Below are 53,567 nucleotides of genomic sequence, written 5' to 3' on the forward strand. Positions count from 1 at the left end.
CGGCGCGCGCTGGCCGCGCCCCTGCGTCTGTTTCTCTTCTTTTTCAAACACCTGCATCGGCCACTCGTGTTCCACGGACGGGATGCGGATGTGCGTCAGCTTTTCAATATCCGCCAGATATTCCTTTTCCTCAAAGTCGCAGAAGCTTACGGCCACGCCCGCGTGCCCCGCGCGCCCCGTGCGCCCGATCCTGTGCACATATGTCTCGGGGATATTGGGCAGATCATAGTTGAACACATGGGAAAGGCCGCTGACGTCAATGCCGCGGGCGGCAATGTCCGTGGCCACCAGCACGCGGATACGGCCGTCCTTGAAGCGGCCCAGCGCGTCCTGCCGGGCGTTCTGGCTTTTGTTGCCGTGGATGGCCATAGCCCCGATGCCCGCGCGGGCAAGCTCCCGCACAACGCGGTCCGCCCCATGCTTGGTGCGGGTGAACACCAGCGCGCTGGTCACCTCCGGTTTTTGCAGCAGCTGCGCCAGCAGGTGGCGCTTGTTGCCCTTGTCCACAAAATAAACGCTTTGCTCAATGCGCTCCACCGTCGTGGCGGGCGGCGCGACCATCACCTTTTCCGGGCCGTGGAGCAGGCCGTCGGCCAGCTCCTCGATCTCCCGCGGCATGGTGGCCGAGAACAGCAGCGTCTGCTTTTGCCCCGGAAGGCAGGCGAGCACCCGCTTCACATCATGTACAAAGCCCATGTCCAGCATACGGTCGGCTTCGTCCAATACGAATATCTCAACATTTTTCAGGTCGATATAGCCCTGTCCGATGAGATCGTTCAGGCGGCCGGGCGTGGCTGTCAGGATATCTACGCCCTTTTTCAGCCGAGCCACCTGGGGATTCTGGTTCACGCCGCCGAAAATAACGCAGTGTGCAAGGCGCATATGGCGGCCGTAGGCCGCAAAGCTTTCGTCGATCTGCAGCGCAAGCTCGCGGGTCGGCGTGAGAATGAGCGCTCGGATGGGGCGCCCGCCCGAAGGTGCTGGCGCAGCCGCCAGACGCTGCAGAATGGGCATGGCGAACGCGGCGGTCTTGCCGGTTCCGGTCTGAGCGCAGCCCAGCAGGTCCCGCCCGGCCAGTACGGGCGGAATGGCTTTTTGCTGAATGGGAGACGGTTCTTCGTAGCCCGCCTCGGCGGCGGCTTTCAAAATTGGGGGAATCAGGTTCAAATCGCTGAATTTCATGCAGTGGGTTCCAATCTTTCCTTATCGCGGGACGCGCACACCTTCTGTCCCGGGCAATAAAAACATATTTTTTCGCGGGCGCGGCCCGCACCGGGCAAAAAATTTTTCCGGCAGGCTCCGCGCGGCTTGTACCGACGCGGACAGTGTGCTAAAATGGGGGCGGTCAGAGACAAAACATTGCGGAAACGGCTAAAAAACCCCATATTATTATATATTATATCATGTCTCCGCCAGCCGTGGCTAGAACAAAACCGCACCTGCTGCGGTTTTGCATGGTTCAATGTTCTCAAAGCTCTGTGCGTCAGCACAGGGGCGTGTGCCACGCACACGCCCGGCCGCACATGCGGCGGCTTTGAGGTTATTATACCATATTTCTAAGCTCGCACTTCGCGTACCGCTCGTGTTCACTAAAAAACATGGTATCTATGCCGCCAGGCTCATGCTTCGCCTGCGGCTCGCATTCACCAACCGGACATATTATACCACAGAACGGGAGAAACCCCAAGATGGAAGCTGCTAAAAAAATCTTTACCCGCGCGCATATCATCTGGTTCCTGCTGCTCAACTTCGGCCTTGTGCTGCTGGCGGCAGGCATCCATTTTTTCAAATCACCCAATAATTTTGCAATGGGCGGTACGTCCGGCATCTCCATCATCGCGGCCACGCTTCTGCCGCATATGGATGTGGGCACGTTCATGTTTATCATCAACGGCGTGCTCATCGTGCTGGGGCTGGTGTTTCTGGGGCGCGCGGTCATCGGGGCCACGCTTTACTCTTCGGTGGCGCTCTCGTTCTATGTCTGGGTGCTGGAGCGCGCCGTGCCCATGGCCCGCCCGTTTACGGACGACACGTTCCTGGAGCTGTGCTACGCCGTTATCCTGCCTGCGGCGGGCAGCGCTATTATTTTTAACATCGGCGCCTCCAGCGGCGGCACCGACATCATTGCCATGATCCTTTCCAAATACACGAGTCTGGAGATCGGCAAGGCGCTGCTCGTTTCGGATTTCTGCATCGCGCTGTTTGCCGGCGGGCTGTACGGCGTGCGCACAGGCCTGTACTGCGTGCTGGGCCTGCTGGCCAAGGCCTTTGTGGTGGACGGCGTCATCGAAGGCATCAACGTGCGCAAAAAGGTCACCATCGTGTCCCGCCAGCCGGACAAGATCAATGAGTTCATCATGGGCACGCTGCACCGCGGCGCTACCGTATATACGGCCCACGGCGCCTTTTCGGGCCGGGACGAGCAGGTCATCACCACGGTGCTGAACCGGCGCGAAGCTGTCTCCCTGCGCAATTACATCCGCCGGACGGATCCCGGCGCTTTCATCACCATCGTCAATTCCAGCGAGACCATCGGCAAGGGCTTCCGCGCCATCTGAACGGCGCGCCTGCCTGCTTTTCCTTTTACACAAAAAACCGCTCCGGCGCTTTGTTGCATACCGGGGCGGTTTTTTGTAATTTTCCCATCTGATTATACAGAAAGTTCAGCTTTCTCTCCCAGCAGCGCGCGGTTTTCCTCCAGAAGCGGGCGGATGCAATCCGCCAGGAATTCCTCCACCTGTGCGGCGCTGCGGCCCGTGAAGTCCTCCGGCTTGAGGATGGCCTCGATCTCCTCGTAATCCAGCCCGAAAGAGGAGTCGGCGCAGATGCGCTCGATGAGGTCGTTTTTGCCGCCCTCCTCTTTCACGACCTTTGCCGCCTGCTGCGCATAGACACGGATCTTCTCGTGCAGCTCCTGGCGGTCGCCGCCTTTCTTGACGGCGCTCATCATGATGTTTTCGCTGGCCATGAAGGGCAGCTCCGCCATAATGCGGCTTCGGATGACCTTTGGGTATACCACCAGGCCGTCGCACACGTTGAGCATGATGTTCAGAATGGCGTCCACGGCCAAAAAGCCCTCGGCCACGGCCACGCGCTTGTTGGCGGAATCGTCCAGCGTGCGTTCAAACCACTGTGTGCCCGCGGTGAACGCGGGGTTCAGCACGTCGATCATCACGTAGCGGGCCAGCGCGCAGATGCGCTCGCACCGCATGGGATTGCGTTTGTAGGGCATGGCGGACGAACCGATCTGGTTTTTCTCAAACGGTTCCTCCATCTCCTTGAAATTGGCCAGCAGGCGCATGTCGTTGCCGAACTTCATGGCGCTCTGCGCAACGCCGGACAGCGCGGACAGCACATTGTAGTCCACTTTGCGGGAATACGTCTGGCCCGAAACGGGAACCACTTTTTCAAAACCCAGCGCGGCGGCGATGTCGGCCTCCACCGCCTTGATTTTTGCGTCGTCGCCCTCAAACAGCTCTACAAAGCTGGCCTGTGTGCCCGTGGTGCCCTTGCTGCCCAGCAGCGCAAGCCCCTTGATGCGCGTCTCGATTTCGGCGTAATCCATATACAGCTCGCCCAGCCACAGCGCGGCGCGCTTGCCCACGGTGGTGAGCTGCGCGGGCTGCAGATGTGTGTAGGCCAGCGCGGGCATGGCCTTGTATTCGTCCGCGAATTCTGCCAACAGGGCCATCACGTTCAGCAGCTTGCGGCGCACTACCTCCAGCCCCTCGCGCATGACAAGGATATCGGTATTGTCGCCCACATAGCAGCTGGTGGCCCCCAGATGGATGATGCCCTTTGCCTCCGGGCACTGCACGCCGTAGGCATAGACGTGGCTCATCACGTCGTGGCGGCACTCCTTTTCCCGGGCGGCGGCCACATCGTAATTGATGTCGTCCTTGTGCGCCTCCAGCTCGGCGATCTGCGCGTCGGTGATGGGCAGGCCCTGCTTCTGCTCGGCCTTCGCCAGCGCGATCCACAGCCTGCGCCACGTCTTGAATTTATTGTCCTCCGAGAAGATGTACTGCATCTCTTTCGACGCGTAACGCGTCTGGAACGGGGAAGTATAGGTATCGTGTGCCATTGTGCTCTCCTCTTACAGTTTGAAGTAATCCACGCCGCCCTCAAACAGCTTCTGGTATTTGTTGCCGTCCACGTTCTTATACAGGTTGTCGCCGCTGCGCTCGGAATGGCCCATCTTGCCCAGTACACGGCCGTCCGGGCTGGTGATGCCCTCCACGGCATAGTAGCTGCCGTTGGGGTTGTGGCGCACGTCCATGGTGGGCTTGCCGGACAGGTCTACATACTGGGTGGCGATCTGCCCGTTTTTCACTAGGCGGTCCAGCGTTTCGGTTCCGGCCACGAAGCGGCCTTCGCCATGGCTGACGGCCACCGTGTGCACATCGCCCGGCTTTGTATACTGCAGCCAGGGCGAAAGGTTCGACGCCACACGGGTGCGCACCAGCATACTCTGGTGGCGGCCGATGGTGTTGAATGTCAGCGTGGGGCAGGTATCATCCGTCTCCACGATATCGCCGAAGGGCACAAGGCCCAGCTTGATGAGCGCCTGGAAGCCGTTGCAGATGCCCAGCATCAGGCCGTCGCGCTTTTGCAGCAGCCCGCGCACGGCCTCGGTGATGGCCGGGTTGCGGAAAAACGCCGTGATGAACTTGGCGCTGCCCTCCGGCTCGTCGCCGCCGGAGAAACCGCCCGGCAGGAAGATCATCTGGCTGCGCCCGATGAGCTCCTTCACAGCAGCCACGCTCTCGGCCACATGGGCCGGGGTGAGGTTGTTGATGACGAATACCTCGGGCTCGGCCCCGGCGCGCTCCATGGCGCGGGCGGAATCGTACTCGCAGTTTGTGCCCGGGAACACCGGGATCAGCACGCGGGGCTTTGCTGTGCCCACCTTGGGCGCCACGCGGTTCAGCGCCTCGTACTTCAGCGCGGGCGCCTCCTGCGCCGGCCCGGCTGCCTCTGCCGTACGGTAGGGCAGCACCGGCTCCAGCTTTGCTTCATAGGCTTCCTGCACTTTGGCCAGGTCGGCTGTCTCGCCGTTCAGTTCCCACACATAGCGCGCTGTTGTCTCGCCGATGGGCGTGCCCACGTCGATGTCCTCCGCCAGCTCCAGCACAAAGCTGCCATAGGCGTAGCCGAACAGCTTTGCGGCGTCAAAGCCCGGGGCGAAACGCACGCCCAGGCGGTTGCCCAGGCCCATTTTGAACAGTGCCTCGGCCAGACCGCCCATGGACGGCGTGTAGGCAGAAAGCACCTTTTTCTCTTTGATGAGCGTCTCCACCTGCGCCCACAGCAGCTTCAGGCTCCCGGCATTGGGCAGCAGGCCGTCGCGCATGGCCGGGCTCAGCAGCACCAGCTTCGAGCCGGGCAGCTTGAACTCCGGGCTGACGACATTGTCCGTATTGCCCGCGGCAACAGCAAAGCTGACCAGCGTGGGCGGCACGTCGATGTTTTCAAACGAGCCGGACATGGAGTCCTTGCCGCCGATGGCAGCGACGCCCAGTTCCACCTGCGCGTCCAGCGCGCCCAGCAGGCTGGCCATGGGCCGGCCCCAGCGGGTGGGGTCCGCGCCCAGGCGCTCGAAGTATTCCTGGAACGTGAGATAGGCGTTTTTGGCGGAAAAACCGGTGGCCACCAGCTTGGAAACGCTCTCGGCCACGGCCAGGTAGGCGCTGTGGTACTCGCTCTGTTCGGCGATGAAAGGGTTGTAACCCCAGGCCATGCCGGAGCAGGTCTTTGTCTCGCCGTGGGGCACGGGCAGCTTTGCCGCCATTGCCTGCACGGGCGTGAGCTGTGTCCGGCCGCCGAAAGGCATCAGCACCGTGCCCGCGCCGATGGTGGAATCGAACCGTTCGGACAGTCCTTTTTTGCTGCAGGTGTTCAGATCGCTCATCAGCGCGGTCAGTTTTTCCTCAAGCGTGCCCTCCGGCACTTTGCAGGGCGCCACGCTGCGTGCCGGCACGCGCACGTCCATATGCTTCTCCGCGCCGTTGGAGTTCAGGAATTTGCGCTTGATGTCGCAGATGATGTTGCCGTTCCAGCGCATGACAAGGCGCGGCTCCGCCGTCACCTCGGCCACGACAGTGGCCTCCAGGTTTTCCCTGTTGGCTGCGGCAATGAATTTCTCCGCGTCCTCCTTCGCCACCACAACGGCCATGCGCTCCTGGCTCTCGGAGATGGCAAGCTCGGTGCCGTCCAGCCCGTTATATTTTTTCGGTACGGCGTTCAAGTCAATGGAAAGGCCGTCGGCCAGCTCACCGATGGCGACGGAAACACCGCCCGCGCCGAAGTCGTTGCAGCGCTTAATCATCCGCGTTGCTTCCTTTGTGCGGAACAGGCGCTGCAGCTTGCGCTCCACGGGCGCATTGCCCTTCTGCACCTCTGCGCCGCAGGTCTCCAGGCTCTCCAGCTTGTGGGCTTTGGAGGACCCTGTCGCGCCGCCGCAGCCGTCGCGGCCCGTGCGGCCGCCCAGCAGGATCACCACGTCTCCGGGGACGGGCTGCTCACGGCGCACATTTGCCTCGGGCACCGCGCCCACCACCGCGCCGATCTCCATACGCTTGGCGATGTAGCCCGGGTGGTACAGCTCGTCCACCATACCGGTGGCAAGGCCGATCTGGTTGCCGTAGCTGGAATAGCCTGCCGCGGCTGTCGTCACCAGCTTGCGCTGCGGCAGCTTGCCGGGCATGGTATCCCTGACAGGCACCAGAGGGTCGCCCGCGCCAGTGACACGCATGGCCTGGTACACATAGCCGCGGTTGGCCAGCGGGTCCCGGATGGCACCGCCGATGCAGGTGGCCGCGCCGCCGAACGGCTCGATCTCGGTGGGATGGTTGTGCGTCTCGTTTTTGAACAGCAGCAGCCAGGGCTCGTCCGTACCGTTGTTGTCCACGGTGATGCGCACGCTGCAGGCGTTGATCTCGTCGGATTCGTCCATGTTCTTCAGCACGCCGGTCTTTTTCAGGTACTTTCCGCCGATGGTGCCCAGGTCCATCAGGCATACGGGCTTGTTTTTGCCCGCATGCACCTCCCTGCGCAGCGCAAGATAACGCTCCCATGCGGCCTTCACCGTCTCGTCCTCGATCTGCACGTCGTCCAGGATGGTGCCGAAGGTGGTGTGGCGGCAATGGTCGCTCCAATAGGTGTCGATCATACGGATCTCGGTGATCGTGGGGTCCCGATGCTCGCTTTTGAAATAGCTCTGGCAGAAGGCGATGTCGCCCTCGTCCATGGCCAGGCCGTAGCGCTTCACAAAATCCGCAAGGCCGGCCGCGTCCAGCGCGGTGAAGCCCTCCAGTGTTTCCACGGTGGTTGGGATGGCGTAATCGGTCTTCAGCGTGGCCTTCTCCGCAAGGGACGCCTCCCGAGCCTCTACGGGGTTGATGACGTATTTTTTAATTTCAGCCAGCTCCTCCGCGCTGGGCGCGCCGTACAGCAGGAACACGCGGGCGGACTGCACGTCGGGCCGCTCGCCCTGGCTGATGAGCTGGATGCACTCGGCGGCGCTGGCCGCGCGCTGATCGAACTGGCCGGGCAGGAACTCGGTGGCGAACACCGCGTCCGCGCCTTCGGGCACGGCCGTATAGGTGAAGTCCAGCTGCGGCTCACTGAACACGGTGCCGCAGCACTGGGAAAACAGCTCTTCGGAGATGCCCTCCACGTCGTAGCGGTTCAGCAGGCGCAGGCCCGTTACGCTTTTGATGCGCAGCAGATGACGGATCTCGGACAAAATGCCCCTGGCCTCCACCGCGTATTCGGGACGCTTTTCCACATAAATGCGATATACCATAACGTTTCCTCCCTGTGGCTCACAGCGCGGCAAGCGCCTTCTGGCCGATGTCCGAGCGGCGGTGCAGCCCCTCAAAGCCGATCTGGTCTGCCGCGCCGTAGGCCGCGGCCACGGCGTCAAACAGCGAATCCGCCACGGCGGTGACGCCCAGCACGCGCCCGCCGCTGGTGACGAGCACATTGTCCGCAAGGGCCGTGCCCGCGTGGTACACGGTGGCCCCGCCGCCCGGCAGCTGGCCGTCCGCGAGGCCCGTGATGGGCTTTCCTTTTTCATAGTGCTGCGGGTATCCGCCTGAAGCCAGCACCACGCACGCGGCGCTTTGGCCGCTGAATTTTACTTCCGTCTGCGCCAGCGTACCGTTGGTGGCGGCCTGCATCACAGCCAGCAGGTCGCTCTCCAGAAGCGGCAGCACCACCTGGGTCTCCGGGTCTCCGAAACGGCAGTTGTACTCAATGACCTTCGGGCCGTCGGGCGTAAGCATCAGCCCGAAATACAAACAGCCTTTGAAGGGCCGGCCCTCCGCGTTCATGGCCGCAACGGTGGGTTTGAAAATCGTCTCCATGCACACCTGTGCGATCTGCTGCGTATAATAGGGGTTGGGCGCGATGGTGCCCATGCCGCCGGTGTTCAGGCCCCTGTCGCCGTCCAGCGCGCGCTTGTGGTCCATGCTGGACACCATGGGCACGACGGTTTTTCCGTCGGTAAAGCTGAGTACAGAAACCTCCGGCCCCGTGAGAAACTCCTCGATGACGATACGGCTGCCCGACGCGCCGAACTGCCTGTCCTCCATGATGCTTTTCACAGCGGCCAGCGCCGCGGCCTCGTCCTCGCAGATCAGCACGCCCTTGCCCAGCGCAAGGCCGTCCGCCTTGACGACAAGCGGGTACTTCCGGTTGGCGCGCACATAAGCCGCGGCCTCGCCCGCGTCCGCAAACGTCTCGTAGGCGGCCGTGGGGATGCCGTACTTCTTCATCAGGTTTTTGCTGAACACCTTGCTGCCTTCCAGAATGGCGGCGGCCTTGTTGGGGCCAAAGGCGGGAATGCCCTTTTCCGCCAGCGCGTCCACCATGCCCAGCACCAGCGGGTCGTCCGGCGCGACGACCACATAATCGATGCCCTCCTGCACAGCAAAGGACACCACGCCCGCCACGTCGGTGGCGGCGATGGGCACGCACACGGCGTCGCTGGCGATACCGCCGTTGCCCGGCGCGGCATACAGCGCGGGGCGCCGCGGGCTTTCCTTCAGCTTGCGGATGATAGCGTGCTCCCGCCCGCCCCCGCCGACAACCAGAACCTTCATAGGTCAACCTCCCTGCTTTCGCCGCCGCGCCGCCAAACGCGGGCAGATCCGTGCTCCGCCCCGGCGCGGCCGCGCGGCGTTCTTTTTAATGGTGGAACAGGCGGATGCCGTTGAACGCCATCACAATGCCGTATTTATCGCAGGTTTCAATGACCTGCCCGTCCCGGATGGAGCCGCCCGGCTCCACGATGGCCGTCACGCCGGAACGGCGCGCGCGCTCGATGTTGTCCCCAAAGGGGAAAAATGCGTCGCTGCCGAGACAGACGCCCGTGACCTTGGACAGCCATTCTTTTTTTTCGGCGGGCGTCAACGGTTCGGGACGTGTGGTGAAGGTCTCCGCCCACACGCCGTCGCCCAGCACGTCCTCCCATTCGTCGGAGATATACACGTCGATGGCGTTGTCGCGGTTGGGGCGGGAGACGTCGGGACGGAACGGCAGGCCCAGCACCTTGGGGTGGTGGCGCAGCTGCCAGATGTCCGCTTTGTTGCCCGCAAGGCGCGTACAGTGGATGCGGCTCTGCTGGCCCGCGCCCACGCCGATGAGCTGTCCGCCCTGGGCGTAGCACACCGAGTTGGACTGGGTGTATTTCAGCGCGATCAGGCACAGCGTCAGGTCCCGCTTCTGCTCGTCTGTCAGCGCCCTGTTCCGTGTGACGATATTAGAGAACGTATCGTCGCCGAACTTCAGCTCGTTGCGCCCCTGCTCAAACGTGATGCCGAACACATCCTTGTGCTCCACGGGCGCGGGCTGGTAGGATGGGTCGATGGCGACAATGTTGTAACCGCCCTTGCGCTTTGTTTTCAGGATGGCCAGCGCGGCGGCGGAATAGCCCGGCGCGATAACGCCGTCCGACACCTCGTGCTGGATGACCTTCGCCGTGGCTTCGTCGCATTCGTCGGAAAGGGCGATCCAGTCCCCGAAGCTGGACATGCGGTCCGCGCCGCGGGCGCGGGCATAGGCGCAGGCCAGCGGGGAAAGCTCGATGTCCTCCACAAAATACATCTTTTTCAGCGTATCGTCCAGCGGCAGGCCCAGCGCCGCGCCGGCGGGGCTGACGTGCTTGAACGACGCGGCCGCGGGCAGGCCCGTGGCCTGGCGCAGCTCTTTTACAAGCTGCCACGCGTTCAGCGCGTCCAGGAAATTGATATAGCCCGGTTTGCCGTTCAAAACGGTGATGGGCAGCTCGCCCTCCCGCATGAAGATGCGCGCGGGCCGCTGGTTCGGGTTGCAGCCGTATTTCAGTTCCAGTTCTTTCATATCCTTAAAAACCCCCATTCGATGTCCCCGGCGGCCCTGCCGCACACGGGGCGGCGCGTTACACTTTTTCGTATTTGTTCACGATGCGGTCCTGCGTTTTGCCCGTGGCAAGGTCGATATACCGCACAAACAGCGAAACCTTGTTGTCCTCGTTCAGGCTGTTCCAGACCATTCTTGTAAACGTGTCGATATCGCCCATCAGGCGCACGCGCTCCGGTTCGCCCGCGAAGCTGGGGATGGGGCTGCCGTCGCAGCGGTAGGTATGGATAAAGCGGCCCTCGCCTGCAACGGGCTGGTCGTATTCAAAGAAGAACCGTTCCACGGAATCCGCGTTGCCGCCGTCGGATTTCAGAATGGACAGCTTGTACTTCATTGCGCCGTCCTTCACCTTCACAATGCCCGAGATGCGCGGCGTGAAGTTGGGGGAATCCGGCTCAAAGGTGCGCGTGCGCAGCGCCTTGGCAAAGCCCTTGCCCGCGGCCAGGTGGTCGTATATCGTATCCGTCTGGTCGCCGTTGGTCACGATGGTTGTTTTGCCCAGCACGCGCACGGGCGCGTAGATGATGAGGGACGGGTCCTCCAGCTTGGAGGGGTCCGCCGCTTCGGTAATGATGCCGCCGTCCTTCGCGGTGAACACGCGGTTGCGGCTGTTTGCGCTGCGGCCCATGATAAAATAGGCGATGACGGCGCTTTTGCCGTCCTCCGACCTTCCCAGCACGATGCCGCGGCCGGGGTATGTATTTACGGCAAGCTCCGCCGCAAGGCTCAGATGGTCCATATCCTTCTCCTCTTTCCGCGGCGCGGCGGGTCCGTCCGCCGCGTCCAATTCTTCCGTCAGCTGCGCCAGCGCACGGGGCAGCAGCTTCCATTCCGCCTGCTCCATCACGCGCTTCTGCAGCGTTTCCGGCGTATCGCCGGGCAGCACGTCCACGGCCTGCTGCAGCAGGATGCGTCCGCCGTCCGGCACTTCGTTCACAAAATGCACCGTCGCGCCCGTCACCTTCACGCCCTTTGCCAGCGCTGCCTCATGCACCCGCAGGCCGTAATAGCCCGCCCCGCAGAAGCTGGGGATCAGGCTGGGGTGCACGTTCAGAATGCGCTCGGAATACGCGGTGATGACGCTGGGGCCCAGGATGGACAAAAAGCCCGCCAGCACCACCACGTCGATGCGGTGCTCCCGCAGCGCGGCCAGCAGCGCCGCGTCGTATTCCTCCGGTGCGGCATAGCTTTTGCGCGCCACCACAATGCCGGGCACGCCTGCTTTGGACGCGCGCTCCAGCGCGTACGCGCCGGGCTTTGAGGCCAGCACCAGAGCGATTTTCGCATGGGGCAGCGCGCCCGCGGCCTTTGCGTCCAGAATGGCCTGCAGGTTCGTGCCGCCGCCGGAAACCAGCACCGCTACGTTCAGCATAGCTCTACGCCCTTTTCCGCACCCTTCGCGATCTCGCCCAGGATGTACGCATCCTCGCCCGCTTCCTTCAGGATGCGCACGGATTCGTCCGCCCTGTCGCCGGGCACGACGACAGCCATGCCCACGCCCATATTGAACGTATTGAACATGTCCCGCTCGGGAATTTTGCCAACCTTTTGCAGCAGCGGGAAGATGGGCGGCATGCGCAGGCTCTTTTTCTCGAGCTTCGCCACGCAGCCCGCGGCCAGCGCGCGGGGGATGTTCTCATAAAAGCCGCCGCCCGTGATGTGGCTCACGGCGCGCACATCCACCTGCTCCATCAGCGCCAGCACGGGCTTGACGTAAATTTTTGTGGGCGTGAGCAGCGTTTCGCCCAGCGTGCCGGAAAGTTCGTCGTAATGCTGCCAGATATCCGCGTACTCCACATTGAATATCTTGCGCACAAGAGAAAAGCCGTTGGAGTGCACGCCGCTGGAGGGCAGCGCGATGACGGCGTCGCCCGCCTGCATCTTCGTATTGTCAATGATTTTGCTTTTTTCCACGACGCCCACGGTAAAGCCGGCCAGGTCGTATTCCTGCTCCGGGTAAAAGCCCGGCATCTCGGCGGTCTCGCCGCCCACAAGCGCTGCGCCCGCCTGGACGCAGCCCTCGGCCACGCCCGCCACGATGGAGGCGATCTTCTCCGGGTAATTCTTTCCGCAGGCGATATAGTCCAGAAATACCAGTGGCTTCGCGCCGCAGGTGATCACATCATTGACGCACATGGCCACACAGTCGATGCCCACGGTGTCGTGCTTGTCCATCAGAAAAGCGATCTTCAGCTTCGTGCCCACGCCGTCCGTGCCGGAGACCAGCACCGGGTGGGTGAGGCCCGTCATATCCAGCTCGAACAGGCCGCCGAAGCCGCCCAGCCCGCCGATGGCGCCCGGCGTCATCGTACGCGCCACATGCTGTTTCATCAGCTCCACCGCGGCATAGCCCGCCGTGATGTCAACGCCCGCTGCCTTGTAGCTCTCGGAAAAGCTCTTCATATCGTTTCTCCTGTTCCCGACGGTCAGTCGTTGATATTTTCGGAAATTTTCTTTTCAAATTTGCTTTTTTCAGTGCTTTTGGGCGGCTCCACCGGGTATTTGCCCGTAAAGCAGCCCGTGCACAGGCCGCATTTACAGCCCTCGGCGATCTTCTTCACTCCGTCCACGCTCAAAAAGCCCAGGCTGTCCACACCCAAAATCTCCCGCATCTCCTCCAGCGAATGGTTGGCGGCGATGAGATTTTCCCGGCTGTCCACGTCCACGCCGAAATAGCACGGATACAGAAATTCCGGCGCGGAGGACAAAAAGTGCACTTCCGTGGCCCCGGCTTCCCGCAGCATCTGTACGATCTGCCGCGAGGTGGTGCCGCGCACGATGGAATCATCCACCAGCACCACGCGCCGGCCCTTCACGGTGTCCGCAATGGGGTTCAGCTTGATGCGCACGGTGTTCTCCCGCAGCTTCTGGTTGGGCTGGATGAACGTTCGGCCGATGTATTTGTTCTTCAAAAAGCCGATGCCGTAAGGGATGCCGCTCTGCTGGGAATAGCCCAGCGCCGCGTCCAGGCCCGAATCCGGCACGCCGATGACGACGTCCGCCTGCACAGGGTGCTCCAGCGCCAGAAACGCGCCGGCTCGCCGGCGCGCCCGGTGTACGGAAGCGCCGTCCACAACAGAATCCGGCCGGGCGATGTACACGTATTCAAACACGCACAGGCCTGTGGGGCAGCCGCAGTGGGTGCGGATGGAGCGGCAGCCGTTTTCGTCAAACACCACGATCTCGCCCGGCTCCACATCGCGCACGAACTCGCCGCCCGCGGCGGTGATGGCGCAGCTCTCGCTGGCAATGATGTCGTTTTCGCCCAGCTTGCCGATGCACAGCGGGCGGAAGCCCTGCGGGTCCCGCGCGGCGATGAGCTTGCGCGGGCTCATCACCACCAGCGAATACGCCCCCTTCAGCCTGTCCATCGTTTGCTCCACGGCCTGTTCGATGCTGTCGGAGGAAAGGCGCTCGCGGGTGATGGCGTAAGCGATGACCTCCGTATCCGACGTGGAGTGGAAGATCGCGCCCGAAAGCTCGAATTCCGAACGCAGCTCGGCGGAATTTGTCAGGTTGCCGTTGTGAGCCAGCGCCATCGGTCCCTTGATGTGGCGGATCACAAAGGGCTGCGCATTGGAGCGGACGGGCACCCCCGTGGTGGCATAGCGGCAGTGGCCGATGCACATATTGCCCCGGGGCATCGTCTCCAGCACGTCCTTGGTGAACACGTCGTTCACAAGGCCCAGCTCGCGCCGTTTGTAGAACACGCCGTCGTCGTTCACCGCCATGCCGCAGCTCTCCTGGCCGCGGTGCTGCAGCGCGTACAGGCCGTAATAGGTGGTACCCACCACGTCCAGGTCCGCGTCGCGGCGGTAAACGCCGAACACGCCGCACTCTTCATGCAGCTTTTCGTCAAGATAGTCTTTGATCATCCGTTCACTCCCCCAGCAGGCGCTTCATAACTTCCCGGTAGGCTTCCTCTTCGCCGCCCAGGTCGCGCCGGAACAGGTCTTTATCCAGGTGCGCGCCCGTGGTGGCGTCCCAGAAGCGGCAGGTGTCGGGGCTGATCTCGTCGGCCAGCACGATGGAGCCGTCGGGCAGGCGGCCGAATTCCAGCTTGAAGTCGATGAGGCGGATGTTGAAGCCCAGCAGATATTGGGAAAGGATGTCGTTCACCTGGAAGGCATATTTCGTGATGGTGTCGATCTCCTCCTGCGTGGCCAGGCCCAGGGCCAGCGCGTGGTAATGGTTGATGAGGGGGTCGTGATACTCGTCGTTTTTGTAGCTGAACTCGATGGTGGGGATCTTCAGCACCGTTCCCTCAGGCACGCCCAGACGCTTGGTGAAGCTGCCAGCGGCCACGTTGCGGATGATGACCTCCAGCGGCACGATCTCCACCTTTTTCACCAGCGTCTCGCGGTCGGACAATTCCTCCACAAAGTGGGTGGGCACGCCCTTTTCAGCCAGCATCTTCATCAGGTTGTTGGAAAGCCTGTTGTTCACCACGCCCTTGCCGCGGATGGTGCCTTTCTTTGCTCCGTCGCCGGCGGTGGCGTCGTCCTTGTAATCCACGATGACAAGGTCCGCGTCGTCTGTGGCGAATACCTTTTTGGCTTTCCCCTCATACAGCTGTTCCCGTTTTTCCATGTTGTTCTTCTCCCTCTTTTGTGTTTTATAAAAATAAAAAGATATTTGGAAAGCATTCCTTACAGCGCGGCCGCCTCGGCCCGGATGGCGGCGTCCTTTTCAGCGATGGAGCGGGCCATTTTCTCCCGGTCCTCCGCCAGCAGCGCGGCGATGCGCGCGTCGTGGATGGCCAGCATCTGAGCGGCCAGCACGGCGGCGTTTTTGGCGCCGTTCAGCGCAACGGTGGCCACAGGAATGCCGCTGGGCATCTGCACGGTGGCCAGCAGGGCGTCCAGGCCGTCCACCGCGCCGCCCTTAACGGGGATGCCGACGACGGGCAGCACGGTGTTCGCGGCGATGCTGCCCGCCAGATGGGCGGCCATACCCGCGGCCGCGATGATCACGCCGAAGCCGTTTTCCGCCGCGCGCTTTGCAAACTCCGCCGCAGCGGCCGGGGTGCGGTGGGCGCTCATTACGCGCACCTCAAACGGGATATCCCAGCTTTTGAGCTGTGCGGCCGCGGCTTTTACCGTTGGCCAGTCGCTGTCCGAGCCCATGATGATGGCTACTTTTTTGGTGTTTTCCATAAATCCATCTCCTTTGTGCGTCCCTGAAAAGAAAAAAGGCCGTGGTGCAGTTACACCATGGCCTTATGCTTGCAGTTTCAGCGCGGTATCCTCTTTCCGCAGCCCGCAGGCGCGCCGAAAAAACGCGCGGTATCCCGCAGACGCACTGCCCCGGCGGGAAGGCCGGCGGCTTACACTCCGCCCCGGGTACGCAGCGGTTCCCAAAGCGATTGATTGCATCCCGGTACCTCCTCTGAACAGCTTGTTCGGTGCGAAGAAAAAGGATATTATCATCGTACTATGAAACCGGAATAAAAGCAATCGCTTTCCGGCGGCGGCGCGAATTTTCAGAGAAAACAACAAGAACCTTATGCCGCCGGGCGGCTTTTTTGGTTGATTGTCTTACACAGATTTTACAATGCGGAACCGGCGCCGTCAGCCGCAGATGATATCCGCCGTATCCGCCCGCGCCAGGCGGATCAGTTCCTCGGGCGCAAGCTCGATCTGATAGCCAATCCTGCCGCCGCTTACGATGATGCTTGCGCCCGCAAGCGCGCTGCGGTCGAACACGGTGCGGTAGGCTTTCTTCATCCCCAGCGGGCTGCACCCGCCGCGGACATAGCCGGTGACCTTATTGATATCGGCCACATGGAGCATGGCTACGCTTTTTTCGCCCACGCTTTTTGCGGCCTTCTTCAGGTCCAGCTCGGCCAGCACGGGCACGACGAATACAAAGTAGCTTTTTCCCGCGCCCTGTGTGACCAGTGTTTTAAACACGCGGGCGGGGTCCTGCCCCATTTTTGCCGCAACTGACGCTCCGTCGATGGCGCCGTCGCCGTGGTCGTAGGTATGGGGCGTATAGGGCACCTTTTCCTTGTCAAGCATCCGCATGACGTTTGTTTTGAATTCTGCCATTTTGTTCACTCTTCTTTGCCGGTGCCTAACAGATCATCTGCAGACACGCCGAAATAACTGCACAGCATTGCAAAAGTTTCCACATACATCCGACGCTGCCGTGTTTCATACATGTTATACATTGAGGTTGCCACACCGAGTACATCCGCCATGTCTTTCTGCGTCAGCCCCTGCGCTTTGCGAAGCGCGCGGATACGGTCAATATAATCCATGCAGGCACCCCCTTCGTTTTATGATAATATATTCCATTTTGCTTTTTCACCAATAGTGAATTATACTTGAAATAGTTTTTTACTATTTGTGAAACAAAGGAGAATGGATTGTGAAAAGCATCATAAAAGATTGGTACACAGGCGAAAATATCCCGGTGGAGACGCGCCTGCCCGCTTACAGACGAACAGCGCGCGCTGGCGCGGGAAACGGAAGAACTGAAAGGTCGGTTCACCGCCACCTTTTCCCGGAGCCAGAACGAGCTGTATGAAGCCCTGTGCGACCGCGAAGAGCTTGCCGGGCTGCACCGGGAGACCGCCATCTTCGCACAAGGCGTGGGGCTCGGCCTGCGTCTGGCTTTCGAGGCTCTGGGATGAGAAGCGCAAGGCCTCGTTTACCCCGGCGAAAGGCTGCCCTTGACAAATGCGCCGAATGCGCGTATACTGCTAACAAATCTTTTCCGCTGGGGGAAAACCATGCCGGACCGTTCGTTTACAACTGCAAACTATTATTATTTTGGCTATTACTTTACAGGTAATGGCTCTGTTTGCTGTGGAACGGTTCAGGATGCAAAATAATTTTTTGTAAACTGATAAGCCGGCAGCGCAGAGCGCTGCCGGCTTTTTTGTTTTAAAATTTTAAATCGCAAGAGGGGTATGCAGTATGATCGTTATTTTTAAAAACAACGCGAACCCGGAGCAGGTGAAGCAGCTCTGCGCCGGTTTTGAAGCCCAGGGCCTCAAAATTCACAATTCCGAGGGCGAGCACACGCACCTTATCGGCCTCATCGGCGACACATCCAGCGTGGACATCGACCTTGTGCGCGCCAATGATTTTGTCGAGGATGTGAAGCGGGTCAGCGAGCCCTATAAAAAGGCCAACCGGAAATTCCATCCGGCGGACACCGCTGTGGACGTGGCGGGACATACGATCGGCGGCGGACATTTCTCCGTGATGGCCGGGCCGTGCAGCGTGGAGAGCGAGAGCCAGATCGTGGAAGTCGCCCGCGACGTACAGCGCAGCGGCGCGGGCATCCTGCGCGGCGGCGCGTTCAAGCCCCGCACCTCCCCTTACGCGTTCCAGGGCATGCGCGCCGAGGGCCTGGAGCTTCTGCGCGAGGCCCGCGCCGCCACCGGGCTGCCCATCGTCACCGAGATCATGAACACCGAGCACGTTCCCCTCTTTGCCGACGTTGATATGATCCAAGTGGGCGCGCGCAACATGCAGAATTTTGAATTGCTGAAGGAACTGGGCAAGCTGCAAACGCCCGTTCTGCTCAAACGCGGCCTTGCCAACACCATCGAAGAATTTCTGATGAGCGCCGAATATATCATGGCCGGCGGCAATGAAAACGTCGTACTGTGCGAACGCGGCATCCGCACGTTTGAAACGAGCATGCGCAACACACTGGACATTTCCGCGGTGCCCATGCTCAAAAGCAAGACCCATCTGCCCGTGGTCATTGACCCCAGCCACGCCGCGGGCATTGCCTGGATGGTGGAGCCGCTTGCCATGGCCGCCATTGCCGCGGGCGCGGACGGATTGATGATCGAAGTCCACAACGACCCGCCCCACGCCAAAAGCGACGGCGCCCAAAGCCTGACGCCCGCACAGTTCGACGCGCTGATGGGCAAGGTCAAGGCCGCCAGCGCCTTCTTCGGCAAGGCCATCAACTAGGGGACGCTTAAAAAATCGAAAAAGCTGTTTTCTCCAACAGGAATCGGTGTTTGCTTCGTTAAAAGTTCTCAGAACACAGCATTTTCTCTATTTTTTAAACATCGCTAAGCGCGCCGTTCCGGCGCATCCCGCAATAAGGCCCGGAGCCGCGCTGCTTTCCGCACGGCTCCGGGCCTTATTGCCGCACGAAGCGCATCAAAGCTCGGCGCGCCAATCCACGTCGAATTTCCGGTCTTTAAAATAATAATCCGCGTCCGCTTCGGTGATGGCGCGCAGCACGCGGCAGGGGTTGCCCGCCGCAACAACATTTGCCGGGATGTCCCGGGTGACGACGCTGCCCGCACCCACCACCACGTTGTCCCCGATGGTCACGCCGGGCGTGACCACTGTATTGCCGCCCAACCAGACGTTATTCCCGATGGTGACGGGCTGGCCGTACTCGTAGCCCGAATTGCGCGCGGCCGGGTGTACCGGATGGCCCGCCGCATAAATGGCGACGTTGGGCGCAAACATCACATTGTCGCCAATGGTCACCCTGCAAACGTCCAGGATCACACAGTTGTAATTGGCATAGAACCACTCGCCTACCTCAATGTTGTAGCCGAGGTCGCAGTGGAACGGCTCCTCGATGTGCAGATGCTCGCCCGTTCTGCCGAACAGGCCGCGCAGCAGCGCCGTGCGCTCTGCACGCGCATCCGGCGGCAGACGGTTGAATTCCCAGCAGGCACGCTGCGCCCGGGCGCGTTCCTCCGGCAGGCCGTCCATCCACGCCTTATAGGGCAGGCCCGCCAGCATGCGTTCCTTTTGTGTCATACTCCGCTTTCCTCCTCTGCTTTGCGCGGCCGGAGCCTTACAGCACGAACTGAAACAGGCACATGGCGTCCATATAATCCACACAGGTGAAGCGCAGCGTTTTTTCGTCCACCTGTTCCACGCCCGGGTAGAAGCTGCAGCGGTAGGCCGCCCGGTGTTCCTTATAGCGGATGATGATCTCAAACTTCGGAGGCATGGGCACGATGCAGGTACGGTACGCGCCGCTCTCCAACTGGGCGCGCAGCGTTTCCTCGATACGCTTGACGGCCAGCGCCGGATGCAGGCTGGTGGCAGAGTTTCCGTCCCCCTTATTGACGGGCACCGTGGCGATATCGGGTATCATGCGCCGTGCACTGTCGCACAGCGCCGCGTCGCCGGAAACAAAGCACACCGGCACGCCGTGATAGCCCGCCATATAGGCGTTGAGCGTGAATTCGCTGGCACGCACGCCGTTGATCTCCACATAATCCACACTGGTGTTCATGGTGTGGGAAAGCGGGTTGCCGTCGCAGCAGGCGGCCGCATGATAACCGGTAAAGACTGCCGCGTCCCAATCGCCGTGCTGGATGCCGCTCATCATGCTGTAAACATCGCCCGCCCAGCCCCGGTTGATCTGCACCTCTTCGGGCAGAACAGAGGGGTCGATGTTGCGGGCGGAATCATGAGCGTCCTTTACCAGAATGCGCTCGCCGCCTGCCGCCAGAGCGCCGCGGCAGGCCGCGGCCACCTCCCGGCTCATCTGCTGCTTAAAATAGGCGTAATCCCCGTCCGGCCTGCCCGGCTCGGTCTCGCTCCATGCGGCGATGCCGCAGGTGCCTTCGATATCGCTGGAAATGAACAGATTCATGGCGTTTCTCCTTTTCTTCCTCCTTGGCGTCCGGCGCGCCGCCGGGGGCGTTTTTTTCATCATAGCACAAAACCGCGGCCGTGCAAATACACGGCCGCTTTGCCTGTTGAAAAATCGTTTGTCCGCCCGGATATGTGGCGGGCGGGCAACCCTCTCTCCGTATTTTCCGCGCGCGGCCTTTACCGCGTGACGTTGCGGATCCAGTTGCCGCCCGCGATGCGGCGCAGACAGAAAAATGCCTTCAGCGGCATGTCGCATTTCAGCACGGCCAGCACCAGCACCGGCGGCGCGCCCAGCCAGAATGCCGCTGCCGCGCCCAGGGGGACCATCGCCCAGATACAGCCCACATCCGTGACAGCCGCGAAACGGGTATCCCCCGCGCCGCGCAGCACACCGCTGATCAGCGGGCAGGTGAACGCCATAAAGAAAATGGCCGCCGCATATACATACATCAATTGGTCGGTCAGTACGCGGGTGCTTTCCTTGATGTCATAAATGCCGATGACCGGCCCCTTCACCGCCAGCAGCAGCGCCGCGCACACCACGCCGATGACGGCGTAGATCTGGATGAGCTTGTTGACACAGGCCCGGGCGTACGGATAATCCCCCCGGCCCACCAGCATGCCCACCAGAACGGCCGAGGCATTGGACACCCCCAGGATGATGCTCGTTGCCATCTGGAACATCACATTGCAAATGCTGTTGGCCGCCACGATATCGCTGCTCATATGCCCCAGGATGACAGAGTGCATGGAAATGGCGACGCTCCACAGCAGCTCGTTGAGCATCACGGGCAAACCGTAGCGCACCAGGTCCCGGGCGAGGCCGCCCGACGGCCACAGCAGCATATGCAGGCGGAAGCGGATCTTCTTTTCCCACACGAGCATATAGGCGATGATCATCACGAACTCCGCCACGCGCGCCAGCACAGTGCCGACGGCGGCACCCGCCACGCCCATGCGCGGCGCGCCGAACTTGCCGAAGATGAACACGTAGTTGAAAAACACGTTCACCGCAAACGACACGCCGTAGATCGCCACCGAGACGTTGACGGTCTCCACGCTGCGCAGCACCACCAGGAATGTGGACGTGACGCCGTAGAAGAAATACGACAGCGACACGATGCGCAGATAGGATGCGCCGGCCTCGATAACGGCGGGCTCGGCGGTGAATATCTGCATCACCGGGCGCGGGAACAAAAACAGCACCAGTGTGAACAGCAGCCCCGCCGCGGCCGAAATGCGCAGCGCCAGGCTGGCGACGCGGCAGATGGAATCCACGTCCTTTTTGCCCCAGTACTGGCTGCACAGCACGATGGCGCCGCCCGCCACGCCGAATATGGCTACGGTATAAATAAAGAACACCTGGTTGGCCAGACTGGTGGCAGAGAGCGTCACCTCGCCCAGCCCGCCCAGCATCAGGGTATCCATCAGGTTGACACTGTACGAAATGACATTCTGCAGCGCCACAGGCAGTGTGAGCGCCAGCAGGCTGCGGTAAAACGAGCGCTCTACATGAATTTTCGGATTTTGGGCTTGCACGGGTCTCCTCCTGCCTCTCCCGTGCAAAAGGGCCGCCCGGCAGGGCGGCCCTTTTGCTTTTGGGAGGTAATGAGTGTTTGAGTGCTTGAAGACTCTTTGAACACCGGAAATACCGGCGTATCTATTGTATAACGGTAAGCGCTAATTACCGTTGTACACGTCCGGAACCGTCGCCGCCCGCCAGCTTTTCCACTTCGGGCACGGTGACGAAGTTGTAGTCGCCCTCGATGGAGTGCTTCAGGGCGGAAGCCGCCACCGCGAACTCCACCGCAGCCTGGGTGTCCTTGCCGGACAGCAGGGCGTAGATCAGGCCGCCGCCGAAGCTGTCGCCGCCGCCGATACGGTCGATGATGTGCAGATGATACAGCTTGGAGAAGCAGTACTCATCCTTGGCCACGTTGTAAAGCATGGCGCTCCAGTCGTTGTCAAAGGCAGATTTGCTCTCGCGCAGCGTGATGGCGACCATCTCGAAGTTGAATTTGTCCGCCAGCTGTTTGGCCACGCTCTTATAGCCTTCCTTGTTCAGCTCGCCGCCGGTGATGTCGGTGTTCTCGGCCTCGATGCCGAATACGTCTTTGGCATCCTCCTCGTTGGAGATGCACACGTCTACATACTGGCACAGCTCCGTCATGGCGGCGCGGGCTTCGTCGCGCGTCCACAGCTTGCCGCGGTAGTTCAGGTCGCAGCTGATCTTCACGCCGTGAGCTTTCGCGGCCTTGCAGGCCTCCTTGCAGATCTCCACCACATTGGCGCCCAGCGCCGGGGTGATGCCGGTGAAGTGGAACCACTCCACGCCCTCAAAAATGGCATCCCAGTCGAAATCAGCCGTAGTCGCCTCGGAAATGGCGGAATGGGCGCGGTCATAAATGCACACGCTGGGACGCTGGGAAGCGCCCTTCTCGTTGAAGTAGATGCCCACACGGTCGCCGCCGCGGGTGATCTTGCTGGTGTCCACACCGTAGCGGCGCAGGCTGTTCACCGCCGCCTGGCCGATGGCGTGGGCGGGCAGCTTGGTGACGTAAGCGGCGTCCAGGCCATAGTTGGCCAGGCTGACGGCCACGTTGGCCTCGCCGCCGCCGAAAGTGAATTCCAGGTGGTCGGCCTGGACGAAGCGCTCGTAGTTATAGGGCTGCAGGCGGATCATCAGCTCGCCGAAGGTAACAACTTTCTTTGCCATGAAAAAATACTCTCCTGTCTTTTATATATCTTATCTGCAATTATAAAAACATTGAACCGCAAATGCCGCAGCTCAGGCCGCTTTTTACAGCCTTGCTGTGCAAAGCTGTAAAAAATTACTTCTGCACGAGGTGGACGGCGAAACCGGCGATCTCGTCTTTGAAGTAAATGGCCTTGGGGCTGGCGGTCTCCTCGTTGAACTCGAAGCCGCGGCTCTTGAAATAGGCGATAGCGCGGGGCAGCGTGTTGGTGCCGATGGCGATGTGGCCGTTCTTTCCCAGATACTGCTTTTTCATGATCTCAATGGCCCGGCTGCCGCAGAAGATGCTGCTGTTGCCCTCGGAAACGTCGAAGCCGAACATCAGCTCGAACAGCTTGGCGGCCTTCATGGCTTCCTCGGCGTTCTCGGTGTTGATGCCGATGTGCTTGACCTCGAAGCCCAGCATGGTGTTGACGGCCTCGCGCGTCAGACGCTCGATCTCGTCCCAGTTTTCGGCCTCGATGAGGTCCTTCTTCACCATCCAGGTGCCGCCGCAGGCAATGATCTTGTTAAAGGACAGGTAGTCCAGCAGGTTTTTGGCGTTGACGCCGCCCGTGGGCATCCAGCGCAGGTTTGTGTAAGGGCCGGCCACGGCTTTCAGCTTGGCGACGCCGCCGTTCTGTTCGGCCGGGAAGAATTTCACAACGTCCAGGCCCATGCTCATGGCCTGCTCCATCTCGCCCGGAGTAGCGGTGCCGGGCATCATCAGCATGCCCTTGTCGATGACATATTTGGTGATCTCGGGGTTAAAGCCCGGGCTGACGATGAACTTGACGCCGGCGGCGATGGCTCGGTCCGCCTGCTCCTTCGTCAGCACGGTGCCCGCGCCCACCAGCATTTCAGGTACTTCGGCCACGATGCGCTTGATGGCCTCCTCGGCCGCTGCGGTGCGGAACGTGACCTCGGCCGCGGGCAGGCCGCCTTTGACCAGGGCCTTTGCCAGAGGCACAGCCTTGTCTGCGTCGTCGATGGCGATGACGGGCACGATGCCGATGTCGTAGATTTTCTGAATCACGTCGTTCATAGCAATCTTCTCCTTTTATTCCCGGTGGGGGTGTGTTCCATATTGTGGAACGCCGTTCCACTTTCTTTCTGGCTTCATTATAAACGAACAGGTTTTATTGTCAATGCGATTCTTGCGTTTTTTGCCCAAAAGCGGATATTTCTTGCATCCAAGCGGGGCCGGGGGCTTGCGCTTTGGCGCAAAACAAGTTACAATACAGACGGAAAACCGTTTCGCATTGTGGAACGCAACAAAGAAAAGGAGGTGCTCTTGTGGAAAACAGCAACGGCGGCGTGCAGAGCGTGGCACGCATCTTCGCACTGATCGAAGTCCTGTGCGCACACCCCAAGGGCGCGTCCCTGCAGACCATCAGCGCCGAGAGCGGCCTGCCCAAAAGCACGGCGCACCGGCTGCTCTCCAGCCTTGTATCGCTGGGCTATGCGGTGCAGGACAGTTTCTCCACGCACTATCGGCTGACGATGAAGATGTTCGAGCTGTCCAGCGGCATCGTCAACGATATGGATATCATGTCCGTTGCAAAGCCGCATCTGGACAAGCTTTCCCGCCATACGGGCGAGGCGGTGCATCTGGTTATCCAGGACGGCGTGGACATCGTATACATCTATAAGGCGGAGGCCGGCGCCGGGCTGGGCGGCATGCGCATGTCCAGCCATGTGGGGCTTCGCATCCCCATGTACTGCACAGGCGTAGGCAAGGCCATTTTGGCCACCCAGAGCTACGGCGAGGCCGAACGCGTGTGGCGCAAAAGCAGCATCCGGGCGCTGACAGCGCATACCATCACGGATTTCGACGCATTCATCGAGCAGCTCAAGCGCGTGCGCATGGCGGGCTATGCCATCGACGACGAGGAAAACGAGCTGGGCATCCGCTGTGTGGCGCTGGCGGTGCCGGGCATGAACGGCCGTGCGGAGGCGGCGTTCAGCATCTCGGGCCTTGCCGCGCAGATGACGGACGACCGCATCGAGCATCTGGCGCGTATGGGCCTTGCCGCGCGGCAAGATATTCTGCGCGACCTCGGCTGGAAGTAGATCGCGGCATACAGGCACAAACGGGTGCGGCGCAGAATAAAATTATCATAAACAATCGGCGCAGGGAAAATACCAAAAAAGAAAAAACACGTTCTGAGGCAGCATTCCGCTTCGCTTCAGGGCGTGTTTTTTGTTGTTTATGCTTTTTGCGCGCGGTTTTGCACCGCGCCCGCTTTCTATGCTACTGCGCCAGCCGTGTGAGCACTGCGCCGGGCTGCGTCATCACCAGGTCTCCGCTGTGCATCAGCAGCGTGTCGGCGTCCTGCGCGAAGAAAACATAGGTCTCCTCCGCGCTGGGGCGCGTCAGCGTCAGAACGCCGCTCTCATAGCTCCACGTTCCCAGATACGTCGTCATCCCCTGATACACATTGCACATGAACATAAACGTGCCGTCGGCGTATAGCTCCAAATAGGGATCCTGCTCCCCCTCCGTGCGATCCTGTACGCTGGTAAAATGCCCCGGCCCCAGCGTTTCCGGCGCATCCTCCGGCGGTTCGGACGGCAGGCAGGAGGAGGACGCACCGGAGAAAACGGTCTCCTGCGGCGCAGCGGGGGCGGAAAGCGCGCTTTCCGCCGCACCGGAGGAGGACGCACTGTTCTGTTCCGCCGCGGAGCTGCCCGCGCCGCCGGCACAGCCCGCCAAAAGCGCAAGCGCAAGATACGCCGCCAGCAGCGCCGGCGCGCGCCGGGCCCTTCGTTTTCCCTTTTCCTGTATCATATCTTCAGGCCTCCTGTTCCGCCCTGCCCTTCCCGGGCCTTTTCTGTCCGGTCCATTCCGGAGCCGGGTCCTTTACCGGGCGTTCAGCGCGGCGTCCTGCGCCGCGATCCACGCGCCCACTTCTTTGCCCAGCTTCGCCAGCGTTCCGGGAGCAAACGGGCTGTCCAGCCCGGCCGCCGCCACGAGACCCGGATACGTCTTGCCGCCGGCCTCGCCCACCAGAGCCAGGTACCGCCGCCAGGCGTCCTTTTTGTCGTGCAGAAACGCGGTGAAGAACTGCAGCGCCACCGTTTGGGCCAGGCAGTAGTCGATATAGTAGAACGGCACCTCGTAGATGTGCAGCTGGCGCTGCCAGCCCGCGCCGCGTCCGTAGAAGGGCAGGCCCGCGAAGTCCAGCCAGGGGCGGTATTCGCTTTCCAGCTTTGCCCATACTGCGTTGCGCTCCCCGGGCGTCAGGTCCGGCTCGGCGTACATGATGTGCTGGAATTCGTCCACCATGGTCCCGTATGGCAAAAAGTACATCGCGTCCTCGGCGTGGGCCAGTTCATACCGGGGCGTGTCCGTGCCGAAGAATTTTTCGTGATGCTCCGCCGTAAGGAACTCCATGGACATGGAGTGGATCTCGCAGCTCTCCATGCCGGGCTCCTCCAGAATCATGGGAAGGTCTTTCCGCGCGGCCACCCACGCGGCAAAGGCATGGCCCGCTTCATGCGTCAGTACGTCCACGTCGTCGGACGTGCCGTTGAAGTTGGAGAAAATGAAAGGCGCTTTGTAATCCGCCAGGTAGGTGCAGTAGCCGCCCGGGGCCTTGCCCTCCTTGGAGAGCACGTCGAACAGGCCTCCGTCGAACATTTCGTCAATAAATTCCGCCGTCTCGGGGCTGAGGGCATGGTACATTTCGCGGCCCGCGGCCAGTATTTCCTCCGGCGTGCCGTGGGGCGCGGGGTTTCCGTCCGCAAAGCAGAACGCGTCGTCGTAGAATTTCGGGTCCGCCACGCCGGTGCGGGCATACTGCAGCTTCTTCAGTTCCGCCACCACGGGCACGAAATCTTTTTTGATCTGCGCACGGTAGGCGGCCATGTCCTCCAGCGTGTAGCCGATGCGCCGCATGCGGATGGCGCCCAGGGGGATGAAATTCTCATAACCCAGCTTTCGTGCCTGGGCCGTGCGGTTTTTCACCAGCTTATCGTACAATTCGTCCAGCTCGGCCCGGTGCGCATCAAACCATGCTCCCTCGGCTTCGTAGGCGGCTTTGCGCACGGCTCGGTCCGGGTTTTGCTTGTAAAGGCTCATCTGGCTGACGGTATTTTTTCTGCCGTCAAATTCGATCAGCGCCGAGGCGTACAACTTTTCATAAGCCGTGGTGAGGGCGTTTTCCTCCGCCATCAGCTCCAGAATGGCCGGGTCGGAGGACTTGACGTCCACCTCCATTTTTTCAAAAGTGAGCCTGCCCAGCGCCTGCTCCAGCTGTGTGCGGAACGGCGAGGCCAGCAGCGCGCGGTACACGTCCAGCTGGGCTTCGCCCAGCGCCGGGCTGTTTGCGTCAAAAAATTCCCGCTCGGCTTCGTAAAACGCATCCCGCGTATCCACGGTGTGGCGGATCTCAGCCAGGGTGGACATGGTGGAGATATGGCGGCTCAGCGTCTCAAATTCCCGGAACGCCTCCAGCTGCGCCTGCGCGTCCGGCGCGGCGGCGATGCGCGCGCGCAGCGACGCAAAGGTTTCCCGCGCCGCGTCAAAGTCCGGGCGAGCGTACTGCATCTGTTCAAATTTCATCCAAACAACTCCTTTTTCGCGGCGCACGGGCCGCGCCTTGCATTACAATTGTATCTTATCATAGAGCGGCGGGAAAGAGAATATGCAAAACGCCCGGCGCCCTCCAAAAGAACCTGGGCCGGGCCGTCTGCATTTTACGGCTGCGCCGCGGCTCCGGCGCGCGCTTTTTCCATGCGCGCGGCGGGGAGCAGCGGCAAAAGCGCCAGCAGCGTCACCAGCCCCGAAATCAGAAACAGACTGTTGCCGGGCACCATGCCCGCCACGCCGTTGACAATTTTTTCAACGCCGAAAGCATTGATAACAGGGGTGGCAATGGCCGGGCCGACGATCATGGGCACGCACACAAAGAACAGCTGCTTCACACCCTCGAACTGGCCGCGCTGGTCCTCCGGATACAGGTTTTTGATCCACGCTGTCAGCGCCTGCAGCACCAGGATATACCCCGCGCCGGCGCCGAACACACCGATAAGCAGCGGAACGAACGCCGTGGAAAAGCTGACGCCCAGAAGGCCCAGCAGATTACAGCCCACGGCCGCCGCGATGACCGGCCCGCACTTGCCGCGGTCGATGAAGCGGGCGGCGGGAATGGTGAGCACCGATGCGGCCAGCAGGCCCGCGCCCTGCACCACGCCCGTGAGCGTGTAGTCCATACCCAGGTTGTCGGTAAAGTAAACCGTGATGTACGGGAAATATACGTTGAAGCCGATGAAATACACCATCATCACCAGAAACACCCAGAACAGCTCCCGGTTGCGGCCCACGATCTTATAATCGAACACAGCGGCGAACTGGTGCCAAAAACCCCGTGGGTCCCGGTTGGGGGCGAGGCCCGGCGCATCCCGCAGCGTGAACAGGCACAGCACGCCCACAGCAATGACCATGCCGCCCATGATGGTGAAAAACGCGAAGAAGTCCAGCGCGTCAATGATAATGCCCGACACAATGGCCCCGAAAATGGTGGCGAACACCGGCATCACGGCCAGCGCGCCGCCCACCTTGCCGCGGTTGCCCGCGCTGGAGATATCGGTCGTCCAGGGGTTGAACGCGCCGTCATTGCCCATGCTGCCGAAAAAGCTCATCACCGCGTCCGCCAGCACCACGCAGGTGGCCGCGAGCCACAGCGGATCTTTCGGCAGGAACTCCGTGACGCCGAAGCCGATGGTGAACACGCCCCACAGGATGTACCCGAACGCGATGAACGGGCGGCGCCTGCCCAGCCTGTCGCTTGCAGTGCCGATGAGGAACGTGCAGAAGGTGGACACCACGGCGGAAACGCCCACCATCCACGCCACGATGGACGGGTCCGGCGCGATCTTCCGGTATACAAAGGTATTGAACCAGGAGTTTTCGATGTTCCAGCAGATCTGCCCCGCCATTCCCAGCACCCAGATGAGCGCCCAGTTTTTGCGCGATATCTTTTCCATGCGACTGCCCCGCTTTCCGCAGACAGCGCGCCCGCAAGCGGCCCGCCGCCCAAAATATTTTTCATTCTGCCTGTATTGTATCATGGGGCGCAGCGCTTTGAAAGAAAAAACGCGCGGATACTTGCAATTTTCCTTCCGCCGTCCTATAATAACCCTATCGCAGAGTAGAAGCCTGCGCGTTGGCCCCCAAAAAGGGCCGCAGTGCCGTTCCGACGGGGAGTTGCGGAACGGACGAAAAGCACCGCTTGCGGTGCAGGCTTCGCATCCCGCTGCTGCATGACGAATGCAACACGGGCCTGCCAGGGCCGCCCGGAGCCGCGCGCAAGCGCGCCGCCGTGCGGCTGTGCGCGGGCCTTTTGCCTCCTTTATGCGGCAACGCCAAAATAAAGGAGGTTTTTTCATGTCTGCTTTTCAATCCACATTCGATTCCCTGCGCGCCTTTCCCCGCCGCCTGTCCGACGCCGCCCGCGAGGTGCGGCGCACCGCCAGTCTGGCCGGGGCCGCCATGCTGGCGGCGCTGAGCCTGGTGCTCAACCAGTTTACCATCGCGGTCAGCCAGTTTCTGGAGATCGGCTTTTCCTTTCTGGCCGCAGGAACGTGCGCGTTCCTGTACGGCCCGTGGCTGGCCGGGCTAATGGGCATCGTCACCGACGTGGCGGGCTACTTTTTGCGGCCCAACGGCGGCTTTTTTCCCGGCTTCACGCTCAACGAGTTCCTGCTGGGCTTTTTATACGGCTGCTGGCTGTACAAAAAACCCGTGTCCCTGTGGCGCACGTTCTGCGCCTGCCTGTCCGCGGTGCTCGTCATCAACCTGGTGCTCACGCCGCTGTGGCTGAATATCATGTACGGCAACGCTTTCGTGATTTCCGGCATGCGGCTTATCAAAAATGCCGTTAAGCTGCCTTTGGACACCGCTTTGCTGTATTTTCTGCTGAAAGCTGTGGAAACGCACCGCAAAAAAGCTCTGTAACGCAAAACAGCCTCCTTTCCGCCCCCGCACGCGGCGCACGCCGCGCGCATACCATGGGGCAGAAGGAGGCAATTTTTATGCTTGAAAATAATAATGCAGTCCTCGCCGTAGTCGATCCCGTCTATCCCGGCACCGCTTTGCGGCCCGGCAGCTCCGGCAGCGAAGTCGCGCGGATGCAGACCTATTTGAACGGCCTGCGCGACGCCAAGTACCCCACCCTCAACCGTCTGGTCGTGGACGGACGGTACGGCTCCGCCACCGCCAGCACCGTGATGCAGTATCAGGTGATCAACCGTCTTTCGATGGACGGCGTCATCGGCCACGATACCTGGAACGCCATCGTCAGCGATTACAATGCCACCATCGGCGGCAGCGCCGACACCTATCCCGGCATTCCCCTGCGCCCGGGCGACCGCAGCCAGGATGTGCGCCACATGCAGGGCCGTCTGAACGAAGTTGCACGCATCTACACCGGCATCAGCACGCAGACCGTGGACGGCGCGTACGGAAACAATATGACCAACGCCGTGCGCCGCTTCCAGCGCCAGTTCAGCCTTTCCGCCGACGGCATTCTGGGCAAGGATACCTGGAACAAGATCGTCTCCGTGCATAACGCCATGCAGGCGGGCAACCCCACGCACGTTACCACTCAGTATCCCGGCGTACCGCTGCGCGTAGGCTCCACCGGCGATTACGTCCGCTTTGTGCAGAGCTATCTGAACGGCATAAGCGGCCGTCCTCTGCTGACAGTGGACGGAAATTACGGCCAGAACACCACCCGTGCCGTAGGTCTGTTCCAGGCCACCGCCGGCCTGCCGGTAGACGGCGTGGTAGGCAGCGCTACCTGGGCGGCGCTCATCCCCGCATTCAACGCCACGCTGTAAGGCGGCGCTCATCCCGCGCGGCCGTATCGCGCACCCGGCCCGGGAGGCGTCCGCCTCCCGGGCCGGGATTCTTTATTGTCCCGCTATAAAAAACTTATCTCAATGGCCGCCGGCCGGGGACGGGCCGCATGGCCCAAAAACAGCCGATGGCCATTTTTATGGAGATTGAGCGCATTGGATGTCCAAGCTGCCGCCGCACTCGAGACAGGGCGTTCAGCCGTACATTCTTTCCAGACAGGAGCCGGCGGACAAAGCTCACTGCCCGCGCGCCTGCGCCAGCAGGGCGCGAAAGGCGGCTTCCTCCAGGATCTCGATTTTTCCCTGGCCGCTTTCGTTCAGAGCGGCGGCCTTTTCCTCCTTGCCGCTGCGCCCGCCCGCACCCACCAGCGCCGGGTCCTGTGCGCCCGCGACCAGATAATCCGTCTTGCGGGAAACGGCGCTCTTCACATGGGCGCCCAGCTCCGCAACCGCCTGGGCTGCTTCGGCCCGGGGCATCTCCATGTCGCCGGTAAATACGACGGCTTTGCCGTAAAACGGGTTGGAGGGGTCTGCATCCGGGTTTGCCTCCACGTTCTTCAGGGCTGCACTCTTGCGGGCAAAGGCCGCGTAGCGGCTGTTTGCCGCGCCTTCCGCTTTTCCACGCGCGGCTATACCAGCCCGGGACGCGCGCCCTGTCCGTCCCGTCCCCACGGCCTGCCCGGGGACGGACGCCGCCGCGCCATCTCCGCCAAAGGCCGGAGCCTGCATCTCCCGCAAATAATCGTCGCACACAAGATACGTCATGCCGTCCGCTTCCACGGCGACCACCAGCCAGCCGTCCTCTTTGGAACGGTTCTGAAACCCCACAATCTCGCAGGGGCGGGGCGACGCGGTATAGATGCCCTTATACCACAGCTGCCGGGCCTGCGCCGCCGTCAGCGGGCACAGGCCCAGGCATTTGAGCAGGCGCAGCATATCCTCGGGCGGCAGCGTCTGGTATGCTACCGGGCCCCGGGGCGACTGCCCCCACGCGGGCGACGCATTGCGCGTTGCCCAGCGCAGCAGCCCGCCGTCCACCAGCCGCTCGTAAAGATACAGCGTGGCCCGCACGTCGGCCAGCGCGTCGTGCGCCTCGAATTCATAGCCGAAAAACGACGCGACGGCGGAAAGGCTTCGCTTCTGCCCGCCCATCTGCTGCGCAAAAGCGGCCATTGGGTCCTCCCCCCAGCGCAGCCCGCGGGACGGAATGCCGTAGGCATCCAGGAAGGCTTTTTCAAACCCGTCGTTATAAGCCACCACCCGCCGCGCGCCGGATAAAATCTCCTGCAGGCGCGGCACAAGCGCCTCGAAGGGAGGTTTGCCGCACACGTCCTGCGGTGCGATGCCGTTCACCTTCTGCGCGTCGGCCCACGCCGTGTGACGCTGTGGGCGGCAGTATTCGTTCATCAGCACCGCTCCGGTCTCATCCACCACCGCCACCTGCAGCACCTCGTCCTGCCCCGGCACAAGGCCCGTTGTCTCAAAGTCCAGCACTGCCAGTTCCGTCATGCTTCTCCCCCGTTCCGCCTGTTTGTACAAAATCTTCTTACAACTATTATACAGCCGCCGGTTTCATTTGACAAACCGCTCTTTTTCCCTTACCATTATAAGCAGAGCGTTCCCGCCGGGAGCCGCGCGCCGCGCCGCTTTTCCCGGCGGGAACTCCGCATTGACGCCGGGAGGAGGAACGCCGGGATGCCGACAGAAAAAGCCGCGCCGCACAGGGCCAAAAAGGAAAAGAGCCGCGTATACTCGTTCTTCCTGCTTTCGTATACCCTTATTCTGCTCGTCTCTCTGAGCAGTTGTCTGTTTTTCGGAGCGGAGGTCGCCCAGCAGCTGCGCCGGGAGGAGGCCCTCAATAAGCAGGCTCTGCTCACCTCACTGAAAAACGACGTAGAGGAAAACCTGCGTTATGTGGAGGAGCTGGGCAACAGCCTGGTGTTCAACTCCCGGCTGCAGTTCCTTGTGAAGCATCCGTCTGTTTCCTCCGTGCACGACGCGATGGACCAGATGGCCGGGATGGCCGTTTCGCGGGATTTCCTGCTGGATTATTTTCTTTATGTGCGCAGCACCGACGAGGTCGTCACCTCCACGGTGCGGATGAGCGCGGACAAGTTTTTCGATATCATCTACGAATTTACCGATCTCACAGCCCAGGCGCTGCGCGAAGGCACGCTGGCGGAATACCATTTTCAGGATTATCTTCCCGCGGGCGGGCTGCGTCAGTACGATTCTGACACGGTGATCCGCGTCATTCCCTACGTCCAGTCCATCCCCATCAGCAGCAGCGCGCCTCCGCCAGGACAGGTGATGCTCCTGCTGGACAGCGACAAATTCTTTGCGCATGCGCTGTCTCTTCAGTCCGCTACGGGCGGCAGCGTCTATGTGCTGGATGAAACAGGCGCGGCCGTGTACCAAACGCCGGACGCGCCCGGCCTGCCCGCCGGAGTGCTGAACAGCGCGGAGGCCCTGGTGACCGCGGACCATATCTCCTACACACGCTATGTCTCCGAGGAAACGGGCTGGACCTACTTTATCACGTCGCCCGCCAATCTTTATTTTACCGACAACCTTTCCACCATCGGCTTTTTGGGTGGTGTATTTGCCGTATACCTGCTGCTGGGGCTGTTTCTGGTGCGGCGCATCGCCCGGCGCAGCTACCGCCCGGTGAAGGACATTAACGACCTGATTTTACAAAGCGCGCCTGGCGGCGCGGGCGACGACGAATTCGCCGTCATCAAGTCCACGCTGCTCAATCAGATGCGCTCAGGCACCGAGCTGCAGCGCATCATCGAGGCCCAGCGCCCCGCCGTAGTGCGGGACCTGCTGCTCCAGCTCCTGCTGGGGCAGACGCTGGACTGGGACGGCGCGCGCAGCCAGCTGGAAGCCCTTGGCGTGCGTTTCGGCGGCGATGCATATATCGCCGTACTGGCCGAGGCGGACCTGGACAGCGCCTTTTTCCTGGATTCCAATATCCCGCTGGAAAATAACCTTTCCGTGGCCCGGCTCGTGCTGCAGAACGTGGGGTGCGAGCTGTTCGGCGCAAACGCGGCCTGCCAGTATCTGGACCTGGGCCGCGCACAGGGCGTATTCCTGCTTTCGCCGCCTTCAGGAGAGAATGATGCCGCCGCATTGGCGGCGGCATCCCGCCAGGGGGACGCCCTGGCGCGCTTCTGCGCACAGCAGTTTGAGCTTGATATCTTTGTAGGCGTTTCGGCCATGGAGCAGGGGCTGGAGCAGCTTCCCCTTTGCTACGACGAGGCCCGAAAGGCGCTGGAGTACAGCCGCCTGCAGGCCGGAGGCGGCACGGAGCCCGTGCTGTTCACGGCTCTGGACGTTACCCATTCGGACTATTATTATCCGTTGGAGGCCGAACAGCAGCTTCTGCAATATGTGCGCGCCGGAGACGCGGCCAAGGCGCAGGAGGTGCTGGGCCGCATCTTTACCGCAAACTTTGAAACAAAACGTGTGAGCGCGGCTGCCGCGCGCAGCCTGCTGTACCAGCTTGCCGCCACGCTGCAGCGCCTTGCCAACAGTGACGCGCTGGCGCAGGGCGGCGGCGCGGACTTTGACGAACAGCTTGTGGAGCAGGTGGTGAACAGCTCCAGCATCGACTACGCCCGCCGCCGCTTGTCCGAGCATATCGCCCGGCTTGCCGCTGCCCATGAAAACCGCGCCCAAAGCAAAACGGAAAAGCTGGTGGAGCGCATCGCGGCGTACATCGACAACTGCGCGGAATCGGAGTTCCCCGACCTTACCGTTCTTTCGGAAGCGTTCGGCGTGACGCCGCAGTACATCTCCAACGTATTCAAAAAGTACCGGGACGAAAATGTCAAGGATTACATCGCCAGACGCAAGCTGGCCCAGGCCAAAGCGCTGCTGACCGGCACCGACCTGCCGGTGCGGGAGGTTGCCGCACGGCTGGGCTACGCAGGCGAGATCGGCATCATCCGCCTGTTCCGCAAGTACGAGGGCACCACGCCCGGCGATTACCGTGCGCAGCACAAATGAAGCGCAAAAGCGCTTTCTTTCACCGCAGCCGCCGCTTTGTCAGGCAGAACCCTAAAAGCAAACAGCCCGCCTTCTTCCGGAATATTACATCCGGAGGAAAGCGGGCTGTTTTTTCTCAAGGGCCCGGCCGGAAAACGTCCCGCGGCCGCTTTTGCAGGCAAAGTCGGCTTTCTTCTGCCCCATTCAAATGCCGTCCGCCCAGGGGAAGGCCAACGGCAGCGGCAGCAGCCCGGCGGGAACGGCCTGCGCGCCGGGCACCAGCGGGCTGTCCGGCCCGAACAGCAGACGCGCGGCGTCCAGCGGCGGCAGCACAAGGTCCGGCGCCGCATCCTGCGGCTCCGCGGGGCGCACCCCCTCTGCCCCCGGCCCGAAGCGCAGACGCCCCTGATTTTCTACTTCAAGTATAAATTCATCTAAAATCGCCGTATCGTCATAAGTGCACTGCAGCGCCATTGCGGCGCGGGCCGCAGCCGCCCAATGGAAAACGCGGTAGCTGTGGTTTGGCACACAAACGCCCTGTTCCGCCACAGAGGCAAAATAGGCAAGCTCCGCCCGCTGCCACGGGTAAAGCTGTACACGTACACCGGCAGCTCCCGTATGCTGTGCCAGGGCCGCCGCAAAGGCCGGCAGCAGCGCCGCATCCGGCAGCACCAGCTCCTGCAGCCGCGGCGGTTTTCCCTCCGCCAGCGCGCAATAGCCCGCGAACATGCCGTCCTGCAAAACCGCATATGGCTCGGCGCGCCAGCTTTGCAGCACGGTGAGGAACGAGGCGTCCCCGCCCCGGGCGCACGTTACGGGCTGCTTTTCATGCAGTGCCCGGGCGCTCTCCAGCCAGCTGGGGTATTCCGCCAGAGGCGCCAGCGCCACGCCGCCCGTCCGGATATCCCGCACGTTGCGCGGTGTGAGCGTAAACTCCCAGTGCGCGCCCGCGGGTACATACCCGAAGCGCTCGTACCGCTGGCGCTGGCCGCCCAGCATGGCAATGTCACAGCCCGCCGCCTGCATACGCTCCTGCGCGTCCTGCATCAGCAGGGCCAGATGCCCTTTGCCCCGGCTGCGTCCGTCCACGCACACCGTGCCGATGCCTCCCACGCGCAGGGCTGTTCCAGCTATGTTGAAATCCTGTATCTTCAGGCAGTACAGCCCTGCGGGCGCGCCGTCCTCATACAGCACCGTATGCAGCGGCGCGCTGTCGGCGCCCGGCCCGTACAGCTTGGGCAGCAGCGTGGGGAAATCCACCTTCCCCTCCGGCGTGCGGAACGCCTCCTCCGCAAACGCCAAAAGCTCCTGCAGCTGCTCCGGCTGCGCCTGTTCCAGATGAACCATCCAAACGACCCCTTCCCTGTTCTCCTTTTACAAAAGGGGCGCGGACGCCCCTTCAGCCAGTATACCACACCTTTGGCTGAAAAGCCCGTCCGCGCCGTTTCTTTTTTGCTGCGCCGCAGGAAAAAGCCTGGTTATCAGGCCATCACGCTTTTTTCAAAATCCGCCACATCCACGGTGCGGCCTGTCAGGCGGGATTCCTCCGCCGCAAAGGCCATCACATGGCTGTGGACGGACTGGGCGATGGTGTTCGTATTCTCGCGTTCGCCCTTCAGGATGGAGACAAATTCTTCCATAATACCCTCGTCGCCGCCGGAGTGGCCCGTGCTGCCGGGCTTGACGGTGTATACCGCAGTGGTGCCCGTTCGCACGCCCGCGCCGAACTGCGTCACCTCAATGACGTTGTTGTCCATGGAAGCGCGGATCTCGCCTCTGGTGCCCATAAATTTGACGGTGCGGTCGCATGCGTCGGAAAACGCGCACATCGTGAACGCCACGGTGGTGCCGTTTTCAAACAGGAGGCTGGCCACCTGATGATCCACCACATCGTTGTCGTTGTGGAACACGCACTTGCCGTAGGGGCCTTCCTCCAGCGCCTTTTTGCGCGCCTCATAGCTCTGGTCCGGCCCCAGGGCCGTCAGCGCGGTGGGCCAGGGCGTATTGTCGTCCAGGTACAGCACGGGCGCGTAGTATGGGCAGGAGCCGCTGTGCGGGCAGCCGTCGGTGCAGCGGGCGGGGCTGCCCGCGGGGGCATTCTCCTCCCGGAAATAGCGCAGGTCGCCAAAGCTGGAGACCGTTCTGCACCGGCTGCCCAGCAGCCAGGAAAGGATATCCATATCGTGGCAGCATTTTGCCAGGATCATGGGGCTGGAATCCGCCGTCTTATGCCAGTTGCCGCGTACATAGCTGTGCGCGTAGTGCCAGTAGGCCACGTTCTCGGTATGGGTGACGTGCACCACGTCGCCGATGACGCCGGAGTCGATCAGCTCCTTGAGCTTGCGGTAGAATTTGGTATAGCGCATCACATGGCAGACCATGATCTGCGTGCCCTTTTCCTCGGCGCGGCGCTGCAGGTCCAGACATTCGCGCGCACTGGGCGAGATGGGCTTTTCCAGCAGGATGCTGTACCCCAGGTCGATGGCCTGGCAGGCATACGCATAGTGCTGGCTGTCCTGGGTGCAGATGAGCACCGCGTCCGCCATGCGCGGCCGGGCGAAAAACTGCTCCGCCGTCTCGAACACTCCTTCGGCGGGCACATGGTAATCCTGGACGAATTTTTCCCGGCGGCCCTTATGCGGGTCCGCCACCGCCACGAACTCAATTTCGTAGCCGTGCATTTTTGCGTAAGGCGCATAGCAGTATTGGCCGCGCTCTCCCGCGCCCACCAGCGCCAGCTTCAGTTTCTGTTTCATTTCCTGTTCCTCCCTTGCTGCGGGCGCGCACGGCGGCCCGCCTTTCCCGTGCGGCGCGCTTTAATACGCCGACATTTTCGCCGCATAACTGCGGCTGATCTCGCAGCTCATGGGCTGCCCTGCCAGAAAGCGCCGGATATCCTGCGTCACGCTGCGGGTGACGGCCAGGCGGCGGTCCACCGTGGGGCCTCCCATGTGGGGCATCAGCAGCACATTTGGCAGCTTTTCCAGCGGATGGCCCGCGGGCAGCGGCTCGGTCTCGTACACGTCCAGCGCGGCGGAAAGGTCCGGCCGTGCGGCCAGCACCTCGCACAGCGCCGGCTCGTCGATGACTGCGCCCCGCGCCGTATTGACAAGCAGCGCGCCGGGCTTCATGCTCTGCAGCAGCTCCCGCGTGACAAGATGGTGGTTTTCCGGCGTCATGCCGCTGTGGATGGAAATGATGTCGCAGGTGGCGAACAGTTCCTCCAGCTCGGCTTTTTCCATGTGGCAGCGGTCCAGCTCGTCCTGGCCGATGTGCCGGGAAAACACCTTGATGGGACAGTGGAACGGCGCCAGCATGCCCACCACATAGCGGGCGATCATGCCGTAGCCCACAATGCCCACGCTGCGGTCCAGCAGGCCGCGGTTCGCAAAGCTCTCCGGCCATATGCCGCCGGCCAGGTTCACAGAGTGATAGGGGATCTGCCGCAGGCTGGCCAGCGCATAGGCCACCACGCTCTCGGCCACGGACTCCGCAAACACCTCGTTGCCGCTCACCACACGGATGCCCCGGCCATACACCGCGTCCGTCACATAGGGCTTGACGGAGCCTCCCGTGTGGGCAATGAGCCGCAGGCGGTCCGCCTGCGCCAGCACCGCTTCATCAAAGACCGGGGTTCCCCAGCCTGTGACGCAGATGTCCATGCCGCGTACGGCCGCGCCCAACTCGTCCTGGGTGTACTGGCGGCCCAGCGTGTTCCAGTGTACCGTGCCGATGTGCTCCAGCGCAGCCATGGCGTCGGCGTCAAAAAAGGTCCTGAATACCGCATGCTGCGGCATCGTAACCAGAATATGGATGTCGTTCATTCTGTTCCCTCCGCTTGCTGCGGGCCGCCGGGGCCCGTCAGATTGTCTCGCAGGATCAGCGGCGTGCCGGGCGCGACGGCTGCCTCGCCCGTCCGCACCACTTCGATCCCGTCCCGGAACCAGCAGCCCTCCACGATCGCGGGCCGCTTTGCGCGACGGCTGCGCTGGGTCAAAACCAGCTTTTCAGCCGTGCAGCCGCGCATCTGCAGGCCGTCCGCGTTCAGCAGAAACGTGCCGCAGGGGCCGTAGCCCTCCGTATTCACACCGTCGTAGGCGCCTGTGCGGCAGACGGCGACGTCCTGCAGGGTAAGATCGCTGACCTTTGCGAAGCCGATGCCCCAGAAGCCCGTGTGCCGCACCACTGTGATGCGCTTTGCACTGCTGCCCCAGGTGGGACCGCTGTTGGCGAAGCTGAGCAGGCCGGAATTGCCCACATAGGTAAGGTCGTGCTCGAACTGGCCGTGGGTGACGTAGGCCCCGTGAAAATCGCCGTCGCCGTGACAGTTCTCCACCATGCAGTATGCGCTGCCCGTAAAATCGTTCAGGTGGCGCGCGTTGGATGTGGTGCAATCCCGCACCTTGCCGTACAGACAGTGGATCTGCTGCGTCAGATATCCGGTGCCGCCCACCACCACCTCTATGGGATTGGCCAGACTGCACCGTTCGGTGACGTATTCGGTGTTGTGGCGGCGCAGCAGCACGGGCCAGTAGGTATGCCGCGCCCGCACGTCCCGCACGTCGCACCGCACCGCGTACTCAAAGGCCAGCGGCTGCGCGCCCGTCTCCTCGCCGCCCTCGTTGCCCCGGAATTCCATATCCTGCACGCAGACGCGCTCAATGGGTTCAACGCGCCGCCAGGTCATCACACGCCCGGCGTCCAGCGGCCATCCCATCTTATAGTTGACGCGCACATGGCTTTCGTCGATGCGCTCGGTGACGCACAGCAGCTTGTCGATCTCTTTTTCCTCACGGCCCGCGAGGCTGTTGACGCTCACCTGCCACCAGGAATACAGCGGGATGCCGCCCGCGCCGGGCACCTCGAACACATCATACAGCTCGCGCATGGGCTGCGCCAGCGGAAAAGTACGCACGTCATCCCCCGGCACGCCCGTAAAGTGAAACAGCGCGCCGAAGGGATCGTTGTGCTTTGCGTGCTCCACGCCCTGTGCCGTTACTGTGTGGCCGGTGAAATCCAGCGTGACGTGCCCGCGTGTGAACATGTGGCGGCGTGTGAAATTCACATCTGTGCCGAATACGATGCGCGTTACGCTCCCGTCCGCCATCAGCGCGTCCAGCGCGTCGTCCGCCGGGACGTCCGGGCCGAATACGCCGAAGCAGCGCGCATCCACCGTTCCGCTGTGGCACAAAAGCCAGCGGCCCGCGGCGGGCATGCCCGCGGGTGCAAGCACCGTGCCGCCGTTTGGCCCGGCTGTGCTGTTGGGGTCCCAGCGGTACAGCCAGCTGCCGTCGCCGGGTACAAGGCGGCCCAGCACCTGGGCCACGTCGCCCGCATGCAGTGTAGCTGCGGGCAGCTCCAGCAGGCGCGCCGCGGTCTCCACCGTATGGATCATTGTGGTTTTCCCTCTTTCTTTGCCATTGGCCTTTAAAAAAGGCCGGGGGGCTGTTTCCCCCTTGGGAAGCCCCCCGGCCGGGTGCGTACAAAACTTATTGGATGGCTTCGTTCCAGCGGGCCAGAGCCGCTTCCTTGATCTCCGTCAGCTCGGCAAGGCCGATCTTTTCGAGGGAAGCAAGATAGTCCTCCCAGCCGGATTCAATGTCGGTATCACCGACGATAAATTTCGTTGTCATCATCAACACCTGCGTATACAGATCGTTTTCAATGACATTGCCGCGCTCGGATTCCTCGGCGGTAAAGCGCGCGTTCTGGGGATATGCATTCTTGATGTTATAGTACGGAGCCTGCATCTCTGCAACCTGCTCGCACTTCATCTCCATCAGCGGGCTTCCGGCAGGCATCGCATTGAATTCCAGCAGGCCGGGCAGCTCCATGTTCACAGACACCGTTTTGTTGATATCACTGAAGCCGGTGATGGGGTCGATCCAGGAATAGGCCGTCTTGGTATCATCGGTGTATTCCCAATGCTCGCCTTCCCAGCCCACAAATGTCGTCAGGCCGCTGAAGCCTTCCACTGCGTCTTCCTCGGTGGCATAGAACATATCCAGCAGACGGATGGCTGCCACAGGGTCGGAGCATTTGTCGGTGATGAACGCACGGCCCGGATACATGTAAAGCGGCTGTTTGACGACCTTTTCGTCATTGGTGGCGCTGGTGAGCGGCGGCAGGCTGAGCTGCTGCGCGGTGGTGGAGGGGTCCAGCGTGGTGGGGCTGCCGCTGTAAATGCCGCACTGGTCAGCCTTTACCTTAGCCTGCCACTGCTGTGCCGTCTGGGTGGAGAACTCGGGGTCCAGCAGACCTTCGCTGTACAGCTTGTTGGCATATTTCAGGAATTCCTTGTACTCCTCGGTGGCCGGGGCATACACGACCTTGCCTTCGTCGTCCAAGTTAAAGCTCAGGCCGTCGGGCAGGCCCGTAAAGGCCGGAATGAGCAGGTCGCGAATGGTGGTGGTGAGGCCCACGCAGGTGAAGGGGATCTCATCGCTGGGGTCGCCGTTGCCGTTTGCGTCCTGTTCTTTAAAAGCGACCAGCATATCGTACAGCTCATCGGTGGTCTCAGGCACTTTATCAACGCCCACATTTTTCATCCATTCTTCACTGAAAAACGCAGTGTGGCCCTGTACGGTGGCCGTGTGGAACACATACGGCAGGCCGTAGATCTTGCCGTCCATGCTCGTCATGGCCGCTTTGACGTCGGGATATTTTTCCATCATGGCCTTGATGTTGGGCGCGTACTGGTCGATGAGGTCCGTCAGGTCCAGAAAAATCCCCTGCGGGCCGTAGGTCTCCTCGTCGGTAACGGCCATATTGGCGTCGGTCGCACTCTTATCGCGCAGGATGATGTCGCCGTACTCGCCGCCCACCAGCGCAATGTTTTTCTGTTCGGGCCAGGTGCCGGTCTCGGACACTTCAAACTCAAAGTTGATGTTGGTGATCTCGGACAAGCGCTGGAATACTTCCAACTCGCTCCAGTCCGGAGCGCCGGGGTCTTTTGCACCCATGATCTTAAAGGTGATCGGCTCGTTTACAATTGGATACTCACCCACGGGAGTAACGTTGCCCGTCCCCTCCGCCGAAGCGGAGCCGGACGCCGCCGAACCGGATACGGCCGCGCTGGACGACGAACCGCCGCCGCAGGCCGCCAGCATGCTGACGCACAGCACGCCGGACATTGCAAGGGATGCCAGTTTTTTCAGTTTCATATTGCTTCCTCCTGTTTTAATAATTGTATCACGTGCGGAGCGGCAAGGGAATCATCCCTTTACCGCGCCCACTGTTACACCTTTGACAAAATGCTTCTGCACAAACGGATAAATGCACATGACCGGTACCGAGGCCACAACGATGAGCGCATATTTGATCTGCTCGGCGATGCGCTGTTCCTGCGCCGCCAGCACGCCCGTATCCCCGCCTTGCTGGAGCATCTGGGCGTTAAATTCGCTGCGCATCAGTATCTCGCGCATAACGATCTGCAGCGGCTGCCAGTCTTTGTCGCGCACGTAGATCATCGCCGTAAAATAACCGTTCCAGTGTGTCACCGCAAAGAACAGCGCCATGACGGCTATGATAGCCGTGGAAAGCGGCAGCACGATGCTGAAAAAGAAGCGCGTATTGGAACAACCGTCGATCTCGGCAGCCTCCCGCAGCTCGTTTGGGATATTGGTTTCAAAAAAGCTGCGGCTGATGATGATGTTCGTCATGCTGGTGGCGCCCAGAATGACCATGACCCATGGATTGTTGTACAGCCCCAGGCTTTTCACCGTCAGGAAGGTGGGAATCAGGCCGCCGGAGAAAAACATCGTGAACAGGAACATCAGCGTGAAAAACTTGCGGCCTACAAAATCCCGGCGGGAAAGCGCGTAAGCAGCGGGCAGCGTAACGGCAAGGTTGATGAGCGTCCCGCCTGTGGTATAAATCAGCGTATTGACATAACCGCGCATCACGCCGTCGTCGGCGAACAGGCTCTTATAGCCGTCAAAGGAAATATCCTTGGGCCAGAACCATACCTGGCCTCCGTTGACAAGATCCGGGTTGCTGATAGACGCGATGATGATGAACCACAACGGATACAGACAGATCAGGAACACGCATGCAAGCAGGAAATAGTTGATGAAATTGAATATCTTGTCGCTTCTTGTCTCTTTAATAACCATTGCAGGCGCCTCCTTACCACAAAGATGTTTCGCTGATCTTGCGGGAGACTTTGTTCACCGTCACAAGCAAAATCAAGTTGATGATATTGTTGAACAGGCCCACAGCGGCCGACAGGCTGTACTGGGCGCGTTGAATGCCCAGCTTGTAAACATAAGTGGAGATGACCTCCGACACCGCAGTGTTGCTGTCTGTCTGCATGAGCAGCACCTTTTCAAAGGAAAGGTTCATGATGCCGCCCACGGCCATGATCAGCATGATGACGATGGTGGGCATAATGGCCGGCAGATTGATGTGGATGATACGCTGCAGCCGTGTAGCGCCGTCGATGGTGGCCGCCTCGTGCAGGTCCGGCGAAACGCCCGCCAGCGCGGCGATGTAGATGACCGCGCCGTAACCCGTGGCCTGCCACACGCCGCTCCAAACATACAAATCGTTGAACAGCGCATCTTTCATCAGGAACATCTGCGGCTCCGCTCCAAACAGCGCGCCGATATTGTTGGCAAGACCGTTGTAGGAAAAGAACAGATTGATCATGCCGACGAGCACCACGGTGGACACAAAGTACGGCATATAAGTAATGTTCTGCACAGCCTTTTTGAACCGGGTATTCTTCACCTCGTTGATCATCAGTGCCAGAAGAATGGGCATCGGGAAACTGATGGCGAGATAATACAGAGAAAGCCCGATCGTATTCCGCAGAATCTCCCAGAAATTCACCGAACTGAAAAACGTAATGAAATGCTTGAACAGCGGATCTGCCCATTCACTGCCCAAAAAACCCTTGTTGGCGACAAAATCCTTGAAAGCGATCTGCACACCGTACATCGGTACATAGGCGAAAATCAGGAAATACAAAAATGCCGGCAGAATAAAAAGATACAGCACCTTATTGCGCTTCATCAAAATCCAGTTTACATTTTTACCGGTGGCCGTCCGCCGCCCGGGCATCCGCAGCTGAATTTTCCGGCGTGTCTTTACTTCAGTCTCCATGAGTTGGGTCGTTCCTCCTTTGCTTGTGCCGCCCAGCCTCTTTGCCGGCGCGGCCGTTCCCGCTTTTCTTATATTAGGTTTATATATAAGCTGCGGGGCAGCCTCCGGGCTGTGGCGCGGCCCGAGAGGCGTTCGGCGCGGCGTTCTGTGGTGTTCCCGCCGCGGTTCCTTGCTCTGTTTTCAGCATATCATCCGTCCGGGGCCGGGTAAATTGCCAGAAATTAAGCCCCCGCAATCAAAATTAAAGATACCGCGCAGGCGCGGCAAAACGCCGCGCTATCATTTTTTAAACCGGCTTTCAAAAATTACACTTTTCTCCGCTCCGGGCGGCCTGTAAAATAGAAACCGCATTCTTAAAAAATGTCACTTTACGCCGCAGCCTCGGTCCTGCATAATAAAAGCAGGTCCCGCACCGCGTCCTTTCGCCGGCGGTGCGGGCGGCTGTGGCGGCCTTGCGCGGAAAACGACTTTTCCAAATACAGGAGGAACGACGGAAATGTGGACGGAAGAAAGACTGAACAAAATGCTGACGACGCCGAGCGAGGCGCTGAGCGTGGAGCTGGGAAGGTTGGAGGGAGACATCCTGGTGCTGGGCGCGGGCGGAAAAATGGGGCCGACGCTGTGCGTTCTGGCAAAGAACGCGCTGCGGGCGGCGGGAGTGGAAAAGCGAGTCATCGCGGTGTCGCGCTTCAGCGACCCGCTGGTGGTGGAGCTGCTGCGGGAGAACGGGGTGGAGATGATCAGCGCGGACCTGCTGGCGCCCGGCGCGCTGGACAGCCTGCCGGACGCGGAGAACGTCATCTACATGGCGGGCAAAAAGTTCGGCACGGACGGCAATGAATACGCCACCTGGGCGATGAACACCTGGCTGCCCAGCCGGGTGGCCGAGCGGTACCAAAACAGCCGCATCGTGGTGTTCTCCAGCGGGAACCTGTACCCGAAGGTGGGTGTGCACAGCGGGGGTGCCACGGAGGAGACGCGGACGGAGCCGGTGGGCGAGTACTGCATGTCCTGCCAGGGGCGCGAGCGGATGTTCGAGTACGCGGCAAAGACCTACGGCACGCGGGTGGCGGTGTACCGTTTGAACTACGCGGTGGATCTGCGGTACGGCGTGCTGTACGATATGGCCCACAACATCCTGGAGGGAAAACCCATCAGCATCACCACGCCCAGCTTCAACTGCATCTGGCAGGGGGACGCCAACGAGGCGGCGCTGCGTCTGCTGGGGCATGCCTCGGCGGAGGTGTTCACGCTGAACGTGACGGGGCCGGAGACCGCGGGCGTACAGGAGACGGCGAAAAAGCTGGGCGCGCTGCTGGGCAGAGAGCCCATATTCACAGGGGAGGCGTCGGACACGGCGTATCTGAACAACGCGGGAAAGATGTTCCGGCTGTTCGGCTATCCCACGGTGCCGCTGGAAACGCTGATCGAATGGCAGGCACAGTGGATTTTGGACGGAGGGCGCGCATTGGGCAAGCCCACGCACTTTGAAGAGAGGAAAGGGAGCTATTGAGTATGGGACGGCATGAAGAAGCGCTGAAGATCCTGCACGGGGGCACGGTCATCCCGGCCATCCCGCTGGTTCTGGACGAAAACCGGAAATTCAACGAGGCGGGCCAGCGCACGCTGATCCGGTATTATCTGGACGCTGGGGTGGGCGGGCTGGCAGTGGCGGTGCACACCACGCAGTTCGAGATCCGCAAACCGGAGGTGGGCCTGTTCGAGCCGGTCCTGCGCGTGACGAAAGAGGAGATGGACGCATACGAGGCGCGCACGGGGAAAACGCTGGTGCGCGTGGCGGGCGCGTGCGGTGAAGCGGAGCAGGCGTGCGCGGAGGCGCGCACGGCAAAGGCGCTGGGGTTCGACGCGGTATTGCTAAGCCCGGGCGGGCTGGCGCACCGGACGGAGGAGGAGCTGGTGGAACGCACCCATGCGGTGGCGGCAGAGATGCCCGTGATCGGGTTTTACTTGCAGACGGCCTGCGGCGGGCGGCGGCTGTCGTATGAATACTGGAAGGCCGTGGCGGACACGCCGGGCGTGGTGGCCATCAAATGCGCTTCGTTCAACCGGTACCAGAGCATCGACCTGGTGCGGGGCGTGGCGTACAGCGCACGGCGGGAGGAAATTGCGCTGTACACGGGCAACGACGACAACATCGTGGCGGACCTTTTGACGCCGTACCGGTTCCCGGTGGACGGCAAAGAGGTGGAGCTGCGGTTCGTGGGGGGCCTGCTGGGGCACTGGTCGGTGTGGACGCACAGCGTTGTGAAGCTGTACGAAGAGCTGCGGGAATACCGGGACGGCCGCGACATCCCGGCGGAGCTTCTGGCGCGGGGCGCGGCGGTCACAGACTGCAACGGCGTGTTCTTCGACGTGGCGCACAACTTTGCCGGATGCATCCCGGGGGTCCATGAGGTGCTGCGGCGTCAGGGCCTGATGGCGGGCACGTGGTGCCTGGACCCGGACGAGACCCTCAGCGAGGGGCAGGCCCGGGAGATCGACCGCGTGTATGAGATGTACCCTCATCTCAACGACGACGCGTTCGTTGCGCAGAATCTTGAAACATGGAAAGCGTGAGCGGACTATGAACACAATGACAGACGCGCTCAAGCGCGCGGCGTGCGCCGCCATCGACGCACAGGCACAGCGCCTCACCGCTTTCGGGCGGGATATCCTTGCCCATCCGGAGCTGGGCTATAAGGAAACGCGCACGGCCGGAAAGGTGCTGGAGGCCTTTGCCTCGCTGGGTCTGACGGACGTTACGCGGCCCGCGCGCACAGGCGTGAAAGGCTGGCTTTGGCGCGGCGCGGGGCCGCGGGTGGCCGTTATCGGGGAGCTGGACGCGGTGCTCAGCCCCGGCCATCCGTTTGCGGACAAAGCCACAGGCGCGGCCCACGCCTGCGGGCACAACGCCCAGCTTGCCTCCATGCTGGGCTGCGCTGTGGGCCTGCGGGCCGTGGCGGACAGCCTTGCGGGCAGCGTATGCCTGCTGGCGGCGCCCGCGGAGGAATACGTTGAGATCGGCTGGCGGGCCGGGCTGAGGCGCGCGGGCGAAGTACAGTATCTCGGCGGTAAGCAGCAGCTCATCGCGGAAGGCGCTTTTGACGATATCGACATGGCCATGATGGTGCACAGCGAAACAGACGCCCCGCAGCCTCGCGCGGTGGTTGCGGGCGCGGCGGGCGGCTTTATCGGCAAGGAGCTGCGGTTTCTCGGCAAAGAGGCACACGCGGGCGGCGCGCCCTGGGAAGGCGTCAACGCGCTGAACGCGGCATCCCTTGCCATCGCGGCCATCCATGCCAACCGTGAGACTTTCCGCGACGAGGACCATGTGCGTGTGCATCCTATCATTACAAAGGGCGGGGACCTGGTGAACACCGTGCCCGCAGATGTGCGCATGGAGAGCTACGTGCGTGCCGCCAGCGTGCAGGCCATGCGCACCGCCAACGCCAAAGTGAACCGTGCGGCCCGGGGCGCCGCTTACGCCGTAGGCGCGCGGGTGGAGATCGACGATATGCCGGGTTATCTGCCGCTGGCGCAGAACGCGGCGCTTTCCGAACTGTTCGCGGCCAACGTCCCGGTTTGCGCGCCCGGGCTTGCCGTGGAACGCGGTCTGCCCTTCTGCGGCAGCACGGATATGGGCGACGTGTCCTACCTGCTGCCTGTTATCCAGCCGACGGTGAGCGGCTTTTCCGGCGCGGCGCACAGCAGGGACTTTGCCGTCGCCGATGAAGCGCTCGCCTATCTGGCGCCCGCCAAGCTGATGGCCGCGACGGTCATCGACCTGCTTGCCGGCGGCGCGGCAAAGGGTCGCAGCGTACTGGCGGACGCACCGTGCCGCACGCGGGACGAATATTCCGCGCTGTGGCGGGACATTCTGGCGCAGCCCGGCGAGGGCTGACGGCGGCGCAGCATAAGCGCCGGAAAAAAACATCCGACTGGAGGCCGCTGCATGACAGCTGTATTCCTTCTCTGCACGATCATCCTGTTCGTGCTGCAAACGCTTTCCATGAAGCTGCAGCACGCCGAACATCTGCCCCAGAAGCTTCTGGTGAACTGCGCGTTTTCGCTGCTGGCGGCCGCGGCCATGGGCGCCGGCCGTCTGGCTGTGCCGGACATGTTCACCGTAAGCCCCGCGACGCTGCGGCACGGCATTGCCTTCGGCGTGCTGTTCGCACTGACGATCTTGTTTTACAACCTGGCCATCGCCAGCGGGCCGCTCTCCTACACAACGTTTTATTTTTCCGCCAGCATGCTGGTGCCCGCGTTTGCGGGCGTGCTGCTGTTCGGCGAAGCGCTCACTTTCACGCTTGCCGCAGCCGTGGCGCTGTTCCTGGCCGCGTTCTGGTGCCTGAACGTCGCGCCGGGCGGCGCACAGAGGCCCGAGCCCCGCTGGCTGGCGCTGTGTGCGCTGACCTTTCTGTGCAACGGACTGTGCGCGGTGGTACAGAAGTCCCAGCAAAACGCCACGGGCGGCGCCGAGGCCGCGGGCCTGATGCTGGTGGGCTTCTGCACAGCCGCGGCCTGCTACGCGCTGGCGTATCTGGCGCTGCGGGGCAGGCTGCCCGCGGGCGCGGCGGACGGCACCGCGCTGCTGCGCCAAAACGCTCTTACCGCCGTGCTTCTGGCGGGCGGCTCTGTGGGCGGCAATCTGCTGCTCACCTGGCTGGCCGGGCGCGTGGATGCCAGCTACCTGTTCCCGCTTGTACAGGGCAGCATCATTGTGGGCGTGACGCTGTGCTCCGTGCTGCTGTTCCGGGAAAAACTTTCGGCGCGCGGCAGGTTCGGTATTTTGCTGGGCGTGGCCGCCATCGCCGTGATCAATCTGTAAGGAGGGATTCCGTATGCTGCGCATTGGCATGATCGGCGCGGACAACTTCCACGCCCTCGCTTTTTCCAGGCTCGCCAATCTTCCGCCCGAGGAGGGCGGCAGCGGCTTGCCCGCGCGCGTCACCATGCTGTGGGGCGAGAGCGCCCAGCGCGCCGCCTTCGTGGCAAACGAAGCGCATATCCACACCGTTGTGGACGACCCGGCCCGTATGCTGGGCCAGGTGGACGCCGTGATGGTGGTGCTGCGCCACGGCGCGCAGCACCATGACGCGGCGCTGCCCTTCCTGCGCGCGGGCATCTCCACCTGGGTGGATAAGCCTTTCACCACCGACATCGGCCAGGCCGCCGCTCTGGTGGCCGCCGCGCGGGAGAGCGGCGCGCTGCTGGCGGGCGGCTCCACGTGCAAATACTGCCCGGATGTGCTTTGGCTGCGGGACAAATACCGCGCCATGTGCGCGGATGGCGGCGTGATCTCGGCCGGGCTGAATTTCCCCGGAGAGTTGGACAGCCCTTACGGCGGGCTGTATTTTTACGGCGGCCATACCGCTGAGATATTGACAACCGCCTTCGGGCCGGATATCATCAGTGTGAAGGCCGACGTTACGGCGGGCAATGTCATCGCCGTGTTCAAGTACGCGTCGCTGGGCGTGTGCGTGAATTTCGCCGAGGTGAGCGAGTTTCACGCTGCGCTGTACGGCGCAAAGGAAGTGGCAGTGCACTCCATCGACATTTCCACCATCTACCGGCAGGGGTTCGCAAAATTCGTGCAGGGCGTGCTGACGCGCACCCCGCCCGAGCCCTACGGCACGCTGCTGCGCCCGGTGCAGATTTTAAACGCCCTTGTCGAAGCCGCTCAAACCGGCCGCGAGGCGTTTGTTGCGCCGCCGCTGGAATGAGCGCCGCCCTGCCGCGTTTCCGCGCCCGCCTTCGCCCCGCGCACAGCCGTGCCGGAGCGCTGCGGGCGCCTTTTCTTTTCCGTCTGTCTCCGGCCCGGGCCGGCGCATCCCATTGACAAAGGAGCAATTGTTATGAAATGTGAACGCATCCCTCTCGGCGCTCAGGGCGCGTACCTGGACACCTATTTTCTGGCGGATTCTCCCGAGCTGAAGGCGGGCGCGTGCCGCCCGGCCGTTGTCGTATGTCCGGGCGGCGGCTACGCCTATACCAGCGACCGCGAGGCCGAACCCATCGCGCTGGCCCTGTGCGCCCGCGGCTTCCACGCCTGTGTGCTGCGCTATCCCTGCGCGCCCGCCCGTTTCCCCGCCGCGCTGCGCGCGCTGGCCGAAGCCGTGGCCTGGGTGCGCGCGGGCGCCGCGGAGAACCATGTGGACCCGCGGCAAATCTCCGTATGCGGTTTTTCTGCGGGCGGGCATCTGGCGGGCAGCCTTGGTGTGTTTTGGAACGCACCGTTCCTCGCTGCCGAAACCGGCCTTGCCCCCCAGGACATGCGCCCGGACAAAATGGTGCTTTGCTACCCCGTTATCACCGGCGGAGAATTTGCCCACAAGGGGTCTTTCGACAATCTGCTGGGCGCCGACGCGGACGCCGCCCGCCGCGCGGAGGTATCGCTGGAGCAGCATGTGACGCAGGACACGCCGCCCGCGTTCCTGTGGCACACCTATACCGATCCCGGCGTACCCGTGGAAAACACGATGCTGTTCGCCATGGCCCTGCGCCGTGCGGGCGTACCGTTTGAGTCCCACATATACTCCGTGGGCGGGCACGGGTTGTCCCTTGCCAACGAGCTGACGGAAAACACCGCCGGCGCGGGCGTGCAGGCGGAGTGCACGGGCTGGGTGGATCTGGCCGCCGGCTGGCTGCGCCGCTGACGTACAGCGCCGCGCGCTGCATCAAAAAGCGCGCCGGGACCGGCGCGTCAGGGAGGAAATATTTATGCCGTTCATCAATGTAAAAACCAATATCCCCGTATCCGAAAACGCACAGGAGGCGCTTAAGACACGGCTGGGGCAGGCCATCGAGGCCATTCCCGGCAAAAGCGAGGCCTGGCTGATGGTGGGCGTGGAGCCCGAGTGCGCGCTGTGGTTCCAGGGCACCGACGCCCCCGCCGCGCTGGTGGAGGTATCCGTTTACGGCGGCGCGGAGCCGGACGCCTACGATGCACTGACGGCCCGCGTCTGCGAACTGCTGGACGCCGTGCTGGACATCGACCCCGCGCGGGTATACGTCAAATACGCCGAAACGCCCAACTGGGGCTGGAACGGCGGAAACTTCTGAGCGCGGGGCCGGCAATGAAGAATACGACGCTGTGCTACATCGAACAGGGAAGCCGCTGCCTGATGCTGCACCGCACCAAAAAGGCCAACGACGAAAACGAGGGCAAGTGGATCGGTGTAGGCGGCAAGTGCGAGGAGGGCGAAAGCCCCGAAGACTGCCTGCTGCGCGAGGTGCGGGAGGAAACGGGCCTGATGCTGACGGACTGGCGGTACCGGGGGCTTGTGACGTTCGTGTCGGACGTGTGGCCCACGGAGTATATGCATCTTTTCACCTCGGACGCGTTCGAGGGTACGTTGGCCGGGCCGTGTGTCGAAGGCGAGCTGGCATGGGTGGAAAAGAGCGCGGTGCCGGGCCTGCCGCTTTGGGAGGGCGACCGCATTTTCCTGCGCCTGCTGGCGCAGGAAGTGCCGTTTTTCTCTCTTAAGCTGGTATACCGCGGCAGCACGCTGGTATCGGCATCTCTGAACGGGCGGCCCTGCCCGCCGGAACCGGCCGGTACGCCGTAATCCGGGCGCGGCGCGCTTCAACGATTGAGGGAGGTTTTGTATGAAGGAACAGACGCGGGCCGAGCCCCGCTTTTCCCTGTGCGGCCTGAACTGCGGGCTGTGCCCGATGTACCACATCAGCGAGACGGAGCACTGCACGGGCTGCGGCGGCGCGGGCCGTCCCTCCTGCGCGGTGCAGCGGTGCGCGCGGGAGCACGGCGGCGTGGAATACTGCTTCCAGTGCACGGAATATCCCTGTGCCCGTTACACCAGGGCCGAGCCTTATGACTCCTTCGTGCCCCACCGCAATGTGCAAAGAGATTTTGCCCGGGCGGCCCGGGACGGACTGGACGCATATCGGGCCATGCTGGAGGAAAAGGAGGCGCTCTTGCGCTTTTTGCTGCGGGAATACAACGACGGACGGCGGAAAAGCCTGTTCTGCACGGCCGTCAACCTGCTGGAGCTTGCGGACGTACGGGAAACCGTGTCCCTGCTGCGGCGGCAGACGCCCCCGGACGCCGCCCTCCGGGAAAAGGGCGCGCTGGCCGCGCGGCTGCTGCAGGAGGCCGCGGCGGCAAATGGCATATGTCTGAAGCTGAACCGGAAGAAAAAGTAACGGAGGCCGACGGATGGATATTGCAAAACTGGACCGTTTTATGCAGGCGCGCCCCGCACCGGAGGAGGGCGTGCGGTGGCTTGCGCCATTTGAACCGCCCCTCGTGCTGGAGGGATTTGCCTTTTTCGAGCAGGACGGCGCATACCGCCGCCTGCCGCTGGATTCCGACGCGGTATTTTCCCGCGCCGGGCGAGCCGCCCTCACCGAGCTGGGCACAAATACAGCGGGCGGCTGTATCCGTTTTCGCAGCAGTACGGGACGCGTGCTTGTCCGAGCACGTCTTGCGGCTGCTTGCGCCATGCACCACATGCCCTCCACCGGACAGGGCGGTTTTGACTGCTATCTGCGCAGGCCGGGCGGCGCATGGCGTTACGCCGGGCCCAGTGTGTTCGGCCACGGAGAAACCGCATATACCGCCGCATTGTGGAGCGGAGGGGACCGGGAGGAAAAGGAATTTCTAATTCATTTTCCGCTGTACATGGGCGTGAAAGAGGTATGGGTGGGCGTTGACGCGGACGCCTCTGTGGCCGCGCCCGCGCCCCGTGCCGTAAGCGGCGCGGCCGCCGTCTACGGCACGTCCATCGACCAGGGCGGCTGCGCTTCCCATCCGGGTATGGCTTTCCCCGCCATCCTTGCCCGTGCGCTGGACGTGCAGATCTATAACTTCGGCTTTTCGGGCAACGCATGCCTGGAGCCGGAGATGGCGGACGTACTGGCGCGCGTGCCGGGCCTGCGCCTGCTGCTGGTGGACGCTGAAGCCAATGCCGGGCCGCTTGGCTGTCTGGGCCGTCTGCCCGCTTTCCTGGCGCGGCTGCGCGCGGCATGCCCGCGGCTGCCCATTCTGGTGGTCAGCGCGCCGCTCGGTCCTCTGGAGGCCCAACAGCCGGACCGCGTGGCGCAAAAGGACGCCTGGCGGGCGGCGCAGCGTGACGCTGTGGAGCAGGCACGCGCGGGCGGCGATGCAAATATCGCTTTCCTGGACGGCCGCACGCTCTGGCCGGACGGCGGTGAAGAATATACTGTGGACGGCGTGCATCCCACGGACCTGGGCTTTTATTTCATGGCCCGCGGTCTTCTCCCCGTGCTGCTGCCTTACCTGACAGAAGAATGAATCCCCCCAAAAAAGATGCAGCGCCGTAAAACGATTTACGGGTGCAACCGGCCGGTTGCACCCGTTTTTCTGTATCCTTTATAAAGGTTTTTCTTGAGGGACGCCCTATTCTCCCATATAATAAAACAGGACGGCAAACGACATTTTGGAGGGATAGCATGGACAGACCAATTACAACATTGTTTATGTTAATGTCCGTTGATGGCAAAATAAGCACTGGTGCGACAGACGATTTGGACATAGACAAAGACTTTCCTAAAATTGCGGGGGTTCGTGAAGGGTTGCATCAATATTATGAAATAGAGCAGACGACAGATCTGTGGTCGCTCAATTCTGGCCGCGTCCAAGCTAAACTGGGTGTCAACACAAAAGAAATGCCCGACAAAACACCCGTTTCCTTTGTAATAATTGATAATGATCATTTGAACAAAAATGGCGTACTCTATTTTTGTTCCTTAAATAGTGTCTACACAAGATCAGGTCAAAACAGTACACCAAATAGCAATGCAACGAATTTGCACAGCAGCCAGAAAAGATGTTGTAGTTTTTGCATATCGAGTAGCAATGCCTCGCCAACGTTTCAGGTGCAAAAAAG

General features: G+C 61.8%; 45 protein-coding genes, 2 pseudogenes and 1 riboswitch. Of the genes and pseudogenes, 17 read left to right on the forward strand and 30 right to left on the reverse strand.

The window, feature by feature from the left end:
- On the reverse strand, positions 1-1,182 hold a 1,182-nt coding region (locus IIY41_RS01350), incomplete at its 3' end, for a DEAD/DEAH box helicase (protein WP_287399328.1).
- 506 nt (positions 1,183-1,688) lie between these two features.
- Here IIY41_RS01350 and IIY41_RS01355 point away from each other — a divergent pair.
- Entirely contained in the window at positions 1,689-2,558 is an 870-nt protein-coding gene (locus tag IIY41_RS01355) for a YitT family protein (protein ID WP_050005521.1), read from the forward strand.
- A gap of 92 nt (positions 2,559-2,650) precedes the next feature.
- Here IIY41_RS01355 and purB read toward each other — a convergent pair whose 3' ends face one another.
- The 12 genes and pseudogenes from purB to IIY41_RS01415 form a co-directional block, all read right to left on the reverse strand.
- Positions 2,651-4,084: an adenylosuccinate lyase gene (gene purB / locus IIY41_RS01360; protein WP_050005522.1), complete on the reverse strand. Its 1,434-nt coding sequence runs from the start codon at positions 4,082-4,084 to the stop codon at positions 2,651-2,653.
- A 12-nt stretch (positions 4,085-4,096) separates the two neighbouring features.
- Positions 4,097-7,807 (reverse strand): phosphoribosylformylglycinamidine synthase, encoded by a 3,711-nt coding sequence (locus IIY41_RS01365; protein WP_287399331.1) that lies wholly within the window; start codon positions 7,805-7,807, stop codon positions 4,097-4,099.
- Between the two features lie 19 nt (positions 7,808-7,826).
- On the reverse strand, positions 7,827-9,107 hold the full coding sequence (purD, locus tag IIY41_RS01370) for a phosphoribosylamine--glycine ligase (RefSeq protein WP_119981090.1): 1,281 nt from the start codon (positions 9,105-9,107) through the stop codon (positions 7,827-7,829).
- Between the two features lie 85 nt (positions 9,108-9,192).
- Complete coding sequence (locus IIY41_RS01375) at positions 9,193-10,365, reverse strand: phosphoribosylaminoimidazolecarboxamide formyltransferase (protein ID WP_040910064.1); 1,173 nt, start codon at positions 10,363-10,365, stop codon at positions 9,193-9,195.
- A 58-nt stretch (positions 10,366-10,423) separates the two neighbouring features.
- The gene (locus IIY41_RS01380; protein WP_055080503.1) at positions 10,424-11,143 is read right to left on the reverse strand and encodes an IMP cyclohydrolase; all 720 of its coding nucleotides are present in this window, start codon (positions 11,141-11,143) and stop codon (positions 10,424-10,426) included.
- Positions 11,144-11,200: 57 nt separating this feature from the next.
- A pseudogene (purN, locus tag IIY41_RS01385) lies at positions 11,201-11,776 on the reverse strand (phosphoribosylglycinamide formyltransferase); the annotation flags it as partial.
- Complete coding sequence (purM, locus tag IIY41_RS01390) at positions 11,770-12,807, reverse strand: phosphoribosylformylglycinamidine cyclo-ligase (protein WP_009323811.1); 1,038 nt, start codon at positions 12,805-12,807, stop codon at positions 11,770-11,772. The pseudogene purN and the gene purM, both read right to left, overlap by 7 nt.
- A gap of 23 nt (positions 12,808-12,830) precedes the next feature.
- Positions 12,831-14,279 (reverse strand): amidophosphoribosyltransferase, encoded by a 1,449-nt coding sequence (purF, locus tag IIY41_RS01395; RefSeq protein ID WP_009323810.1) that lies wholly within the window; start codon positions 14,277-14,279, stop codon positions 12,831-12,833.
- Positions 14,280-14,283: 4 nt separating this feature from the next.
- Positions 14,284-14,994, reverse strand: coding sequence for a phosphoribosylaminoimidazolesuccinocarboxamide synthase (purC, locus tag IIY41_RS01400; protein ID WP_009323809.1), 711 nt, complete (start codon positions 14,992-14,994; stop codon positions 14,284-14,286).
- Between the two features lie 59 nt (positions 14,995-15,053).
- Positions 15,054-15,560, reverse strand: a complete 507-nt coding sequence (gene purE / locus IIY41_RS01405; protein ID WP_009323808.1) for a 5-(carboxyamino)imidazole ribonucleotide mutase — start codon at positions 15,558-15,560, stop codon at positions 15,054-15,056.
- Between the two features lie 414 nt (positions 15,561-15,974).
- Complete coding sequence (gene ybaK, locus IIY41_RS01410; RefSeq protein ID WP_009323806.1) at positions 15,975-16,454, reverse strand: Cys-tRNA(Pro) deacylase; 480 nt, start codon at positions 16,452-16,454, stop codon at positions 15,975-15,977.
- Positions 16,455-16,459: 5 nt separating this feature from the next.
- Positions 16,460-16,666, reverse strand: a complete 207-nt coding sequence (locus IIY41_RS01415; RefSeq protein ID WP_205489787.1) for a helix-turn-helix domain-containing protein — start codon at positions 16,664-16,666, stop codon at positions 16,460-16,462.
- Between the two features lie 147 nt (positions 16,667-16,813).
- Between IIY41_RS01415 and IIY41_RS14040 the strand changes: the two genes are divergently transcribed.
- Positions 16,814-17,041: a DUF6809 family protein gene (locus tag IIY41_RS14040; protein ID WP_353806288.1), complete on the forward strand. Its 228-nt coding sequence runs from the start codon at positions 16,814-16,816 to the stop codon at positions 17,039-17,041.
- Between the two features lie 286 nt (positions 17,042-17,327).
- Positions 17,328-18,341, forward strand: a complete 1,014-nt coding sequence (gene aroF, locus IIY41_RS01420) for a 3-deoxy-7-phosphoheptulonate synthase (protein WP_009323801.1) — start codon at positions 17,328-17,330, stop codon at positions 18,339-18,341.
- Positions 18,342-18,536: 195 nt separating this feature from the next.
- Here aroF and IIY41_RS01425 read toward each other — a convergent pair whose 3' ends face one another.
- The 5 genes from IIY41_RS01425 to IIY41_RS01445 all read right to left on the reverse strand — a co-directional run bounded on the left by IIY41_RS01425 (position 18,537) and on the right by IIY41_RS01445 (position 23,782).
- Positions 18,537-19,154 (reverse strand): sugar O-acetyltransferase, encoded by a 618-nt coding sequence (locus IIY41_RS01425; protein ID WP_009323800.1) that lies wholly within the window; start codon positions 19,152-19,154, stop codon positions 18,537-18,539.
- Between the two features lie 37 nt (positions 19,155-19,191).
- Positions 19,192-20,001: a M55 family metallopeptidase gene (locus IIY41_RS01430; protein WP_009323798.1), complete on the reverse strand. Its 810-nt coding sequence runs from the start codon at positions 19,999-20,001 to the stop codon at positions 19,192-19,194.
- A 179-nt stretch (positions 20,002-20,180) separates the two neighbouring features.
- Positions 20,181-21,542 (reverse strand): MATE family efflux transporter, encoded by a 1,362-nt coding sequence (locus tag IIY41_RS01435; protein WP_287399339.1) that lies wholly within the window; start codon positions 21,540-21,542, stop codon positions 20,181-20,183.
- Positions 21,543-21,687: 145 nt separating this feature from the next.
- On the reverse strand, positions 21,688-22,719 hold the full coding sequence (locus tag IIY41_RS01440) for a sugar kinase (RefSeq protein ID WP_009323793.1): 1,032 nt from the start codon (positions 22,717-22,719) through the stop codon (positions 21,688-21,690).
- Between the two features lie 115 nt (positions 22,720-22,834).
- The gene (locus IIY41_RS01445) at positions 22,835-23,782 is read right to left on the reverse strand and encodes a bifunctional 4-hydroxy-2-oxoglutarate aldolase/2-dehydro-3-deoxy-phosphogluconate aldolase (protein WP_009323791.1); all 948 of its coding nucleotides are present in this window, start codon (positions 23,780-23,782) and stop codon (positions 22,835-22,837) included.
- Between the two features lie 251 nt (positions 23,783-24,033).
- Here IIY41_RS01445 and IIY41_RS01450 point away from each other — a divergent pair, with 251 nt between their 5' ends.
- Positions 24,034-24,810: an IclR family transcriptional regulator gene (locus tag IIY41_RS01450; protein WP_009323789.1), complete on the forward strand. Its 777-nt coding sequence runs from the start codon at positions 24,034-24,036 to the stop codon at positions 24,808-24,810.
- Positions 24,811-24,991: 181 nt separating this feature from the next.
- Here IIY41_RS01450 and IIY41_RS01455 read toward each other — a convergent pair whose 3' ends face one another.
- From IIY41_RS01455 to IIY41_RS01465, 3 genes are all read right to left on the reverse strand, one after another.
- A complete protein-coding gene (locus IIY41_RS01455; RefSeq protein ID WP_009323787.1) occupies positions 24,992-25,528 on the reverse strand; it encodes a hypothetical protein in 537 nt (178 codons plus the stop codon).
- Positions 25,529-25,600: 72 nt separating this feature from the next.
- On the reverse strand, positions 25,601-27,304 hold the full coding sequence (locus tag IIY41_RS01460) for a M3 family oligoendopeptidase (RefSeq protein WP_050005532.1): 1,704 nt from the start codon (positions 27,302-27,304) through the stop codon (positions 25,601-25,603).
- A gap of 134 nt (positions 27,305-27,438) precedes the next feature.
- On the reverse strand, positions 27,439-28,728 hold the full coding sequence (locus IIY41_RS01465) for an MFS transporter (protein WP_058723245.1): 1,290 nt from the start codon (positions 28,726-28,728) through the stop codon (positions 27,439-27,441).
- A gap of 158 nt (positions 28,729-28,886) precedes the next feature.
- A riboswitch (THF riboswitch) is annotated at positions 28,887-29,002 on the forward strand.
- Positions 29,003-29,128: 126 nt separating this feature from the next.
- Here IIY41_RS01465 and IIY41_RS01470 point away from each other — a divergent pair.
- Together IIY41_RS01470 and IIY41_RS01475 are read left to right on the forward strand one after the other, a co-directional pair.
- Complete coding sequence (locus IIY41_RS01470; protein ID WP_117473975.1) at positions 29,129-29,698, forward strand: folate family ECF transporter S component; 570 nt, start codon at positions 29,129-29,131, stop codon at positions 29,696-29,698.
- Between the two features lie 77 nt (positions 29,699-29,775).
- On the forward strand, positions 29,776-30,582 hold the full coding sequence (locus tag IIY41_RS01475) for a peptidoglycan-binding domain-containing protein (RefSeq protein ID WP_287399344.1): 807 nt from the start codon (positions 29,776-29,778) through the stop codon (positions 30,580-30,582).
- Between the two features lie 255 nt (positions 30,583-30,837).
- On the opposite strand, the gene IIY41_RS01480 is transcribed toward IIY41_RS01475, so the two are convergent.
- On the reverse strand, positions 30,838-32,109 hold the full coding sequence (locus IIY41_RS01480) for an exonuclease domain-containing protein (RefSeq protein WP_287399346.1): 1,272 nt from the start codon (positions 32,107-32,109) through the stop codon (positions 30,838-30,840).
- Between the two features lie 186 nt (positions 32,110-32,295).
- Here IIY41_RS01480 and IIY41_RS01485 point away from each other — a divergent pair, with 186 nt between their 5' ends.
- A complete protein-coding gene (locus IIY41_RS01485) occupies positions 32,296-34,611 on the forward strand; it encodes a helix-turn-helix domain-containing protein (protein ID WP_050005534.1) in 2,316 nt (771 codons plus the stop codon).
- Positions 34,612-34,794: 183 nt separating this feature from the next.
- Here IIY41_RS01485 and IIY41_RS01490 read toward each other — a convergent pair whose 3' ends face one another.
- From IIY41_RS01490 to IIY41_RS01520, 7 genes are all read right to left on the reverse strand, one after another.
- Complete coding sequence (locus IIY41_RS01490) at positions 34,795-35,937, reverse strand: GNAT family N-acetyltransferase (protein ID WP_287399349.1); 1,143 nt, start codon at positions 35,935-35,937, stop codon at positions 34,795-34,797.
- Positions 35,938-36,071: 134 nt separating this feature from the next.
- Positions 36,072-37,346, reverse strand: a complete 1,275-nt coding sequence (locus IIY41_RS01495; RefSeq protein WP_287399351.1) for a Gfo/Idh/MocA family protein — start codon at positions 37,344-37,346, stop codon at positions 36,072-36,074.
- Positions 37,347-37,406: 60 nt separating this feature from the next.
- Positions 37,407-38,414 carry a hydroxyacid dehydrogenase gene (locus tag IIY41_RS01500; RefSeq protein WP_009323770.1) on the reverse strand — a complete coding sequence of 336 codons (1,008 nt, stop codon included), beginning with the start codon at positions 38,412-38,414 and terminating at the stop codon, positions 37,407-37,409.
- Positions 38,411-39,985 (reverse strand): hypothetical protein, encoded by a 1,575-nt coding sequence (locus IIY41_RS01505; RefSeq protein WP_117459898.1) that lies wholly within the window; start codon positions 39,983-39,985, stop codon positions 38,411-38,413. The genes IIY41_RS01500 and IIY41_RS01505 overlap by 4 nt, the downstream gene beginning before the upstream one ends.
- Positions 39,986-40,079: 94 nt before the next feature.
- The gene (locus tag IIY41_RS01510; RefSeq protein WP_009323766.1) at positions 40,080-41,753 is read right to left on the reverse strand and encodes a type 2 periplasmic-binding domain-containing protein; all 1,674 of its coding nucleotides are present in this window, start codon (positions 41,751-41,753) and stop codon (positions 40,080-40,082) included.
- A gap of 51 nt (positions 41,754-41,804) precedes the next feature.
- Positions 41,805-42,704: a carbohydrate ABC transporter permease gene (locus IIY41_RS01515; RefSeq protein WP_117473981.1), complete on the reverse strand. Its 900-nt coding sequence runs from the start codon at positions 42,702-42,704 to the stop codon at positions 41,805-41,807.
- A 13-nt stretch (positions 42,705-42,717) separates the two neighbouring features.
- Positions 42,718-43,695 (reverse strand): ABC transporter permease, encoded by a 978-nt coding sequence (locus IIY41_RS01520; RefSeq protein ID WP_009323762.1) that lies wholly within the window; start codon positions 43,693-43,695, stop codon positions 42,718-42,720.
- A 496-nt stretch (positions 43,696-44,191) separates the two neighbouring features.
- On the opposite strand from IIY41_RS01520, the gene IIY41_RS01525 reads away from it, so the two are divergent.
- The 10 genes from IIY41_RS01525 to IIY41_RS01570 all read left to right on the forward strand — a co-directional run bounded on the left by IIY41_RS01525 (position 44,192) and on the right by IIY41_RS01570 (position 52,972).
- Positions 44,192-45,208 carry an NAD-dependent epimerase/dehydratase family protein gene (locus IIY41_RS01525; RefSeq protein ID WP_058724085.1) on the forward strand — a complete coding sequence of 339 codons (1,017 nt, stop codon included), beginning with the start codon at positions 44,192-44,194 and terminating at the stop codon, positions 45,206-45,208.
- A gap of 2 nt (positions 45,209-45,210) precedes the next feature.
- Positions 45,211-46,272 carry a dihydrodipicolinate synthase family protein gene (locus IIY41_RS01530; RefSeq protein WP_117461493.1) on the forward strand — a complete coding sequence of 354 codons (1,062 nt, stop codon included), beginning with the start codon at positions 45,211-45,213 and terminating at the stop codon, positions 46,270-46,272.
- A gap of 7 nt (positions 46,273-46,279) precedes the next feature.
- Positions 46,280-47,596, forward strand: coding sequence for an amidohydrolase (locus IIY41_RS01535; RefSeq protein ID WP_082670821.1), 1,317 nt, complete (start codon positions 46,280-46,282; stop codon positions 47,594-47,596).
- 51 nt (positions 47,597-47,647) lie between these two features.
- Positions 47,648-48,526 carry a hypothetical protein gene (locus IIY41_RS01540; RefSeq protein ID WP_058723861.1) on the forward strand — a complete coding sequence of 293 codons (879 nt, stop codon included), beginning with the start codon at positions 47,648-47,650 and terminating at the stop codon, positions 48,524-48,526.
- A gap of 13 nt (positions 48,527-48,539) precedes the next feature.
- Positions 48,540-49,421, forward strand: coding sequence for a Gfo/Idh/MocA family protein (locus IIY41_RS01545; RefSeq protein ID WP_009323750.1), 882 nt, complete (start codon positions 48,540-48,542; stop codon positions 49,419-49,421).
- Positions 49,422-49,553: 132 nt separating this feature from the next.
- Entirely contained in the window at positions 49,554-50,354 is an 801-nt protein-coding gene (locus IIY41_RS01550; protein WP_009323748.1) for an alpha/beta hydrolase, read from the forward strand.
- Positions 50,355-50,418: 64 nt separating this feature from the next.
- Positions 50,419-50,760 (forward strand): phenylpyruvate tautomerase MIF-related protein, encoded by a 342-nt coding sequence (locus tag IIY41_RS01555; protein ID WP_009323747.1) that lies wholly within the window; start codon positions 50,419-50,421, stop codon positions 50,758-50,760.
- 14 nt (positions 50,761-50,774) lie between these two features.
- Positions 50,775-51,266 (forward strand): NUDIX hydrolase, encoded by a 492-nt coding sequence (locus IIY41_RS01560; RefSeq protein WP_117461492.1) that lies wholly within the window; start codon positions 50,775-50,777, stop codon positions 51,264-51,266.
- Positions 51,267-51,306: 40 nt separating this feature from the next.
- A complete protein-coding gene (locus tag IIY41_RS01565; protein ID WP_009323745.1) occupies positions 51,307-51,861 on the forward strand; it encodes a DUF3795 domain-containing protein in 555 nt (184 codons plus the stop codon).
- A 13-nt stretch (positions 51,862-51,874) separates the two neighbouring features.
- Positions 51,875-52,972: an SGNH/GDSL hydrolase family protein gene (locus tag IIY41_RS01570; protein WP_287399362.1), complete on the forward strand. Its 1,098-nt coding sequence runs from the start codon at positions 51,875-51,877 to the stop codon at positions 52,970-52,972.
- A gap of 476 nt (positions 52,973-53,448) precedes the next feature.
- On the opposite strand, the pseudogene IIY41_RS01580 reads toward IIY41_RS01570, so the two are convergent.
- Positions 53,449-53,567: pseudogene (locus IIY41_RS01580) on the reverse strand (IS5/IS1182 family transposase); the annotation flags it as partial.

Origin of the sequence: Ruthenibacterium sp. (genome assembly GCF_017421385.1) — a bacterium.
Taxonomy (GTDB): domain Bacteria; phylum Bacillota; class Clostridia; order Oscillospirales; family Ruminococcaceae; genus Ruthenibacterium; species Ruthenibacterium lactatiformans.

Excerpts from the sequence above, each read along its gene's own strand:
- IIY41_RS01355 (WP_050005521.1), top strand. The coding sequence starts at position 1,689 with ATGGAAGCTGCTAAAAAAATCTTTACCCGCGCGCATATCATCTGGTTC.
- purB (WP_050005522.1), bottom strand. The coding sequence starts at position 4,084 with ATGGCACACGATACCTATACTTCCCCGTTCCAGACGCGTTACGCGTCG.
- IIY41_RS01365 (WP_287399331.1), bottom strand. The coding sequence starts at position 7,807 with ATGGTATATCGCATTTATGTGGAAAAGCGTCCCGAATACGCGGTGGAG.
- purD (WP_119981090.1), bottom strand. The coding sequence starts at position 9,107 with ATGAAGGTTCTGGTTGTCGGCGGGGGCGGGCGGGAGCACGCTATCATC.
- IIY41_RS01375 (WP_040910064.1), bottom strand. The coding sequence starts at position 10,365 with ATGAAAGAACTGGAACTGAAATACGGCTGCAACCCGAACCAGCGGCCC.
- IIY41_RS01380 (WP_055080503.1), bottom strand. The coding sequence starts at position 11,143 with ATGGACCATCTGAGCCTTGCGGCGGAGCTTGCCGTAAATACATACCCC.
- purM (WP_009323811.1), bottom strand. The coding sequence starts at position 12,807 with ATGAAGAGCTTTTCCGAGAGCTACAAGGCAGCGGGCGTTGACATCACG.
- purF (WP_009323810.1), bottom strand. The coding sequence starts at position 14,279 with ATGATCAAAGACTATCTTGACGAAAAGCTGCATGAAGAGTGCGGCGTG.
- purC (WP_009323809.1), bottom strand. The coding sequence starts at position 14,994 with ATGGAAAAACGGGAACAGCTGTATGAGGGGAAAGCCAAAAAGGTATTC.
- purE (WP_009323808.1), bottom strand. The coding sequence starts at position 15,560 with ATGGAAAACACCAAAAAAGTAGCCATCATCATGGGCTCGGACAGCGAC.
- ybaK (WP_009323806.1), bottom strand. The coding sequence starts at position 16,454 with ATGGCAGAATTCAAAACAAACGTCATGCGGATGCTTGACAAGGAAAAG.
- IIY41_RS01415 (WP_205489787.1), bottom strand. The coding sequence starts at position 16,666 with ATGGATTATATTGACCGTATCCGCGCGCTTCGCAAAGCGCAGGGGCTG.
- aroF (WP_009323801.1), top strand. The coding sequence starts at position 17,328 with ATGATCGTTATTTTTAAAAACAACGCGAACCCGGAGCAGGTGAAGCAG.
- IIY41_RS01425 (WP_009323800.1), bottom strand. The coding sequence starts at position 19,154 with ATGACACAAAAGGAACGCATGCTGGCGGGCCTGCCCTATAAGGCGTGG.
- IIY41_RS01430 (WP_009323798.1), bottom strand. The coding sequence starts at position 20,001 with ATGAATCTGTTCATTTCCAGCGATATCGAAGGCACCTGCGGCATCGCC.
- IIY41_RS01440 (WP_009323793.1), bottom strand. The coding sequence starts at position 22,719 with ATGGCAAAGAAAGTTGTTACCTTCGGCGAGCTGATGATCCGCCTGCAG.
- IIY41_RS01445 (WP_009323791.1), bottom strand. The coding sequence starts at position 23,782 with ATGAACGACGTGATTCAGAAAATCTACGACATCGGCATCGTGCCCGTC.
- IIY41_RS01455 (WP_009323787.1), bottom strand. The coding sequence starts at position 25,528 with ATGATACAGGAAAAGGGAAAACGAAGGGCCCGGCGCGCGCCGGCGCTG.
- IIY41_RS01460 (WP_050005532.1), bottom strand. The coding sequence starts at position 27,304 with ATGAAATTTGAACAGATGCAGTACGCTCGCCCGGACTTTGACGCGGCG.
- IIY41_RS01465 (WP_058723245.1), bottom strand. The coding sequence starts at position 28,728 with ATGGAAAAGATATCGCGCAAAAACTGGGCGCTCATCTGGGTGCTGGGA.
- IIY41_RS01470 (WP_117473975.1), top strand. The coding sequence starts at position 29,129 with ATGTCTGCTTTTCAATCCACATTCGATTCCCTGCGCGCCTTTCCCCGC.
- IIY41_RS01475 (WP_287399344.1), top strand. The coding sequence starts at position 29,776 with ATGCTTGAAAATAATAATGCAGTCCTCGCCGTAGTCGATCCCGTCTAT.
- IIY41_RS01480 (WP_287399346.1), bottom strand. The coding sequence starts at position 32,109 with ATGACGGAACTGGCAGTGCTGGACTTTGAGACAACGGGCCTTGTGCCG.
- IIY41_RS01485 (WP_050005534.1), top strand. The coding sequence starts at position 32,296 with ATGCCGACAGAAAAAGCCGCGCCGCACAGGGCCAAAAAGGAAAAGAGC.
- IIY41_RS01490 (WP_287399349.1), bottom strand. The coding sequence starts at position 35,937 with ATGGTTCATCTGGAACAGGCGCAGCCGGAGCAGCTGCAGGAGCTTTTG.
- IIY41_RS01495 (WP_287399351.1), bottom strand. The coding sequence starts at position 37,346 with ATGAAACAGAAACTGAAGCTGGCGCTGGTGGGCGCGGGAGAGCGCGGC.
- IIY41_RS01500 (WP_009323770.1), bottom strand. The coding sequence starts at position 38,414 with ATGAACGACATCCATATTCTGGTTACGATGCCGCAGCATGCGGTATTC.
- IIY41_RS01505 (WP_117459898.1), bottom strand. The coding sequence starts at position 39,985 with ATGATCCATACGGTGGAGACCGCGGCGCGCCTGCTGGAGCTGCCCGCA.
- IIY41_RS01510 (WP_009323766.1), bottom strand. The coding sequence starts at position 41,753 with ATGAAACTGAAAAAACTGGCATCCCTTGCAATGTCCGGCGTGCTGTGC.
- IIY41_RS01515 (WP_117473981.1), bottom strand. The coding sequence starts at position 42,704 with ATGGTTATTAAAGAGACAAGAAGCGACAAGATATTCAATTTCATCAAC.
- IIY41_RS01520 (WP_009323762.1), bottom strand. The coding sequence starts at position 43,695 with ATGGAGACTGAAGTAAAGACACGCCGGAAAATTCAGCTGCGGATGCCC.
- IIY41_RS01525 (WP_058724085.1), top strand. The coding sequence starts at position 44,192 with ATGTGGACGGAAGAAAGACTGAACAAAATGCTGACGACGCCGAGCGAG.
- IIY41_RS01530 (WP_117461493.1), top strand. The coding sequence starts at position 45,211 with ATGGGACGGCATGAAGAAGCGCTGAAGATCCTGCACGGGGGCACGGTC.
- IIY41_RS01535 (WP_082670821.1), top strand. The coding sequence starts at position 46,280 with ATGAACACAATGACAGACGCGCTCAAGCGCGCGGCGTGCGCCGCCATC.
- IIY41_RS01540 (WP_058723861.1), top strand. The coding sequence starts at position 47,648 with ATGACAGCTGTATTCCTTCTCTGCACGATCATCCTGTTCGTGCTGCAA.
- IIY41_RS01545 (WP_009323750.1), top strand. The coding sequence starts at position 48,540 with ATGCTGCGCATTGGCATGATCGGCGCGGACAACTTCCACGCCCTCGCT.
- IIY41_RS01550 (WP_009323748.1), top strand. The coding sequence starts at position 49,554 with ATGAAATGTGAACGCATCCCTCTCGGCGCTCAGGGCGCGTACCTGGAC.
- IIY41_RS01555 (WP_009323747.1), top strand. The coding sequence starts at position 50,419 with ATGCCGTTCATCAATGTAAAAACCAATATCCCCGTATCCGAAAACGCA.
- IIY41_RS01560 (WP_117461492.1), top strand. The coding sequence starts at position 50,775 with ATGAAGAATACGACGCTGTGCTACATCGAACAGGGAAGCCGCTGCCTG.
- IIY41_RS01565 (WP_009323745.1), top strand. The coding sequence starts at position 51,307 with ATGAAGGAACAGACGCGGGCCGAGCCCCGCTTTTCCCTGTGCGGCCTG.
- IIY41_RS01570 (WP_287399362.1), top strand. The coding sequence starts at position 51,875 with ATGGATATTGCAAAACTGGACCGTTTTATGCAGGCGCGCCCCGCACCG.